This is a genomic window from Bacillus sp. 7884-1 (assembly GCF_002272245.1).
In the GTDB taxonomy this organism is placed as follows: Bacteria; Bacillota; Bacilli; order Bacillales; family Cytobacillaceae; genus Neobacillus.
In genome coordinates, this window is sequence record NZ_NPDD01000101.1 from 1 (window position 1) to 57,334 (window position 57,334).

A 57,334-nucleotide genomic window follows, 5' to 3' on the forward strand; every position below is an offset into this window, starting at 1 on the left:
GAAGCGCCTGGAGCACAAATCAACAGCCACGTTTAACAGAGCAATATTTTAATTGGTTACGGGCTTTTTCAAGAATCCCAATAATAATGCAGAAACAATGGATCCAATCACAACAGCTAATAAATACATTACCCAGCTGCCGTCTACAAGTGGAATAACGAAGACTCCACCATGCGGGGCACGTAATCCGATACTGAACATCATCGATAAAGCACCGGCAATAGCTGAACCTGCCATAACAGAAGGAATCACACGAAGTGGATCAGCTGCTGCAAATGGAATCGCTCCTTCGGTGATAAAAGATAACCCCATAATATAGTTTACTTTTCCTGCTTCCTGATCTTGTTTGCTAAACTTTTTCTTAAATAATGTTGTAGCAATAGCGATTGCTAATGGAGGAACCATACCCGCAGCCATAATGGCAGCCATTGGTTCATAAACACCATTTGCTAATAACCCAGTACCAAACACATAAGCTGCTTTGTTGACTGGGCCGCCCATATCAAAGGACATCATTAATCCTAAAATAATTCCAAGTAAAACAGCATTTCCTGTACCTAAACCAGATAACCACTCAGAAATAGCTGTATTTAATGCACCCACAGGCTTATTAATAACAAATAACATAATGAATCCAGTTAAAGCGATTCCTAATAATGGATATAACAAGATGGTTTTAATTCCTTCAAGAGAAGAAGGCATGCCGGATAGAAGCTTTTTCAATCCTACTACTAAATAACCTGCTAAGAAACCTGCAACAAGCCCGCCTAAAAATCCAGCACCACCACTTGTTGCCAGCATTCCGCCGACCATACCTGCTGCAAAACCTGGGCGATCAGCTATACTCATGGCGATAAATCCTGCTAAAATGGGAACCATTAACGCAAAGGCATTTCCGCCTCCGATTGTCATTAGTGCTTCAGCAATAGGATGATAGGTTGGATCATCAGGATTTGCTGAATTAATACCGAACATAAAGCTGATTGCGATTAAGATACCTCCGCCGACAACGAACGGAAGCATATTAGAAACACCGTTCATTAAGTGCTTATAAATAGTAGAACCGACACCTCTTCCAGTTTGTTCGCTTTCCTGACTTGATTTTCCATTGCCGCTGTAGATTGGAGCATCTTGCTTTAACGCTCTTTCGATAAGTTCTTTTGGTTTACGAATACCATCCGCGACGGCAGTTTCAATTACATGCTTGCCATTAAAGCGGTTCATTTCAACTTTTGTATCAGCAGCCACAATAACGGCCACTGCATTTTCAATTTCTTCTGCTGTTAACACATTTTTAGCACCGCCGGAACCGTTTGTTTCAACCTTAATATCAACACCCATCTCTGCCGCTTTGGCTTTTAGCGAATCAGCAGACATATACGTATGGGCGATACCAGTCGGACAAGCCGTTACAGCAACAATAAATTCTTTCTTACCAGCCATGGATTGTTCTTCTTCTTTTTCTTCCTGATCATGAGAATTAATAATGGATAATACTTCATCAGCTGTACTAGCTTCTAAAAGCTGTTTGCGTACTTCACCTTTTAAAAGAATCGTAGAAAGTCGAGAAAGTGCTTCTAAATGTGTATTGTTTGCCCCTTCTGTCGCTGCAATCATAAAGAAGAGGTGGGAAGGCTTACCATCGAGAGATTCATAGTTTACACCAGCTTTTGATCTCCCAAACGCAATCGCTGCATGTTTAACAGCGTTTGTTTTTGCATGTGGGATCGCAATCCCTTCACCAATCCCTGTTGTACTTTGTTCTTCTCTATTTATAATGGCCTTTTTATATTCTGCACGATTACTTAACTTGCCTGCATTGTCTAGAACCGATACTAACTCTTCGATGGCGCCGGTTTTTGTTGTACTTGTTATTGAAAGGTTGATGGTTTCTTTTGTTAATAGCTCTGTAATCCTCATCATCATTCTCCTCTTGGGTTTGTCTTTTCTACTAGTACTTGAGGGAGCAAGCCTTCCATTTTTTCTCGTGTGCATAATCCGATGGAAAAGGCAGTCGCGCTGCCAGCTGCCACACTAAAACGAAAAGCTTCTTCTATCGATTTTGTTTTTTCATAGGTTGCAATGAAGCCGGCTACCATGGAATCTCCAGCACCCACTGAGCTTTTTACATCACCTTTTGGGCTAGTGGCGATTAAGGCGAGGTCCTTATTGATGAGGACAGCACCTTTTTCAGCAAGAGATACAATCACATTTTGTGCACCTTGTTTGATAAGCTCTCTGCCATAAGGAATGACCTCTTCACAAGAGTTAATAACGGTATTAAATAAGTCACCCAACTCGTGATGATTTGGTTTTATTAGGAAGGGGTTTAATGGAAGTACCTTCTTAAGTAACTCACCTTCTGCATCGACAACGAATTTCGTGCCATTTTCATTACATAGCTTTACAAGCTCTTCATACGTACTTTCTGGCATAGTAGATGGAATACTGCCAGCGAGAACAAGGATATCTTCGTTTGTTAACTCTCGAATTTTTCCTTTCAAGGCATTCAAGTTTTCCTCTGTAATGTGAGGTCCTTTTGCATTAATTTCTGTTTCTTTTTCTGACTTAAGCTTTATATTAATTCTTGTGTCTTCATCGACCTTCACAAAGTCAGTGTTTATACCGTGTGCAGTTAAAAACTTTTCAATATAATCTCCAGTAAAACCACCTAAGAATCCAAGAGCATGACTGTCAACGTCTAATCTTTTTAAAACTTGAGAAACATTAATTCCTTTTCCGCCTGGAAATTTGGTTTCGTTTTTTGTTCGGTTTAACTCACCGAGCGTTACCTGTTCTACCTCTACGATATAATCAAGTGATGGGTTTAACGTAACTGTATATATCATGATGTAACCACCTTAATTTTTGTTTTGCTGTGATAATGCTCCTGCGTAACAGGGTCTATTTCATTTGTGATAATGGTTGCCAGGTGTAAATCAGCAATTTTTGCAAAAGCAATTTCCGAGAATTTTGATTCATCCGAAACCACAAATGCTTCACGAGATAAAGAAATCGCTAATTTTTTGACCATTGCTTCTTCGGGATCGGGTGTGGTATAGCCAAATTGGGAGTGAATTCCGTTTACTCCCATAAAGCACTTATCAAAACGATAATGTTCCAGACTGTCTAATGCCCCGCGTCCAATTAAGGCTTTTGTTGTTGGCTTAGCATATCCACCTATTAAAAAAGTTTTTATATTTTTTTCAAGTAGTTCATTTACGTGTGTTAATCCGTTTGTTACTGCCACGATGTTCTCAGGAAGGAAAGGAATCATTTCGAATATAGTGGAACCTGCATCCAAATAGATACAGTCTCCTTCTTCCACTAAGCTACCAGCGTACTGTGCAATTTGACGTTTAGATTGAAGGTTTTTGGAGGATTTCTCAATCATGCTTGGTTCCTGGAGCTTTCCTTGCAGCCTTGCAGCACCACCATGGACTCGCTTGAGAAATTTTCCTTCTTCTAGCTGTATAAGATCTCTTCGGATCGTGGACTCAGAGGAATTTGTTAATTCCACGAGTTCTTGAAGTTTAACTGAACTCTTTACTTTTAATGCTTCTAATATGATTTGATGGCGTTCTGGCTCTAACATCTTTACCGCCTCCTAAAACGCTTTCATTATGATTACTAACCTCATTTTACAATTGGAAACAGCAAAAATCAATCAAAAAGATTCAAAAACATTCTTTTTCGTTCAAAAAACTTCAAATAAAAAAGGATGCCTTTAGCATCCTTGTAACAGGTAGAGATAGTATTCCCAAAATGAAATTAAAAAGGTTCTTTCTTAATGCTTTCACCATTTAGCAATTCCCTCTAGAAATTAGTAAAACCAACACAAATTTCATAGTTTAATAATACTAATTGGAAACTGTGAAGGGGGCGAACGTTTTCTTCACCTTTTTAGATTCTTCACGCTTTTGAGAATTAAAACAGTTTTAGTTAAAAATATAGATATATTTGAAACCTTATTGAGTATAATACGTATATGTACAGGTAGCGGTATTGTAAAAAATTTTTATAGATAGGAAGAATAAATTTGGGCACAAATATAATGGTAGTAGCAAATTATATCTATGATATTTACTATTGGTTAATTTTGATTAATATTTTTGGATCTTGGTTTCCGCAATTTCAAACGAGTAAAGTTGGCCTCTTGATAGGGAGACTTGTTAATCCTTACTTGTCTGTCTTTAGAAAATTTATCCCGCCTCTAGGTATGATTGACTTTTCACCAATCATTGCGATTTTGGCCTACAGCTTTATCGGGAGATTTGCTCTAGCGGGTCTACAGCAGCTGTTAATCATGGCAGGTGCCTTTTAATTAATTATGAAATGGAAGCTAGGGCTTTACTTACATTTAGGTGTAGGTAAAGCCCTATTTCTATCATATTTATCAGAAAATATTAGTATCACTTAACTGGTAATATAAGGTATTCTAGAAAAATAGGATGATGAAAGGGGGAGATTTTGATGAAGTCTGCTTTAATACTCGGGGGAACGCAATTTGTTGGCAAAAGATTGGTGCAATTATTAGTAAATGAAGAAGTAGAAGTGACCATTGCGACAAGAGGTTTGATGCCTGATTCCTTTGGTAATCAAGTTACTAGATTGTTAATGAACCGTGAAGACACAGAATCAATGGATCAAGCTTTTAAGGATAAGGAATGGGATGTTGTTTTCGATCAAACCTGTTATTCATCACAAGAAGCCCTTGATACGCTGAAGGCACTAAATGGAAAAGTTAAAAAGTATATATTTACTTCGAGTCAGGCAGTTTATGATTTTGGGACAAATTGTACAGAAGAAAGCTTTAATCCAATGGAGTTTCAGCCTGTATTAAAATCCAGGAGGGACTACATAGGTTATGTAGGATATCAGGAAGCAAAACGAGCAGCGGAGGCAATCCTTTTTCAGAATGCAGACTTCCCTGTGACTGCCGTCCGTTTTCCAATTATTATTGGAAAAGACGATTATACCAATCGTTTAAACTTCCATGTTGAGCATGTGAAAAAAGGAAAAGCGATGTTCATTGAACATCCTACCTTTAGATATAGTTTTATTGACTCAGGTGAAGCGGCTTCCTTTTTATTAAGTATGGCGAAGTCAGATTATTATGGACCGATTAATCCAGGATCTGAGGAAGATACCAGTTTGAGCGAATTAAACGGACTAATGGAGGATTTAATTGGAACTAAAGCTATCTTAAGTGTAGATGGTGATCCATCTCCCTATAACTTGCCTGGATCGTGGTCGGTGAATACGAGTCTTGCTCAGTCAATGGGGTTCAGTTTTACATCATTGAAAAGGCTTTTGGAAAATTTAATTCATCATTATTCAAAGTTTTAATCAAGGGGGGAATACTGTGAGTATTCGGAAGGCAACAATAGATGAGCTAGATTCTTTAACGGAACTATTTGATTCCTATAGAGTGTTCTATGAGCAAGAGTCTGATATACAAGGTGCCAAGTTTTTTATTAAAGAAAGATTATTAAATGAGGATTCAGTCGTTTTTATCGCATATGATGAAATTCGAGCGGTTGGTTTTGTTCAGTTATATCCAACATACTCATCTGTCAGTATGAAGCGGTCGTGGATTCTAAATGATTTATATGTAAATGCATCTGCTCGCAAAAAGGGTTTTGGAGAGAAACTAATTCAAAAAGCCATTGAATTTGCAGAGGAAACAGGTGCCAAAGGATTATCATTAGAAACAGGGCAGGAAAATGTAACAGCGCAAAGACTATACGAAAAAATCGGCTTCAAAAAAGAATCCAATTACTTTTACTATTTTTCTTTATAAATGGATAAGATGACACATACTACCTTTAGATGAAAAAATTCGTTGGAGGTAGCTAGAATGAATAATGAAACACAAAATGATACGATTATTTGTAATGAAGCGTTGCGTGGTAAACCGTATCTGGATATTGACCGTGTGATTACAGAAGGTAACCCAAAAAGTTCAAATCAATATGGAAGCAATCCGGAAGCGGCGGATAAATAAATCATTTTAGGTGAAAAGAGGCGATAAGCCTCTTTTTTTTGGAGTTAATCTAAAATTGAAGACTCATGATGACCAAAAATTATAAAAAACGTGGAAAGTAGTAACCATAAAGGCTCTATGATGACCGAAAATCATAGAAAAAGAGGAAAGTGGTAACCATGAACCGTTTCCTATCCAATGACCCCAGCCATGAATGGAAAGTAAATTTTATTATCTATCTTTTTCGAATTTTAGTAATATATTAGGTATACCATTTAAATGTAAAGGGAGGATGTCCCATGGAAATTAGACAACTTACCTCTTTGGATGCAGAAAAATACCGGGATCTAAGATTAGAAGCCTTAAAACAAGCTCCAGAAGCATTTTTAACTAGTTATGAAGACGCTATGAAAAGGGAAAATCCGATTGCTCAGGTTGAAAGTAATTTAAAAACAGAAGGTAGTTATACTTTTGGGGCTTTTGAAGGTGATGAGCTAATTGGAGTTGTAACACTCCTTCAAGAAAAGGCAGAGAAAATACAACACCGGGCAAACATTTATGCGATGTATGTTACTCCAAAGAAACAAGGCGCAGGTGTGGGGAAAGCATTACTCACAGAAGCAATTACTAAAGCAAAATCAATTGAAGCGATTGAAAAAATTAATTTATCAGTCGTTGCAAGTAATGAACCAGCTAAGAAACTATATACGAGACTAGGATTTAAAGTATTTGGACTTGAAGAAAAAGCTATGAAACTGAATGGCGTTTATTTGGATGATGAACATAGGGTGCTGCATTTAAAATGAACAAACCTACCATTAGACAAGCAACCATCCAAGATTTACAAAGAATAGTATCTATTTTTGACTCTTATCGTGAGTATTTTGGCCAGAAAAAAGACCAGGATATGGTGGAAGAGTTTCTATTTGATAGATTTGAACACTTAGAATCCGTTATTTTTATCGCAGAGCAACAAGATGAAGTGATTGGATTTGCACAGCTCTATCCTGTATTTTCTTCCTTAACATTACAACGTGTGTGGCTGCTAAATGACTTTTTCATTGCTGAAGAGTTTAGGGGAAGCGGGGTCGGATCACAGCTTTTTACGGCCGTGAAGGAATTTACCTTATTAACAAAATCAAAAGGCATTGAACTATCAGTCGAACATACAAATAAAAAGGCATGGAGTTTTTGGGAAAAACAAGGCTTTAAACAAGATAAAGAATTTCGGTATTATTTTTATAAGCTTTAACTAAAAAAGAGGTGGATAGAATGACAGCAAATAAGCAGGGAAGTATTGCGGCAGAAATCAAAGCTGATGGGTCGTTTAACCGGCAGAAGAATAGATTTAGTACACCGTTTGGATTCGGTGAAGGTGAATTGCCTGTTGAAGCAGGGAGATATCGACTATTATGGTCAGCAGTCTGCCCATGGGCACATCGTTCAGTGATTGTCAGAAGAATACTAGGATTAGAAGATGTAATCAGTTTAGGTACCGCTAGTCCGATGCGACCAAAACTTACACATGTAGACTGGGAATTTTCTTTAGATGAAGGCGGGGTAGACCCTGTTTTAGGAATTCGCTATATGAGCGAAATCTATAAGAAAACAGATCCGGATTATTCGGGGAGGCCTACCGTTCCTGTCATCGTGGATGTGAAGGAACAAAAGGTTGTGAACAATGATTATTTCAAACTCACAAACTATTTGGAAACAGTCTGGTCGGCCTTTCGTAAGGAAAATGCTCCAGATTTATACCCTGAATCCTTACGCGAAGAGATTGATGCCTTAAACGATGTCATCTTTCATGAAGTGAACAATGGTGTGTATAAATGTGGATTTGCTCAATCTCAGGAAGCGTATGAGCTGGCATATGACACTTTGTTCGCTAGGTTAGATGAATTAGAGAAGCGCCTTTCATCACAACGTTTCCTACACGGAGACTATATTACCGATTCCGATGTACGGCTATACGCTACATTAGTCCGTTTCGATGCTGCCTATTACTCCGCATTTAAGACCAATCGAAATCGGATTGTTGATTTCCCACATCTATGGGGTTATTTACGAGATTTATATCAAACACCTGGTTTTGGTGATACCACAGATTTTGATGCAATTAAAAAGCATTATCATCTATCGAACCACATAGCAAGCAATGATCAAAAGGGGCATAATGGTATTTTGCCAAAAGGACCGGACCTTTCAGGACTTCTTTCTCAGCATAACCGCCAAGAATTAAGTAATAAGGAAGAAAAATTTCTCATACGTTAAGAAGGGAGTTGAGGTAATGATTATTCGTAAAGCTTTAGAAAGCGAATTACCATATATACGAGAACAAAGAGTAATCTCTTACAAAGAGCATGCTGCAATCATCCCTGAGGGTCATTGGCAGGCATTGAAACAGGCCATTTTATCGACGGCCGATATAAAGCCTGGAGTTGAGCTGCTAGTAGCAGAAGTAGATGGGGTGATTCTCGGAAGTGTTGCTTTGTTCCCGGCAGAGACAGATGCCTATGAAGGTAATGTTGACGCGGTGGATTATCCGGAAATACGAATGCTCGCGGTTTCTCCAGCAGCGCGCGGGAAGGGAGTGGCTACGGCCTTAATTTCTGAATGTATTAAGCTTTCAAAAGAGAAGGGGCACCATTCAATTGGGCTTCATACAGGCGAATTTATGAAAAATGCAATGAAACTATATGAGCGGCTTGGTTTCGAAAGATTACCACAATATGACTTTATTCCTGCAAACGATGGCATTATTGTAAAAGCCTATCGACTATCCTTAAACAATGAGTAGGCGAAATACTATGATAAAAATTTGTAAAGCAAATCGTGATTATGTACATGGAATTTCTAAAGTATGCTCAGATGGGTACCGGGCCACGTACAGTAAAACACATAGTAAAGGATATATTGAGAGGATTATAAAAGAATTTTACAATACTGAGAGAATAATGAGCGAAGTATCCACTACCAGCAAGCAGTGGGGAGGATATTTTGTTGCAATTGAAAATGACGAAGTAGTCGGGGCTGGTGGTGGAGGAATGATCAGCGGAACTGCAGGAGAAGTTTTTGTTTTGTATCTGGATCCCAGCCGGCGTAATGAGGGAATTGGCACCAAACTCCTGGATGCTATCACGAAGCAGCAGAAAGAAGACTATAATGCCTCCGAGCAGTGGGTTTCTGTTAATAAAGATAATATAAAAGGAATTCCTTTCTATGAGGCAAGAGGATTTGTTTTACAACATGAACAACATGGGTATGGAAATGAAGTGGGAGAAAGCTACATATCATTAAGATATTGTCGTCCGATTTAATAAGGTATTTTAAAGAGCTAGGCTTCAAGGCAACATAAGTAATCAATTAAAAACACTTGTCATAGTGACAAGTGTTTTTAATTTTCTTTTGTAGATACTACAGGTACTGTTTTTATTTTATAGATGAAGTAATAATATTTATATATCACAATCAATACAAACATGACCCGGACCATTAGACTATCAAGGATGAAAAAGGGAATGGCAATCATCACATCAGCGAATAACAAAATCGTGAGCTTTTGTTTAAACGTCATCGACCTCTCTTTTACAAAAGTCTCTAAGTGGCGTTTATAGAGAGTGGTACCCTTAAACCAAATTTCAAAGCGCTCAGATCCTTTTACAAAACAGTAGGAAGCTAGTAATAATAACGGAGTTGTCGGTAACACTGGCAAAATAAGACCCAGAACTCCTAAGCCCAGGGCAATAAAACCGATAATAATATATAGAAGTTTTACAATTTTATTCATATCGCTTTGTCCCCTGTTCGTTCAATGTACCTCTATATTATAGCACTTTAAAAAAGAAAGTTTTTTGACAGAATAAGTACATTAAAACTGTTTTAACCACCATTATGTTAAAATAATGAGGTCTAGAGAATGGGGGCTGCTATTAAATGATTACATTCTATAAAGTTATCGTAGTGATACATATTTTTTCAGCGATTATGGGAATGGGTCCAGGCTTTATCCTTACGACCGTTGTAAAGTCGGGAAAGACAATGACAGAATTAAGGCATTCCTATGCCGTTAGACATAAACTGCATATATTTGTGATGGTGGGCGGTATGCTTTTACTCATCACAGGTTTAATAATGGGCTTCATGAATCCAAGCCTGTTCCGGATGGGCTGGTATGTAACAAGTCTCGTACTTTTTTTAGCAGCGCTCGCAAGTGGACCGATTTTGTTATCACCGAGTTCTAAGCCAGTAAAGGCTTTATTAGCCTCTCACCAGGGGGAGGAAATCCCTGAAGAATATTATCGTTTATCAAAAATTCTATTCAGATATGAACACCTAGCAAACTTTATTTTTATTATCATTATAGCTTTAATGATTTTAAAACCATTTTAATTTTAAAAAGGTATGGCACAGATTTGGTAGCCATACCTTTTTACGCTTAAATATCAGAAAATAGATATTCTATTACTTCAGGAAATCTCTTTTTAAACGAAGAATAATTGTGCTCACCATTTGTAATCGTTTGGTAGCGGGTATCTTCAATTTTGCTACTCAAAATTTCATAGATGGATTGAATCATTTCTGTAAGCTGGTTATTCAAATCTTTATCATCGCTGACTTCGTGAGTACCAAAATCCATATAAAACCTCTCAACTGCAGACAAATCAGAATTTCTAACGAACACCTCGAGTTCCTCTTGGTTGCGATAATATCCAGGAGATATCGCCGCAATTCGCTTGAAAATATGTGGATAAGTGCAGGCTGCATATGTAGAAATAAGACCTCCTAATGAAATTCCAGCCATCGAAGTATGTTCCTTAAGAGTTCGGTACTTATCGTCTATTAATGGTTTCAGTTCATTTACGATAAAGTCCAAGTATTGTTCACCTTTACCACCAGAAGAGCTGGGATGACCAATTACTTTCTCTGCGATTGCTCCAGATACCCATGGACAGTATTCGTTAAAGCGTTCTTCTCCTTCAGGATTTAAGTCGATTGCTACCACGATTAATTCCATTTTGTTTTCATCTAAGAAATTTTTTAATCCTAAAGATACGCCCTTAATGGCTCCTTCATCTTCAAAAACATTTTGCCCATCGTGCATATACAAGACTGGGTATCGTTTTTTAAATTCATGATAACTCAAAGGCAGATACACTCGAATCATTCTTTCTTGAAGGAATGAGGACATATAAACGTGAAATTTTTCTATCATCAGCACACCTACTATTCTGTAAACTCTACTTCATTAATTTAGCATATTAGTAAGAAAAGTGGTGGAATAAAAACAGGCTGGGGAGATCGATTTGTCTCACCAGCCTGCGGGAATTGTAATTATCCCTTTAAAGAATCAATTAACCCCACCAGAATCTGTCTCTTCTACATCTTCTGTCGTCATCTCTTCTGTCATCATCTCTTCTGTCATCATTTTTTCTGTCATCATCGCCAACAATTCTTACTCTATCAGCACGGATAATAACTTCTTCTGCATCAATAAAAACTCTTCTGACTTCTCTGCGATCATCATCATCACGACGTCTTCTTTCATTAGACATTCCATATCCCCCCTTTCAAGGTTGTACTATAAAATATGCTCTTACAAAATTAAGTGCTTGGACAAATTACACATATTTTCTCTCGAAATAATTTATCTCAATAAAGCTAAGAAGGATATTTGTTATACGATGTGGAAATAAGGTAAAAATAGAGGATAGTGAAAGGTTCCCTTGATTGGAGGATGGTCAATATGGATATAGTTGAAAAGGCGCTGCAGTTAGCTAGTAAGTTTCATGAAGGACAATATCGGAAAAATACGGACATTCCGTATATTACACACCCTGTGGCTGTGGGAATGTTGTTAGTAAAGAACGGGTACAGTGAGGAAATTGTTGCATCCGGAATCTTACATGATACGGTTGAGGATACGGAACTAACACTTGAAGACATCAAAAGGGAATTTGGAACAAAGATTGCTGAAATCGTTGAAGGCAGTTCAGAACCCGATAAATCCCTTCCATGGAAGGACAGGAAGGAGCATACCATTGAATACTTAAAAGGTGCTTCGGAGGAAATTCGAATTGTTGTTTGTGCAGATAAACTACATAATATTCGGTCCATTATAAGAGATTATGAACTAGTTGGCGAAGAGGTTTGGGCCAGATTTAATGCAGGAAAGGAACAACAAAAGTGGTATTACACAAATATAGTAGAAAGCTTGGGGAGCCAATCCACTTTTGATTTACTTACAGAATTACGAAATGAAGTCAATCGACTTTTCAGGGAGACGGCCTAGGATGAAGGAGTATAAGGTTCATACATATGAAGAAGCTATAGAGGTAATAAGAGCAATTGGGTTTCTACCATTGGCGAAACTCATCCCTAATTATCCCTCACTCGATAGTATAACTGCGAAGGAACATTGGTATACCGGTTCCGAGCTGGATCCATGGCTGTGGCGTGCAAAGTTTCCAGGAGATGGATCAGCCGCATATGGTAAATTTGTTAAAAAGAAATCTGTTTTACTATCTACAGAACTGTTACCTTTCATTCGTGCTATTTTAGGATCCCCACTTTCGGTAGAAGCTCGGTATCAGGATGGGCTAATGTCGAAAGAAGCTGTAGAGCTGTTTGCGCTTATTAAGGAGAATGAAGGAATAGACACTAGAGTATTGAGAATAGAAGCAGGAATGAAGGATAAAGAAAAGAAGAAGTTATTTGATAATGCCCTGCTGGAGTTGCAGGGTTCCATGGATATATGTGTTTCAGGGACGAAAGCGAAGACGAATGATGATGGTGAGAAAAACGGCTGGAGTAGTACCTCTTTTGAAACAATGAACTATTGGGCAAAGAATCATAGAATTGATGGGAGTCAGATTGAAAAGGAAGAAGCGAAAATGAAGGTAAGAGATCATTTTGCCTCCATTTGCAGTACTGAGGCAATGAAAGCCTTCAATAAAATATTTGGGCTATAGAGGAAATCACGACGATTTCCTTTTTTTGATGCTCAATCAGACTGTAACGTAAACCATCTGCACCCCATTTTTTAAAACAACCCGTGATACGAGCGTGTCCACTCTATCCAACAATTTCATATTTTATATAAAAGGAGATGAAAAATATGAGTTGTAGAAAAAAAACGTTTTCGCTCTGCGTTTTTCCAGGTTACAGATGGTGCGGACCGGGCTGCAGCGGTCCAGGTGCACCTATCAATGATTTGGATTCCTGCTGTTACAAACATGATTTATGTCTGGAACGTGGAAACTCCCCTTGTTACTGTGATAAACGATTTATGGAATGCCTTCATTCCAAAATTAATCCTTGTACAAAAAAGGGCAGGCAGGCGAATGTCATATATAAATTCATGAAACTAAAAACAGGTTTCACATGTGGTCATCATAACAGATGCTAGGCAAAATTATTTTAGACAGGCTTTTTTCTCCAATCTGCAAATCCACTTATAGAATACCAATAAGATAAGTAATAGAATAGGATCAAGAATAGCGGCATGCCACAGTTTCCACCAGCCATAATGAAAATATCCCCACGGTTCAGGAAACAGAGTAATGACCTCGTAAATTAAAATTGCAATAACGAAAATAATAAAAAAAAGCAATTGTTTAACCCAGCCTTTATTATGAGGATACCAATTTAAAAAAAATATATTTACTGGTGGAATTAGGAACACATGAGGGAGTATTCCCCGCCAATCTAAATCTTTGTCAAAGTACCAGTATGCATGATATTTGAATTCAATAAAAATATCGAAAAGAACTTGAAAGGAAATCGTAAATAACCAAATATGAAGAATTTGATTGCCTGATAGTAATTTATTTGTTTTAAAACCCAAATAGTTAAAGGTGACAATTGCGATTAAAAGTCCTATCATAACATTTCCCTTTTTTTAATTTAATGTGTCCATAAAGGAAGGTACTATGCAAAGGATAATAAGCATTCAGATAATATTTAATTATAAATTTTTACAGTAAATCCTATATAGTTTTCCTAATAATATGTCTGATATAATAGTTTATAGAAGTAGTGCCCTTGAAAGGTCACTACTTTTTCTTAAATGTAGATATAGTCAGGGAAACCATTATAATAATGAAATAACATGAAAGGAGCTTTGGCCACAGCTGTGATTATGTCAGTCAGCTGTCATGCAGCAGGCAGGACTAATCGATTTTGATTAGTTGGGAGATGAACAAATACCAATGTTAAAAAAATTCGGATCACTAAATGAGCTTAAGATACGTATTTATCTTTGGGTTGTCCCATGTATTATTATTGCCCTCATCTCTAATACACTTCTACAAAATATTGATGCCACAAATAAATTTCAATTTACAATTAATAATACTCTCTCAATATGGTTTATCATCAGTTGGTTTTTACTATACAAAAGACTTTTTGTTCAATTTACTGAATACTCCAATTTGGCATTAGTCAGTTTTTATCATGTTACGACGTTTTTTGACGCAGTCCGCAACTACATGGTAGTATCAGGCGGGTCTCTTGGGGATTTTATTATTTGGATGCCGATTATAACCTTGTTCTTTTTCTTAACTTTAGGAACGAAACGAGGGTTATACTATTCTATTGTCATTTTTCTTACAACATTTGTTACGGGAATTATGTATATCAATAGTCTTTCCTCAGAATCAATTGATTCGTTAGGTCAATATTACTTTGCCAATCTTGTTTACATTATTGTTCTCTACTATGCTCAGCATGTGTTTAAGACTTATGCTGATCTCGAAATGTTTAAAAAGTACGCTTATTATGATTCATTAACGAGAATTGCGAATCGTCTGCGGATTGATGAATGGCTTGAAAAGAAGCTTAAGGTTTTTGAGGATAAGAAAGAAGGATTCTCCGTTATTTTCTTTGACATTGATCATTTTAAGTTGATCAATGATAACTATGGTCATAAAATTGGGGATGAAGTTCTAGTAGAGTTAGCGGAACTCATCCAACATCAGCTTGACAATCGAGAGCTATTTGGACGTTGGGGTGGGGAAGAGTTCATCATTATCTCTAATACAGTTGGTGAAGAAACCGTTAAGTTTGCCGAACACTTAAGAAAGGTTGTTTCTGAACACAGCTTCAAAGAAGCAGGAAACCTAACAGCAAGTTTTGGAGTTACCAATTCTAAACCAGGTGACAGTATTGATTCTTTATTGAATCGAGCTGATAAAGGTTTATATGCGTGTAAAAACTGCGGAAGAAATCAAGTTAGTTATATCAAATAAAGGGTTGGTGCGAGATTGGGCACCAACCCATTTTTTATTTCTATAGGTTTTGAATTTCTCAATTCAACAGCGTCACTTTCATTGCCTAAATGGAAATTCTGCACCTTCCGTACGAATTCTTCCGTTTCTAACATCAATATTTCCTTCTATTTTTCCATCCTTAGAAATAACATGGACGATATACGTTCCTTCACCGGGATAGTAGGAGATGTTTGTAATCTTAAAGGATTCTTCAGGATAATTTTCCTTAAGGTAGGCAGAAACGAGTTCTCTGCTATTTTCCTTTGTGACTGGGTTTCCATTTAAAGAGAAATAGATGAAAACAAACAAAAGCAACACGATACCAATAATTGATAAAAAAGTAGCTTTTGCCTTCATATAGAAACACCCCTTAATCTAATGATATCTATTTACATTATAGTGTAAAATTACACCTTTTGGCACGTTTTTATTCTGGAAATATGAAAAAGGGCAAAAAAAGAGCCCGGTACACCTGTACCAAGCTAAATTATGGGAAGTTTTAAGAATAAGGTTCCTTAAACCTTAAGACTCAAATAAGTTATCTTTATAATAAGATAAACATTTGTAGAAGTTATAGAGAAGTTATGTGGAATTTGTGAAGATGAATTTTTGGCAAAAAAAAGGATTGGTACACTCAGTACCAATCAAATTATGGGAAGTTTTTAAGAATAAGGTTCCTAAAACCTAAGTCTCAAATAAGTTATCTTTATAATAAGATAAACATTTGTTGAAGTTATAGAGAAGTTATGTGGAATTTGTGAGGATAAAAAAATTTATTCTAAAGAGTGAAAATGGATAAAAAATCTAATAATAATTGTGCAGTTTCAATTTATTATTAGGAGATGAATTTTTGAGCAGATATTTAACCAGATTCATGCTTTTGTTTCTTTCATTAGTATTAATCTTCCCAGCTTTCACAAATGCGGAAGAGAACAAACAGGCTGAGCGACAAACGCAAGCGCAGCCACTTAGTCAGAAAACTGCCCAACTTAGGGTTGATTTGAGGCATTTTTGGAATGAACACGCTTTTTGGACAGAAAAGTTGGTAGTTAGTTCAATTGCAGGGTTAGAGGACCAAGAACAGGTGCTAGCAAGATTATTGAAAAACCAGGACGATTTAGGAAATGCCATTAAACCCTTTTACGGAGAGGTAGCCGGCAACAAACTTGGTCTGTTGTTGAGAGAACATATTCAAATTGCCGGTAAAGTGGTAGCTGCAGCAAAAAGCGGGAATCAGGCTGATTTCAAAAAGTACAATGCCGAGTGGTTTAAAAATGCAGATGATATTACTAACTTTTTAACTGCTGCAAATCCAAATTACAATAAAAAAGTATTGAAAGAAATGATGTATACGCATTTAAAACTAATCACAGATGGTGTGGTTGCCAAACTGAATAAGGATTGGAATGCGAATATTACGGCCTTAGACAAAAATCAAGAACATCTAATGCATATGTCAGATTTCCTTGCAGACGGAATTATCAAGCAGTTCCCTAATAAGTTTTAAGAAAAATGGAGCCCTACTTTGTAGTTGGGACTCCATTTTTTTAATGTGGTAAGAATGCAAGCTGATAAAAGAATAATACGGCGAATACATAGAGAAGCGGGTGAACCTCACGCCATTTTCCTTTGGCAATCTTCAAAAGCGGGTAGCTGATAAAACCAAGTGCAATTCCGGTTGCAATGCTCGAGGTTAACGGCATACTCAGAATCACTAGGAATGCAGGAAAAGCTTCATCTAATTCGTCCCATTTAATCTTCGCTATGCTTCCCATCATCATGCTGCCTACAATAATAAGAGCAGGTGCGGTAATCGCAGAAATCCCTGACACTGCACTGACAAGAGGTCCAAAGAATGCTGACAAAATAAATAAGACAGCAACGGTTAGAGACGTTAAGCCAGTTCGTCCTCCTGCAGCCACTCCTGAAGTGGATTCAATATATGCTGTTGTTGGACTTGTACCAAACATAGCACCAATTGAGGTTGCAATAGAGTCGGATAGTAAGGCTTGGCGTGCACGCGGAAATTTCCCGTTTTTCATTAATCCAGCCTGATTAGCAACACCAATCATTGTGCCAGTAGTGTCAAAAATCGTTACTAAAATAAATGAAAAAACAACGGCATATAGACTGTGCCCAATGACATCACTTAAAGCTTTAATAGGGTTTCCTACCATTAATCCTTCAGGAAGAGATGGAAGTGACACAAATCCTTGGTCAAAAGAAAGCTGGTTCGTAAAAAAGGCGATTAGCCCAGTAATAATCATTCCAAAAAATAAAGCTCCATTGATTCGGAGCACCATTAGTATTAATGTAATGGCCAGTCCGACAATTGCAAGCGCAGCTGAAGGAGATTTAAGATCACCCAAACCGACAAGATTGGTAGGATGAGCAGTAATGATATGCGTAAGTCTTAAACCAATGAAGGCAATAAATAAACCAATACCTGCTGTAATCCCATGTTTGAGGTTTTCTGGAATCGCATCAATTAATTTTTCTCTGAAAGGTGTTAAAGACAAGATAACAAAGATGATACCGGCAATAAAAACAGCTGCAAAGGCTGTTTCATAGTTAATATTTTGCCCTCCGCCAACGACTGAATAGGCGAAGTATGCGTTAAGTCCCATTCCAGGTGCAATGGCGATTGGATAATTTGCGAATAATGCCATCCAAAGTGTCCCAACAACTGCAGAGATAATAGTTGCCGTGAATACTTGTTCAAATGGAACACCTGCGTCTGCAAGAATGACTGGGTTCACAACAACAATGTAGACCATTGTAAAGAAGGTCGTAATTCCCGCGAGTAGTTCTGTTTTTGTATTTGTTTGGTTTTCTTTAAGTTTAAACATAGGATTCCTCCAAAAAGCGAACATTTTTTAACAACTTTTATATAATATTCGTTTTTAACGAGTATTTCAATACTTCTTAAAATAAAACAAAAATTTGCTCTAATAATATAAAACCTTTTTCCTTCTTCATAGTCTAAAATTTAGGGAACATGAGCTAAGCAGAGGGATGAAGGATAGTTGGATAAAAAGTGCAATCATTGCTTGAGCAGTCTTTAAACGGGGAAGAAATCGATATCAAGGTGATGGCATATATTCTATATCTAAGACATTTCCAGATGAGGGAGATTATTTTGTCATTGCCCATGTTACCGCAAGAGACATGCACAATATGCCTAAAAAGGAATTTAAAGTAATAGCATCTGAAAATAATATTGAATAAAGATTAAAATCAAAAAAAGTGGTTCATCGACGATGAACCACCTTGTAAATAAAAATCGTTTTTATTTTTCTTTTTCGTGATTATCATCAATTATCCCTTTTGTTGATTGTTTAAATTCTCTTAGTGTTGAGCCGAATGCTCTTCCTATTTCTGGTAACTTGGAAGGACCAAATATAATAAGGGCGAGCATTACAATTAGTATTAAACCTGGTATTCCGATATTTTGAAGCATAGTTTCCCTCCTAAGATTTTTTTGTAATTCCTCTTTGAATCTCCATTTCTACAATAGATTCAGGAAAAAAACTCGTTAATATCAATTTCCTTACCAAGTTTTTTTAGTCCTTGATTAATCTTAATTATTGTGGAAAATCTCGGACGATAGTCCTGATTGAAATATAATTTTAAGATCGTACTTTTACTAAGATTCGATACTCTTTCTAAATCAAATATATTAATGTCTTTTTGTTCATCCATCCATTTACCAAACTTACTTCTTTTTTCATAGCCCATTACCATTCACGCTTTCATTTATATTAATTTGACATTGATTAGAGCTTAAAATTTTACAAAAAAAGCTGTAAAATACATGATTAATATTCCGAGAGTAAACCCCGCAAAATTCATCCACGACACAAAAGGTTCATTATTCTTTTTGTGATCTTCCATAAGCATTTTGGAGATGACGAAGATTACTTGCAATATTGCACCTGCACCAATACCAAGAAATACTGCACCCCAGATTGGTGAAAAGATAAATCCTCCGAACCAAGTTCCCAAAATCGCAGGCGCACCTGCAATCGTTCCTAATAACACAAATTGGCTGATTTTTGGCTTAGTTGATAATAATGGAGCTGCAATCCCAATCCCCTCGGTAATATTATGCAGGGTAAATCCTATAATTAAAAACGTACCTAATGCAGCTTCACCAAGTGCAAAGGAAGAACCAATCGCCAAACCTTCACCAAAATTATGAAGTCCAATCCCAGTTGCCATCAATAAGGCAATTCCTAGCGGCGAATACCCATTTCGTTTTTGCCTTTGTTGTTGGTACTGGTCAAATCCAATCAATAGGAGAAAAGAAAGGACGGTGCTAATTATGACTACCATGTTTCCTTGGAAGACAGAGGGTGCTTCAGCTCCAATTTCAAATCCATCAAATAACGTCCCAAAAAATAAGAATAGTAGGAGACCAACAGTAAGTGCAAGAATGGCATTTATCCAACTTTTCTTCATACGCTTCATAAATGGATACCACAATAGACCTAAAGTAATGGGAACAATTCCTACATAAAATCCAATAAAACCGTAATTCAATACATTATCCCATGAAAATTCAGGAGTTAAGGTGGCTGCATCAATCGTTGCTTCGGTTATGATTCCATTTTCAGAGATAAATAGAATGGTATGGGGATCGCCTTCAACCCATGGATAATTAATAGTTACCTTAGCATCTTCAAACCGTTTAAGTGTAGAATTTGGGGTCATGGAAAATGTCCAAACAGAATCATCAACAATTACTTGTGATACTGTCAAAGTCTCTGGACCAGTATTACTGAGATCCAGTTCAAATCCTGATTGGACAATTTTTATTTTTTCAACGTTTAGGACTTCAATTGGAGCAGCAGGATCCCGTTCTACTCCAGCCCCATTTTTAAATACCCATCCTAACACCAGCAGTAACAGAACTAGAGGAATTAGAAAGGTAATCAGCCATTTTGCTTTCATAATCATTTACACTCCTTTCTATTCAACCTCAAAAAATCCCATCCAGCCCAGCTCCGCAAATTCACTTACATGAGCGTGAAACATATATTTTCCTTTGTATGGAAAGCGAACTTCAAGTATCCCACGTTCACCCTGGCATTGCATAACGGTGTCTGTAAATTGAGATGGGTTATCATTTCTACCTGTTGGAATATAGGTGAAATAGTTGGCATGTAAATGGAATGAGTTTAACAGGTCAAACTCGGTTAAATTGCTTAAATAAATGCGGACAAGCTCATCCTTCTTGATTTTAATGGGATGATTCATAAATGCAAATGCGTAGCCATTTACCGTATAAAATTCATTTGCACCATCTAAATCTAAGTCATACGCATTCATAACAATATTTAATTCTAATGCTGGTTCCCTTGGTGTTTTTGGATCAATAATAAAATTTCCATATAAACCTTTATGAATATGTCGGCGTAAAGGTAAAACATGGCAATGATAAATTTGTAATCCATAGGGCTTTGCTTCAAATTCATACGTAAAGGATTGGCCTGGAGCAATAGCCTCTAATCCATCCATTTCTGGTGGGTGAATACCATGGAAATGAATTGAGTGTGGATGACTTCCTTGGTTAATAAAATGAAACCGTAGTAAATCCCCTTCGGTACAACGAAAGGTTGGTCCTGGAATCGTCCCATTGTAGGTCCATCCTGGAAACTTAATTCCTTTTGCAATTTCAATTTCCTTATCAATTGCAACAACCTTGTATTCGCGTAAAGTCCGACCATCTGAAAGATTCGTCACTTTTCCATAATCAAATTCGGTTAAGAGACGTTCAGCCATTTTATAACCTTCTGTTTTTTCAGAATCATGCATAGTAGTGTGATTTGTGGAATGACTGTTGTGACTAGATGTATGACTGTCAGCATGAACCACATTAGAGAATGGTGCAACCTTATTAAAATATATACTTCCTGCTATCCCCAGTGCCCCAGTAGTTCCGATTTTTAATATATCCCGCCGAGAAATTTTCTTGTCAGCCATTCTTTGACCTCCCCTTAAAAAGTTTCCTTAATGCAAATTTATTTGTGTTTGCCAATACTCTATGATAAGGACAAACTTTTTGTCAATCACCAAATGAAGATTTTTATAAAAACATTCAAATAAATGTTTGACCGTTAAAATAGTTGTTGTATATACTAATAATCAAATGAAGGTTTGAATAAGGAGGAGTAATCTTTTGAAACATGAAGATGTATGTGAAGTAACCTGCGTGGATGAAGATAAAGTAAATCGTGTAAAAGAAGTTATTTCACACAGAGATACCATGTCTGTTGCACAAATATTTAAAGCGTTGTCTGACGACACTAGAATTAAGATTGCTTACGCCTTAAGTGAGGAAGATGAATTGTGTGTATGTGATGTAGCGAATATTGTAGGAAGTACAACTGCTACTGCGTCTCATCATTTACGACTTCTTCGAAATTTAGGTTTAGCGAAATATCGTAAGGAAGGCAAATTAGTGTATTATTCATTAGATGATGATCATGTAAGACAACTAATTCAAATAGCCTTTACTCATCAATTGGAGGGGAAAACTCATGAGTAATGCTGGTTTGGAAAAAACAAATGAGAAAACCGTTTACCGAGTACAAGGATTCACCTGAGCTGGCTGTGCCACTAAGTTCGAAAAGAACGTAAAACACCTGGATGGTGTTTCTGATGCAAGTGTAAACTTTGGTGCTGCAAAACTTACTGTTTATGGGAATACAACAATTGAGGAAATTGAAAAAGCTGGTGCTTTTGAAAACATAAAAGTTGTTCCTGAAAAACAAAAAATTGAAGAGAAAAAAGTGCCGTTCCTGCAAAAACACTCAACTGTCATTGCCTCATTGGTATTCTTACTTATTGGTTGGTTTTCAGGGCAATTAAATGGGGAAGAGAGTACTTCATCCATTTTAGCTTATGGGGCTTCAATGGTAGTCGGTGGTTACCGACTTTTTAGTACAGGATTAAAGAATTTATTTCGTTTAGAGTTTGATATGAAAACATTAATGACCATTGCGGTCATTGGTGCTGCATTTATCGGTGAATGGGGTGAAGGAGCAACCGTTGTTATCCTGTTTGCCATAAGCGAAGCTCTTGAATCATATTCAATGGATAAGGCACGTCAGTCCATACGATCATTAATGGATATCGCTCCAAAGGAAGCACTAATTCGAAGAGGAAATAAAGAGTTAACTGTTGAAGTTGACGAAATTCAAATCGGCGACATTATGATTGTAAAACCAGGCCAAAAAATTGCGATGGACGGGATTGTAATTAAGGGATTATCAGCAGTTAATCAGGCTGCCATTACGGGTGAATCTGTCCCCATTGCAAAAAACATAAATGATGAGGTATTTGCTGGAACGTTAAATGAAGAAGGTTTGCTTGAAGTTAAAGTAACCAAACATGTTGATGACACAACTATTGCAAAGATTATTCATTTGGTCGAGGAAGCTCAAGCAGAAAGAGCTCCTTCTCAGGCATTTGTCGATCGATTTGCAAAGTATTATACTCCACTCATTATGCTTGTAGCATTAGTTGTAGCTGTGATACCACCTCTGTTCTTTGACGGAGATTGGGATAAATGGATTTATCAAGGTTTGGCTGCTCTAGTGGTTGGTTGTCCATGTGCTTTAGTCATTTCAACCCCAGTTGCAATCGTAACAGCAATAGGAAATGCGGCTCGAAATGGCGTTCTAATTAAAGGTGGAATTCATTTGGAGGAAATGGGAGCAATCAAAGCTATTGCCTTTGATAAAACAGGAACTTTAACCCATGGTGTCCCAGTCGTAACGAATTATCTTCCACAATCAGATACAAAACCTAATGAATTGCTCACAATTATTGCTGCATTGGAAAATGGCTCACAGCACCCATTAGCTTCAGCAATAATGAAGAAAGCAGAAGAAGTGGAATTACCATATCGACACCTTCCTATTGAAGAATTTACCTCGATTACAGGTAAAGGCATAAAAGGAAAAGTGAACGATAAAATGTATTATGTAGGCAGTCCTAATTTATTTGATGAAATCTTAACGAATGGAATTCCATCAAACCTTAAAGCGACCATCTCCGAATTACAAAATCAAGGAAAGACTGTTATGGTTGCGGGGACTGAAACAGAAATATTGGGACTACTTGCAGTTGCTGATGAAGTAAGAGGAAATAGTAAATCTGTCATACAAAAACTCCACTCGATAGGCATTCAAGAAACCATTATGTTAACGGGGGATAATTCAGGAACCGCCAATGCAATTGGGAATCAAGTAGGGGTATCTAACATAAAGGCAGAACTATTACCTCAAGACAAATTAACCTTTATTAAAGAACTAAGAAATAAATATGACCGTGTTGCAATGGTCGGAGATGGTGTGAATGACGCACCAGCATTGGCTGCTTCTACAGTTGGGATAGCCATGGGCGGAGCTGGAACAGATACTGCTCTTGAGACGGCAGACATTGCCTTAATGGCAGATGATCTTGGAAAACTTCCGTTCACCGTAAAGCTAAGTAGAAAAGCCTTGGCTATCATTAAACAAAACATCACGTTTTCATTAGGTATCAAACTTGTTGCATTACTATTAGTAATACCAGGTTGGTTAACCCTTTGGATTGCAATATTCGCTGATATGGGTGCGACACTTATTGTCACATTAAATGGCTTAAGGCTTCTCAGGGTAAAAGACAAATAAGAAGAGGCTTCCCAAACAATTGGGAAGCCTTCTTTGTTAAAAGGGTGAAATTACATGATTTATGATGTTATTGTTATTGGAGGAGGTCAAGCTGGACTTTCCGTGGGATATTATTTAAAACAAACAAAATTATCGTTTCTCATCTTAGATAAGGGAAGTGCTGTCGGTGAAAGTTGGAAAAATAGATACGATTCCTTAACCCTGTTTACACCACACTCTTATAGTTCTCTACCAGGGTTATTATTAAATGGGGAGGAAAAACAGTATCCTACTAAAGAAGAAATTTCGGATTACTTAAAATTGTATGCAAATACTTTTTCGCTACCTATTCAACTTAATACCTCAGTTTTGAATTTGGATAAAAAAGATCATTTTATATTGAACACCACAAAAGGTGAATATCCTAGTAGAAATGTAATTGTAGCAATAGGTCCTTTCCAAGAACCATTCATCCCAGAATTTTCACAACTTCTTTCAGAAAATATCCTTCAACTTCATTCATCAAAATATAAAAATCCTAATCAATTAAAGCGAGGTGACACACTCGTCGTGGGAGGGGGGAATTCAGGGGCTCAAATTGCTGCTGAAATATCAATGGAAAGAAAGGTGTATTTGTCAGTTGGACAGCAACTAAAATTCCTGCCCCAGAATATAGCCAACAGAAGTATTTTTTGGTGGTTTGATAAATTAGGAGTCTTAAAGGCTAATGTACATAGTAAAGTTGGTCAATTTATAAAGAATAAACCAGACCCTATATTTGGATTCGAGCTTAAATCACAAGTAACCAATGGTAGGGTGGTATTAAAACCTAGAGCAATTTCAGCTAATAAGAATGATATATTCTTTTATGACAATACCCGATTAAAAGTGTCGAATGTGATTTGGTCCACTGGATTCAAATCAGATTATAGTTGGCTAAAAATCCCCGAAGTTTTAGATGAAAAAGGGCTCCCAATACATCAAAGAGGGTTAACTTCAATTAATGGATTATACTTTTTGGGTTTACCTTGGCAATCTCGAAGGGGATCAGCATTACTTCAAGGAGTAGGAACAGATGCAAAATATATTGTTGAAAAATTATTAAGGGATGAATAATGGGTTCCAATCCTTTGTACAAGTCATGGGAAACTTAGATACGAATATAATGTAAAAACGTATCATTGGAGGCATTCTCTGGCAGAGGCAATTGGAGCCAGTTTATATATATATTCATTTTTATTTTTATAGGCACGGTTACGGGTGGAGTAGCTGAGTTAAAAGAAATTAATAGATTAATCACTAAAAAATATGAAGAGTTTGGGGAGCCAACGCCTACTCCAGTTCCAAAATAGTAATATAAAGAAAGGAATAGATAGTAAATGAAAAAAATTTCCTTGATGATTATTCTTTTTCTTTGTCTATTTGGGGGAGTGGGAGCTGTATTAGCAAGTTCCTTTGCGGCGGAGCAAAACACAAAGCTACAAGAAGAAGACGCTTGTGCACTGGGAATCGATAACCAACAGGCAGTTACAGATAAAAATACCCCAACTGAAAAAGACGGTTGTATGGATGATATGAAAATAAATGAGATTGATTAGAAACTGAAGCGATACTATCCCTTTTGTGCAGGCAGGCTAGGCTATACTGTCTTACAAGGGGATTTTTCTATGCCCGAATTTTCAATTCCAGTCTTTTTAGGTTATTATTAAAATATATTTACTATTAAAAATGTCATGGGGGTTGGAAATGTTAGAGATTCTACTTGCAGGAATTGCCCCTGGATTAGCATTATTAAGTTACTTTTATTTAAAAGATAAGTATGAACCAGAACCTGTATTAATGGTACTTTTTACGTTTATTTCTGGTGCGTTGCTTATATTTCCGATAGCATTTATTGAATATGTACTTAAAGCAGAAAATATTGTTAAATATGATTCCATTTATGCAATTTTTTCTTCAGGTTTGGTTGAAGAATTTTTTAAATGGTCCATTTTATTCGTTTTTGCATACAGGAATGTGGAATTTGATGAGCCTTTTGATGGTATTGTCTATGGAACCTCTGTATCTTTGGGGTTTGCAACTGCCGAAAATATTATGTATTTAATGACTAATGGGATGGAATTCGCTCTTACACGTGCATTACTGCCTGTCTCTAGCCATGCCTTGTTTGGAGTTATTATGGGGTATTATATTAGCAAAGCCAAGTTTACAAAAGAATCAAAGCTGCCCTTCTTACTGTTTTCTATGTTACTTCCAGCTTTATTACATGGAATATTTAATTATTTATTGTTGAACCAAGGCTCTTGGCTGTCGCTACCTCCTTATATGGTGTTCTTATGGTGGTTAGGTTTGAGAAAAGTGCAATTGGCGGAAATTTCAAGTTATAATCATTTTAAAAAGAACTATCATATTCAACAAGGAACGGAATTAAAATCTGGAATGAGATTATACTTTCCATTAAGTAAATAGACGTCTGGAATCTTGTTCAATGACTTATTAATTAAGAAATGCCATGTTTTAGAAGGGAAAGGGAAAAATGACGAAAAGGTTAACTTTGACAATTTCAACAATGTTCATTGTAATGATTTTGGCAATGTGGAGGCTTGAGAAAGATTATATTGAAATTGATTTACAAACGAGAATTTTTATTTCAGCTGGTGCTAGTGTTTTATCAGGATTGATATCATACTTCTTATTTTTTAGGGGAGATAAAAACTAATTCTGCTTATGTCTAGAAAAAACATGCCAATGATATTGTAAAAAGTTAAATTATCTAGGTTACCCACCTGTGAATTAATTGGATCCGTAGCTTTTACAAAAGCTGCGGATTTTTTCTGTTTTTGAATGAAAATAGTAAGTGTTTCATTAAACATTATGAAGGGTTTGAATTCTAGAAAGCTGGAAAATAGTTTTATGGATTTAAAGAGAAAGAAGGTTGAAATTCAAAATGTTTTAATTCATGATAAAATATGGTGATATGAATCGGAGAGTTTTAATACATCAAGAAAGGGGAAACAGTAACATTGAAGAAATTATTTTTCTTAATTATTAGTACATTATTTATCGTTCCAACTATTGCGAATGCACATACTGCATTGACAACTTCTAACCCTGAAGATGGTCAAGTTGTAACGGAAGACCTAACAGAAATGGTTCTAACGTTTGAAGGACAAATTGAATCATTAAGTACGATGAAATTACTGAAGGTTGGACAGGAAGTACCTATAAATGTTGAACTTCAAGAAAAACAAATGATTGGTACATTATCCACTCCTTTAGATAATGGCTCCTATCTCATTGAGTGGAGTATAGCGGGGGAAGATGGTCACTTAATTACAGGAGAAATCCCTTTTACTGTCCAAATGGAGCAAGAGGTAGAACAAGAGCAAACGACTGATACGAAAGAGCCTATTACTACTGAAAAAGATGATAGTAAGGCTGAAGATCAGTTGAAAAGCGATAATACTACTGAACAAAATAACACACAATCATCAAACACAATCAAGATAATAGTTTCAGTTGTGGTTGTACTGATTTTGGGAATTGGTATATTCCTGCTCTTTGGAAGGAAGAAATGAGATGAATGTTATTATTCCAATAGCGGAAATCGGAAATTATATAGTTTTTTCGTTTTTAATAGGGCATGCTGTTCTACAATTCGTACCTGATTCCCATAAACCAAAAATCAACATTTCTAGGAGTATATTATTATTATCGACTTTGGGTATTTTTGTTTTTACCCTAGGGCCTGTAGCTCAGACGATTTTATATTTCAGTGACAGTGTTGGGCTTACTTTAGCAATATTTTCAGTTTTAACGGATTTTCAAGTAGGTCAAGCGTGGATTTTCATTGGGTTTATGTCAGTGTTCTTATGGATGACAATACTAGTTAACGGATCTAAATACTTACAGGCACTGTGGCTATTATTGATGGTATTAAGAGTTGGATACTCTAGTCATGTGGCCTCTTTAACTTTTTGGGTTGGTTTATTTGCGCATTCGGCGCATTTTTTAATGGTCACATTGTGGACAGGCATATTAATACATGTTGCTTGGTTTTCAAATGAGCAACAGAAATGGCCGAAATTTTTACGATGGTTTACGCCATTTGCCGTTGCATGTATTATCATTATCATATTAAGTGGCGTTACTCTTATGATATATGTTGTTGAACCAAAGGACTATGTAAGGTCTTGGGTATTACCATATGGACAAATGCTGCTCTTAAAGCATTTAAGTGTTATTCCTGTACTCGTATTTGCGTTTATTAATGGCGTTCTTGCCAAAAGGGCAGCGACCATACCTTCGTTTAATCCACGTCCTTGGGTAAAAGCAGAAAGTTTTATTATTTTAATAGTTTTTTATTTTACAAGTGTTTTAGGAACGTTATCTCCACCTCATGAGGTTGATTTCACAGTAAGATCAGAAGGGGCTTCAAAATGGGTGGAATGGTTGTTAGAAAAAGACATTCTTTCAACATTAAATATCGGAATAACTATGAATTTCCTTACTGCAATTTTAATTACATTTTCACTCATTTTTTCCGTACTAATTGTTGTTAGTTTCAAGAAAGTAAAACCTTTAGTAGCTGTATTTTTCGGAATAAGTCTTATTTTTGCCATGTATTTCGGCTTGATGTTTTCTTTAACAATTTAAGCATATAAATGAATAGTTAATAAGGGAAAATAGGAGAATCCAATATGTTGCTATGGGTAAGTATTTCATTAATTGTTCTTTTAACAAGTTATGTTATATATTTGAACCAGCGGATATACAATTTACGGAATCAAGCAACGAAGTCCATGAAGTTGTGGTCGAAGCCACAGAATACAGTTCAAATAATATTGTATAAAAGCTGGGACGCCCTCTATTATTAAATTCAAAACGGAAGAACTCGGCTTTACGGGCATCATTCTATCCGAGGATCTTGAGTTTAATGTTGCTTTAAAGGAAAATACAAATAACTATGTTAATATCGACTCCTTAAAACCTGGAACTTACGACTATTCTTGTGGAACGGGGATGTATAAAGGTACAGTTATTGTTCAATAGGATAGAAACCCCCTTTTAATAGGGGGTTTTATATTATTGTAAGGACCACAGTTCCAAGGAGTAAAAGATTTAAGTGTTAAAAAATCGCCACTATATCAAGGGTTGGGTTGTTGAGGATGATACATTGGAACGTTTATTATTAAGTTGCAAAATAGAATATTGAAGCTTGCTAGCCTAGTGGTGGATGTCTATCTCAATTCAATGTCATCACAAAATGCAGAGTCCCGTGATGTTGTTCATACATTAATTTTCTCATTCATTGTAAGTGATACTCCTTATAATTGCATTTTAATAGATTTAATAAATTACTATTTTTTGAGGATAAATGTTCATTCTCCGCCTTTTTATTGGACACAAATTAAAATTCTTTTTAATCATTAAATCAATCGAAAATACCAATAATAAGAAAAATTGATGTACCTTTTTTCTATATACTTAATACGAACTTATAGATAATAAATAATAAAGTCGAAGGTGTAAATCCTATGAAAGTAGAAATAATTAGAAAACTAAAACATATAGAGAAAGAATACGATATAAAGATTCTGTATGCTTGTGAAAGTGGATCACGTTCCTGGGGGCAACATAATATTAATAGTGATTATGATATTCGATTTATTTACATACACAGGCCAAACTGGTATCTAACCATAGATTCGCAAAAGGATTTCATTGAGTTGCCAATTAGTGAAAAGCTCGACATCACTGGCTGGGAATTACAAAAATGTTTAAAATCATATCGTAAATCTAACCCCACTATTCTAGAATGCATACATAGCAAAGTTGTTTATTTAAAGTCGGGTTTAACTGTTGATAAATTAAGGTATCATACCAAAGACATATTTTCACCTAAAGCATGCTTGTACCATTATCTTCATATGGGAGATAAAAATTTTCGGAGAAAAAATGTAAATAATATAGTTAAAAATTACTTTAATATCCTTAGACCCATACTTTCTGCAAAATGGATAGAAGCAAATAGCCAGTTTCCATCAGTGGAGTTTTCTGTTCTGGTTGAAAAAATGGTACCTACTGTAGAAATAAAAGAGGAAATAAAAAATTTAATAGTGAAAAAATCAAATGGGGAAAGTGAAGTATCTAATGTAGAAAACATTAATGATTTTATCAACAACGAAATAAAACGTTTATTTGAATATGTAAAAACAATTGAAACAAACAAAAAAGACCCAACTCCTTTATTGAATGATCTTTTTTTAGAAAGTATAAGGGAAAGTTGGGAAATTGAAATTTTATAGAAAAAATTTTTAAAACAGTTGTTGTGTTAGGGGTCTAAAAAGAGTCTTTTTTGAGTCAAAAGATTGCACACAAAACCCAATTGTTTTTTCTCTTTTTGTGTGAAGTTTACATACAAACAAAAAGGACTCTAGTTACTTCGATGGGAATCCCCAGGCTCTGCTGCCCGATTCACAGGCATAAAGGACTTTAACATCATATTCTTGTTCAATTTGTTCCAGTACGATTAAGAGTTGTTCACTCAATAATACCTCATTTACTTTATTTGACTGCTTTCCATATCCTAACCCGAGGTGCTGCTAATCAATCCTAACATCCTGATGCTCTCTGCAAGGTCAAGGGAATAACACTCTTATTGCTGAATATATAAACAATAGGTCCTTATTCCTTTTAATAGGGGGTGATAAGATGTTATCAAGACAATTAATTATATACTTTCTGCTTTGTTTAATTGCAATTTTAATGGTGAAGGAATTTTCATTTAGTCCTGAGTCCTTTTCAGGAAACGGTAATCCCGTCATTCTTATATTTCCATTTGTCCTGCTGACGTTTGGCCTTTTTGGATATGAACTATTTCTAAAATTAAAGGATGCAGTCTTTATAAGGACTACCTGGCGAAATTTTGTTGTTTGTTCCTTTATCGTCCTTCTTGCTGCATGTGTGCTAGAAGTATCTTATTTTAACGAGTTGATTCAGAAATTAGGTGGTCCCCCCACAAATGAAGAATCGAGAATTTATCGATTTCCTTGGTTAAACCAATACACAAATACGATTTTTGTTAATTTCTATACCTTCCTCATTTATGCTTCTACATTAACATTCTTCACATCATTATATAAATGGCTAAAAAATTAATACTTTCTAAAAATATAATGTTGTTGTTGTTTCCATAAAATATGCACTATAATAGGGTTATAAGTGTTCACAGAATTGTCAAATTTATATCTTTGAAGAAATAGAAATAGGGTGAACCTAATGGGTAGATATGGAGGGAACGGAAATGATTAGAATGGCTGTTGCGGGTATTTTGGGTTTTGTTCTAATTTTTATTGAGTCCATGATTGTAATGAAACTAAAGGGTTATCATGGAATTGAGTTTGGAGGATTAGCACCGTTTATTAACGTCTGGGCCATGAATTTCTTCCTTGTATTTGCTATAATCACCCAAATAACAAATTGGTATCAAGATCGTGTAGGATTTGAAAGTGGAGAAGAAGATAATATTTATTAAAAAAATGAGCCTCAATCATTTTGTGATTGAGGCTCATTTTTTTTGTTAGGCGTGTTGTTTTACAGTTTCTTTCCCTTTGAAAACAGTTTTGCGCATGAATGGAACCACCCAGCGGTCAAGACCAATGCGGCCTGCATTGTAACCAGCAGTTAAGATGATGAAACCTAAGAATATGTCAGTTGGGTTATGAGATACTGTTCCTGCTAAGAAGAAAGAGAAGTTCATCACGAGACCAAAGAACATCGCTGTTGTTGTTAAACATCCAAGCAAAAGACCTAGACCAATTAATGTTTCTCCCCAAGGAACGATGAAATTGAACACATCAATGTTAGGTAGCGCAAAGCTTTCTAAGAAGTGTACATACCAGCTGTAAACCATATTGCCGTCTGGACCTTTAACTGGATTCTTTACTGCATTAGCTAGAAAACCTGAAGCGTCGAATCCGCCACCTGTTAATTTTCCTAAACCAGCTGTGAACCATGCGTAGCCTAGGTATAAACGAATAATAGTTAAAATAGCTGCTGAAATTTTATTTTCTCTTAAAAAAGTGTTAAACATAAAGCATTCCGCCCTTCAAAAATTAGTTTTATTTGATAGTTTTACTATAAAAGATTTTTGTAGTTAACAACATAACTATAGTGATAAGTTCACGTTTTGTTCGAAAAGTTTTGACAGGAACTTGAACAACTAAGTTAAAACTCATGAATCTGTTAGGCTGCTACTTTTGCTTTGTCTTTGCTGCTTTGTGTTTTCATTGTTTTACGAATGAAAGGAATCACCCAGCGATCAAGCCCGATACGACCAGCATTATAACCAGCGGTTAAGATGATGAATCCTAAGAAAATGTCTGTTGGGTTGTGAGAAACTGTTCCTGCTAAGAAGAAAGAGAAATTCATCACTAGACCAAAGAACATAGCCACTGTTGTTAAGCATCCTAATAGAAGTCCTAAACCAATTAATGTTTCGCCCCAAGGAACGATGAAGTTAAACATATCAATGTTTGGTAATGCAAAGCTTTCTAAAAAGTTAACATACCAACCGTAAACCATGTTGCCATCTGGCCCTTTAACTGGATTAGCAATTGCTCCTTTTAGGAATCCAGAAGCATCGAATCCTCCGCCTGTGATTTTGTGAAAACCTGCAGTGAACCAAGAATATCCAAGGTATAAACGTAAGACTGTTAAAAATCCAGCCGCGATTTTGTTTTCTCTTAATAAGTTTATAAACATTTTGAAGCATCTCCTTGTAAAAATGTTTTAAATACTTTCTACACTGCAAATATAACAAATTAATCTCGAATCGAGGGTATTTTGCTCACTGTTTCACATGATTGTAAAAAAGTTTTGAACAAATTGTTACACTAAACTAAATTAATATAATGAGGAAAAAGAATTACTGTAGAGGATGATTTGAGCTTCACTTTGCGGAAAATCAAGGGGTATATGTGCATTTTAACGTTTTATAAAGGATGACAATTAAACCTTTAATTGCAAAGAAAACATCCCCTTAATTATCCAGTAAGGGGAGTTTTTGACACTTATCCTAAATATTTTTCTAATGGGCTCCAATAGTTCTCTCCCCAACCAGTTGCAAGGTGTTCTACATCACTTTCAGGAAAACCGATGTGGTCAAAAATAAGAAGTGTTTTTGAGTCTTGCTCTTTTAGCTCGAACTTGGCAATGGAATAAATCCCCTCTTCCCAGTTAGCTACACGCCAAGCTTGTACGATTCGCTTACCTGGTACTAATTCAATGTTTCTTCCAAAAATCATCCCTCCAAAACAGGAGAATGAACCACCAGCTTCAGAACTAATTTCAGTGGGAGCTCCACCAGTAACCTAGCTGAATTGTTTAGTATCTGTCAGTGCTTCATAAATACGTAACGGATTTGCATTAAAAACTACTTCTTGATGAATTGTTTTAGTCATTTTTTTCCTCCATAAAATAATTTTATTTTTTTAAACTAATGCATTGCTACCACTGACCAAGGATCTACTCCTGGATCTTTGCCTTCTGCAAAATCCTTAATCCTTGGCATGTAATGAGACCAACCTTGTTGGTGTGACGGAATTTCTCTAGCAGGTAAATCGTAATGGGTTAATATTAATTTTGTTCCTTTTTCATAAGGAGTCAGCTTGAACTCAACTTTACTAGAACCGGGAGGAACCACTTTTGATTTTTCCCACCCCCACGTCATTAATATTTTTTCATAAGGGACAATTTCAAGATATTCTCCCATCGCGATATCACTTCCATTGACATCGATTCGGTATTTACCACCAATTCTTGGCTCAAGTAGAATATGTCTGCCCATCCATTTCACCATTTTATCCGGGTCGATAAAGAACGTAAATAATGTTTCAGGTCGACATTCAATAAAGATTTCTTTTATTATTTTCTCACTAATCATCTGATTCACTTATTCTCCTTTCTTCTTCTTCAGCAGCTTCTTTCAATAGAAGTAAACTATCATCCCAAAAACGGTCAATATACTGTTTAATTTCTGAAAAACCTTCCCTTCTGATTGAATAATACCGTTTCGTTCCCGCTCTCCGTACAACCACTACACCGGATTCTTCGAGAACTTTGAGATGCTGTGAAATGGCAGGCGCTGATATTTCAAAATGCGAAGCAATGGCACTAGAGGTAAGTTCTTTGTCTCTAACAAGATTAAGAATTTCCCTCCTTCTAGGTTCTGCGATGGCATGAATAACTTTTTCAATCATGAGTTTAATTTAGCACACACTTAATTAAGTGTCAACTTAATTAGTGGATTTAATACATAGATATCATTTGAAAAAATATATGATTATATCATTAAATTTGGATTTGAGAAAAAATTCATAAAAAGTGATTTTATCTCTTGATAAAACTAATCATATTAGTTAAAGTAAAACTAACGATATTAGTTAAGGGAGGTTGATCAAAGTGAGAATGATCAAAGACGAATTCTTATATCAAGTTACATTTATGGCCAATGTGTTTCCGGTAAATTGTTACCTGGTTGAGGAAGAGGAGAGTTTAACATTAATTGATGCAGCATTGCCTTATAGTATAAAGGGGATATTAAAGGCAGCAGAAACGATTGGGAAGCCAATTACAAAAATTATTTTGACGCATGCGCATGAGGATCATGTTGGGGCGCTTGATAAGATAAAAGAGGCACTACCAGATGTGCTTGTGTATATCTCGGTCAGAGATAACAGAATAATGAATGGTGACACTTCGCTTGAAGAGCATGAGCACCAAACACCGATTAAGGGCGGCGTTCCGAAAAAGCTGAAGACCAGAGCAAATATACTATTGAAAGAAGGAGACCTAATTGGATCATTGGCAGCCATTGAAACCCCTGGGCATACACCGGGTTCGATGTCTTTCATTGATATTCGCTCAAAGGCACTGATAGCAGGTGATGCTTTCCAAACTAGAGGAGGAATTGCCGTAGCGGGTGATATGGTGCCATGGTTTCCTTTTCCTGCCTTTGGTACATGGAGTAAAGAAACTTCTATAGTAAGTGCAAAGAAAATAGTGAATTATCAGCCTAAGCTACTTGCGGTTGGACATGGTGAAATGCTGGGAAATCCGATTAGGAAAATGGAACAGGCAATTAATCGTTTAGAGCAGAAATTGAAATAAAGGGGTTTATGAAAATGTCACCAAGACCAAAGGTTGGACTTGAATTAACAGAGATTCTGGGAGCAGCAGCGGAGTTAGCGGACGAATTTGGGATACAGGAAGTTACCTTGGCAAACCTAGCGAAAAAATTAGGAATCCGTCCTCCGTCATTATATAACCATTTTGATGGGCTTGGCGGGTTAAGAAAGAAAATGGCGATTTATGGGATAGACCGGCTATATGAGGTATTAGCCCAATCGGCTATAGGTGTGTCTGGAGATGAGGCCGTGCTAACTATTAGTAAAGCCTATGTTGATTTTGCACGGAAGCATCCTGGGGTTTATGAGGCGACTTTGATGGCACCGGATATGGAAGATGAAGATGTTCAGAATGCAGGTTCTAAGGTTGTCGAACTCACTGTGCGTGTTTTACAGGCCTATAGATTAGAAGGAGACACCGCGTTACATGCAGTAAGAGGACTACGGAGCATTTTGCATGGATTTTCTTCATTAGAGCAGCGGGGCGGTTTTAAAATGGAGTTAGATTTAAATGAAAGCCTGGAAATCATAATAAAAGCGTATATTCATGGTATGCGTGAGAAGTAAGGTTATTAGGGGCAAAAACAGGTGTATTTCCAGAAAGAAAGAAAGAATACGACAGATTGTATCTATGATTGGTGCGGCATAAGAATATCTAAAAAAAATTTAGACGAATTTTAGCAAAAAACTTTAAACTAATAAGTCAAAGTAGATCATCTTATTACGTTTTATAATAATAATTTTTCTATACGTTACCGTCTATCTACTTTTTCAGCCTGAACGGGCACGAATAGCCACTATTCGTTACCACAAACCTCCTTTTTCAGCCTGAGCGGGCACGAATAACTTCTATTCGTTACCGCAAACCTCTTTTTTCAGCTTGAACGGGCACGAATAGCCTCTGCTTTACAAAACTGGCCTCTACTACTAGTGTTACCTATCAATCGAAAAAAGCCAGTCGCAAGTTTGGCTAGCTCTCAAAAAGGTTATGCACTTGGATCGCTAAAAAGCGTCACGGCCCAACCGGCACCGTTTCACTCGCCGTCGTTAAACTCCAAAAGACCTATCCAAGAGCAAGTCTTTTTTTTAATAAGATGTTATAATGTATGTAATATCTCGATTAAAGGAATGAAATTAATGCAGAAATTTGAGAAGTTAGGTTTAGTTGTGGACGTTGAAACGACCGGGTTAGGGCCAACTACAGATGAAGTAATAGAATTAGCGTTGAAATTGTTTTCCTATCGTACAGATACCGGCGAAGTTCAAGAAATTATTGAAGAAGATTCCTTTTTGAGAGAACCGCTTTCCAGTTCTGCAAGAAGGAACTATGACCGTGCCTATCAAATCCACGGGATTCCCTATGAATTAGTAGAAGGGAAGATCTTCACGGATGGTAAGATTAAAACTTATTTTCACCGTGCCGATTCCGTTTTCGCTCACAATGCTTCCTTTGACCGAAGCTTTCTCTATCATATGTACCCAGAAGTAAATGATTTAAAATGGTATTGTACCATGCGGGGTGTTAAATGGAAAAACTACGGCTTTCCTAATGGTAAACTCCTAACACTACTGCAAGCACACAACATTACAAACCATCAAACACATAGAGCACTTGACGATATTACATACCTCATGGACCTGCTCAGAAAAACAAGTCCTAATGGAAATCTCTACCTTCAAGAAGTACTTGAAAACGGACCGATGAGAAAATACCAGCCTGCTGCCACTCGAACCAAAATGGGATAACTGCTCCATCCATAAAGACACTTCAAAACGGATCAAAAAATGGGTTCCGTTTTGAAGTGTCTTTATTAAAATACGTGGCGAGATGACAGGCGTTTTGGCATCGTCACATATAAAAAGTAAAACTCGCCATGGCGAGTTTCTTTATTAGGAATACAGATATATAAAACCTCAGGGTAATGCCAGTAAAAAGTAAAATAAGCGGAGATTTTGCGGTTATATGCAGAATGGGCTCGTTTGGAGGGTTATAAGGGGAGGTTTTCCGACTATGTGATGCAAAATCTCTCATTTTCCAATTTTTTGAGCCAATAGGCGGAATCCCTCCGTCTATTTAAGCTTTTATTAATAATGATTACTAATTAAGCGGAACTTTTCCGTCTATTTATCTGTTCGGGTGCTTAATCTAACCCCCAACCGGTAAGTGCGGATTGTACAAAACCTATTGTCCATCATAAGGTCAAAGTTAATGGAACTTCGTAGAAACCTTGATAAATAAAGAAAAGACGAATGCCAATTCATCCGTCTTTTCTTGTGTCCGACTACTATTTCAGATATCTCTCTTCCACAATCTTTCGGTGATGCATTTCGTGGCCAGCGATGATGTAGGCGATGGCTCTGGTGGTAATTTCCATTCCGTTTGCGTTGCCTATATTTGCCCACGCTCCGGCTGGGATGTTTTGAATAAGGGTGATGGCGGCGTTTCTTGTTGCTTTGAAGTCTTCAAGGATTGCTTCCATCGAAAGGTTATGGGTTTGGGCAGCCTCAACATAATCGGTTTCATTAAAGCCTGCTAATGGAGTTTGATCTCCGCGGCTTACACGAAGCAGGCGATAGGTCATAATTCTTTCCGTATCGATTATATGTCCAAGCACTTCTTTCACACTCCATTTACCCGGAGCATAACGATGATTAGCCTCTTCTTCGGAAAGCCGCTTAAAAAGATCAACCACCGCTAAGAGATTATCCTGCAAAATCTCTACAACCTCACCATTTGGAACCTGTTGAATATAGGGTTGATAGTAATCTGGATACTCGTTTTCTGTTGGACGTTGAAGCATTATATTCTCCACTCCTCTCAATTCTGTATATTATATTTGGAAATATCTCCATTACTAAATTTATCCTATCACATAATTAAAGCGGTTTGAATCGATAAAAACAGCAGCTCATTTATTTAAAGATGGAAAATTCGTAAAATGAAAAAAAAAATTGGTTAACGCTTACAAAATTGTATTGACGGATTTTGTCGACGGTGATATTCTATGTATACAGTTAGTTTGTTAGTTCATTAAACAAATTAATTGGGATAATTATACACTCTCGAGAAGTTATAAAAAAGCAATGAGTATTTGTATTTTTGTAAAGGGATTCACAAATATGCATCAACTTGTCTTAGCAATTATTTAAAGGGTTTACATTTATTATTTTAGAACGATTTAATGGGAGGGTTAATAATGGCTAGAGCAATACAACAGAAAGTTGAAACCCCACAAAATGATGGGAAAGCAGTACGCCCATTTGGGATGAAGGATAAATTAGGTTACTTGTTCGGTGATTTTGGAAACGATTTCTTCTTTATTCTAGTTGCAGCGTTCCTGATGGTATTTTATACAGATGTATTTCATCTAAATCCGGCTGCAGTCGGTGGATTATTTTTTGCCGCACGTTTGTGGGATGCATTTGCAGACGTAACATGGGGCCGCTTTATCGATACAAGGAAAGCTGGAAAGAATGGAAAGTTCAGACCTTGGATCTTAAGAATGTCTTTGCCACTTGTAATTACAGGGGTGTTAATGTTTGTTCATATTCCAGGAATGACTGATGGATTTTACCTTGCTTATGCATATGTAACGTATATTCTTTGGGGAACATTATATTCTACTGTTAATATTCCTTATGGCTCAATGGCTTCTGTTATCACAGGTGACCCTGTTGAGCGAACTGCTTTGTCAAGCTGGAGAACACTTGGTGGTAACTTAGCAGGCTTAATCATTAACGTGGTTGGACCAATGATTTTGTTTGTTGATAATAAAGCAGATGCGAATCGATTCCTATTAGGTGCAATCATTTTCGGTGTTCTTGCAATTGCTTGTTATATGGCTTGTTATAAATTATCTATTGAACGTATTGTAATGGATGAAACAAATAAACCGAAAGCGAGCTTTGGCAAAACTGTAAAAGGTCTTGGTAAAAACAAACCACTCATTGTGTTCCTTACCCTTTCTTTACTGTTCTTGGTTTGCTTCATGTTAATTGGTACTGTAAACGTGTATTTATTTAAAGATTTCTTTGGAAACGCTAAAGCATTAAGTATGGTTGGTCTTCTTCAATCGATAGCTGTATTTGTAGGTATGCCATTGGTAAGACCATTAGTTTCAAAATTTGGTAAAAAAGAAGTGGCTTCAGGTGGTATTTTACTTGCAGCTGTTGTATACGCTGTTTTATATTTCCTTCCTAACTTAACAGCAACACAATTTATCGGAATCTTAACAATTGGTATGTTTGGTTATGGTCTATTCAATCTTGTAATTTGGGCTTTTGTTACAGACGTCATTGATTACCATGAGTATTTAACTGGTTTACGTGAGGATGGAACTGTTTACTCTATCTATTCCATGGCACGTAAGATCGGACAAGCTGTTGCCGGAGGTTTAGGTGGTGTAGCAATTGCAGCAGTTGGATACACTGCAGGTGCCGAAAAACAAACAAGTGAAGCTTTACAAGGAATTCATACACTAGGTACTCTAGTACCTGCAATTATACTTGGTGTAGTGTTCCTAATGCTCGTATTCTTGTATCCATTAAACAAAAAGCGCACAGCACAACTTGCAATTGATTTAGCTGAAAGAAGAAGTTCAAAATAAAAACTAAATTATATATGAAGAAAAAGGAAGCAAAGATAATTTGCTGCCTTTTTCTTTTTCTTTTGCTTAAAGAGTTAAATCGTTATTAGGTCGAAAACTGGAAGTCGCTAATGACCTACTGGCAAATAAATTGCATTTTTAAAAACAGAAACCATTAACACTAAAATCACAAACAAAATTATTGACGAATAACAAAAATGGGAATATTATAAATGTGCATTTAATTTATTAGTTTAATAAACAAATTAATTGATGCAGTAAACATGCTCGTGAGTAATTTAGTAAGGGGTTACACAAAATAGTTTCAAAGTAATTTAATGCAACCTAGAAATGATTTTTAGATTATATTTTTGGGAGGGAATAGAAATGGTTCAAGCATTGCAAAAGAAAGTAGAATCCCCACAATCAGGTGGGAAAACTGTACGTCCATTTGGGATGAGAGATAAATTAGGCTACTTGTTTGGTGATTTTGGAAACGATTTCTTCTTTGTTCTAGCCGCCTCATTCTTGATGGTTTTCTATACGGATATTTTTCATATTAATCCTGCTCATGTAGGAATTTTATTTACGGTCGCACGTCTTTGGGATGCTTTTGCTGACGTAACATGGGGTCGTTTCATTGATACTAGAAAGGCAACTGCTCAAGGGAAATTTAGACCATGGATTTTAAGAATGTCATTGCCACTTGTAATCATGGGTATATTGATGTTCGTAAAGATACCTGGTATGTCTGATGGGTTTTACCTTGCTTATGCATATGTAACATATATTGTGTGGGGAACATTATATTCTACTGTAAATATTCCTTATGGCTCCATGGCTTCGGTGATCACAGGTGACCCTGTAGAACGTACTTCACTATCAAGCTGGAGAACTTTAGGGGGTCAAATGGCAGGTTTAGTTATTAACGTAGTTGGACCAATTATTTTATTCGTTAATAATAAACCGGATGCAAATCGTTTCATTATCGCAGCATTAATTTTCGGTGGGCTTGCACTTGTTTGTTATATTGCTTGTTATAAATTATCTGTTGAACGTATCGTTATGGATGAAACAAATAAAGAAAAAGTGAATTTTGGCCAAACAGTGAAGGGGCTTACTAAAAATAAACCATTAATGGTGTTCCTTGTAGCTGCATTAGCATTCATGATTGTCTTTATGTTAATTGGTACGGTAAACGTATATCTATTTAAAGATTATTTCACAAATGCAAAAGCATTAAGTATGGTTGGTCTTCTTCAAGCAGTTGCAGTATTTGTCGCAATGCCATTTATTCAACCATTGGTTAAGAGATTTGGTAAAAAGGAAGTGGCTTCTGGCGGCTTATTAATTGCGACTCTTGTATACGCAATTCTATATTTCCTTCCAAATTTAACGGCAACACAATTTATCGGTGTGTTAACAGTTGCTATGTTTGGTTATGGTATTTTTAATCTTGTTGTTTGGGCGTTTGTTACAGATGTAATCGATTATCACGAGTATTTAACAGGTCTCAGGGAAGATGGTACCGTTTACTCAATCTACTCTATGGCACGGAAAATCGGTCAAGCGGTTGCTGGTGGTGTTGGTGGTGCAGCGATTGCAGCTGTAAGTTATACTGCAGGTGCCGAAGTACAATCGGCTGAAACTTTACATGGAATTCATACACTTGCTACTTTAGTACCTGCGCTTACACTTGGTGCAGTATTCCTAATCATTGTATTCCTATACCCATTGAACAAAAAGCGTACGGAGCAACTTACAGCCGATTTAGCTGCAATGAGATTTAAAAAATAATAAATCATTTTCAAAAAAGTAGCTATGATTTAGCTATCTTTTTTATTGCTGAAAAATCCCCTTTTGCGAAAAAGCTAAAAGGGGATTTACAGTAATAAAAGTATTAAATGTTAACGCTTGCGCTTTTTTTGGTATCGACTTGATAGTTAAAATTCAACATCGGGACATTTAAGAAAAGCTTAATTGCAAGTGCGCAAGCACCTAGAACAGCAGAATTCCTGCCAATTGTAGAAATCTGAAGTGCACGGTAATGGCTGATGGAAGAATTCAAATTTCCTCTAATTTTATCGAGAGAATTCGGATAGATACGCAAGAGCTCACTATCAAGCACAAGTACGTCAGGGTTGTACATATTGATCATATTATTTAAGCCAATTGAAAGGTAGTAGGTGAATTGTTCCATTAGTTGGATTACTTCTTCATCGCCTTCGTCAAGCCATTTTTGAATATGGTCATACGTAATAGGTTTGATATTCCGTTTCTCTGATAAAGTATTGAAAATAACATTCTCAGAAGCATATCTTTCCCAGCAGCCTTTATTTCCACAATTGCATTGGATTCCATTTGGTACAACAATCATGTGGCCAATCTCACCAGCGAAGCCATCATGCCCTCGGAAAAATTCATTGTTCATCATCATTCCCAGACCAATACCAGAATAAAGAGTGGCAGCTAACAAGTTATCGGTTTCGTGGTTTACAAATACTCTCTCCGCAAAGGCACTTAGATTCGCATTGTTTTCTAGGTAAACGTTGATGTCGATTTGTTTTTCTAAGTCAGATTTAAGGCTAATGTTGTTCCAGCGCAAGCGTGGTACATAATGAATGGTTTCATCTTTTCCGACTAGACCATGAATAGCAATAACAATTCCGATAATTCCGTATTGACTGAAAGCGTATTCACTTTTGAGTATTCTAATTTGTTCTACTAAGAGATTTAATATCTCCTGATAGTTTGAAGTATTGGTTTCAATCCTCTTAGAGCTGACAGGACTGCCTATAAGATTAGAAACAGTAAAAGAAATGTGGTCATAATCCAGGTCAATGCCTAGAGCGAAGCCTGCCTCACTGTTTAAGGAAAGCATGATTGGCTTTCTTCCAACTGCATAGTGCTCAAGTTGTGTCTCTATTATTAGACCTTCGTCAATTAAATCTGCTACCTGTGCTGAGATGGTTGCACGTGTTAGAGCGGTCACTTTTGATAAGTCTGCTCTAGAAATTAAACCTTCTTTGACTATTTCTCTTAGAATAATTGAGCGATTAATTTTTTTAATGTATGCCGCGTCACCGGTAATCATTTGTATCCTCCATTCGAGCAGCTTAATTACTATAATCCTAGTATAACAGGTTATTGCAGGTAGGTCTCTTTGTTTCAAAAAAAATTCATAATCTTTCAATTGACTTAACAAAATAAACATGATAAGTTGGTAATGTAATTAATTTGTTTACTAAACAAATTAAGAAATGCAATTTCATTGGATTTTTTTAATATATTTGTAAGGGGTTACAGATAACAATAATGTAAGTTAATTCAGGAGGGTTTCGAATGAAAAACTTTTTAGACAAAGACTTCTTGTTAAATACTGAAACATCCATTAAATTATTTGAAAATGCAGCCCAGGGACTGCCGATATTTGACTTCCATTGTCACCTTGATCCACAAGAGGTTTGGGAAAATAAGTCATATGAAAATATCACCCAATTATGGCTTGGGGGAGACCATTACAAATGGCGTACCATGCGTATGAACGGTATTGGCGAAAAATACATTACCGGTGATGCAAGCGATTGGGAGAAATTCGCTGCATGGGCAGAAACCGTACCAAACCTAATTGGTAACCCGCTTTATCATTGGACTCACATGGAGTTAAAAATGTTCTTTGGAATTGAAAAATTACTAAGCCCTGCCACTGCACGTGAGATTTACGATGAATGTAATGAGAAGTTAAAAACTTCGGATTATACAGCTAGAGCTTTTATTGCAAAATCGAATGTGAAGTTTATCGGTACAACCGATGATCCTAATTCAACATTGGAATACCATCGTTTACTGAAGAATGATGAATCCTTTACTCCAATTATTGCACCAACATTTCGTCCGGATGGAGCTCTATTTATTGAGCGTCCTACATTTGTCAGCTGGACCCGGAAATTAGAAGAGGTATCTGGTATTAAGGTTGATTCACTCGATGGATTCTTGAAGGCATTGCAGCAACGTGTTGATTTCTTCCATGAAAATGGCGGCCGTGCATCCGATCATGATATTCAAAAAATGGAATACGTTGAAACAACAAAGGAAGAGATTGAAGGTATTTTCAATAAGCGAGTAAGCGGCGAACAGCTTTCTAATGATGAACTGGTTGCTTACCGTTGGTTCCTATTAACAGAGCTTGGAAAAATGTATGCTGGCAAACAATGGGTGATGCAGCTTCATATGGGTGCAATTAGAAATAACAATACAAAAATGAAAGAGCTTATTGGAACGGACACTGGCTTTGATTCAGTTGGTGAATCTAATTTTGCCGAAGGCCTATCTAAATTCCTTGATACTCTTGAGCAGCAAGATGCATTACCAAGAACAGTATTGTTTAACCTTAATCCTAAAGATAATCCAGTTCTAGCAGGTATGATGGGGAACTTCTATGAAGAAGGCGTTCCAGGTAAAATTCAATTTGGTTCTGGCTGGTGGTTTAATGACCATATCGATGGAATGGAAAGACAAATGAAAGATCTTGCAAACGTAGGTCTCTTGAGCCACTTTATTGGTATGTTGACAGATTCTCGCAGCTTCCTTTCTTATGCTCGTCATGAATATTTCCGTCGTATTCTTTGCAATCTATTAGGAGAATGGGCAGAAAGAGGACTAGCGCATAATGATATGGAATTCCTTGAGAAAATGGTTAGAAATATTGGCTACAATAACGCAGAGAAGTATTTTTTACAGCGCTAAGAAATTAAGTTAAGATTAAGGGGCGCCCTTTATAAGGCTCACCCCTTATTACATAGCTATTTTGTGTGAAATATTCTTATTTGAGCAAGATAAAGTTGGAGCGATAAAAAAATAGGATTAAGGAAGAAAGAGGGAAAAATAATGTCTAAACAACAAATTGGTGTAGTTGGTTTGGCTGTAATGGGTAAGAACCTAGCTTTAAATATTGAAAGCCGCGGTTATTCTGTCGCTGTATTCAACCGTTCTTATGACAAAACGGAAGAATTTTTAAAGAACGAAGCTGAAGGAAAGAATTTTGTAGGCGCACGTACTGTTGAAGAATTCGTAAATTCTTTAGAAAAGCCGCGCAAAATTTTGTTAATGGTTAAAGCAGGTACTGCAACAGATGCTACCATTGACTCATTAAAGCCATTTCTTGAAGAAGGCGATATCCTGATTGATGGCGGGAATACATTCTTCCAAGATACAATCAGACGTAATAAGGAACTAGAAACAGCAGGGTTCCATTTCATTGGAACTGGAGTTTCTGGTGGAGAAGAGGGCGCATTAAAAGGTCCTTCTATCATGCCTGGCGGTAAGGAAGAAGCTTATAACCTTGTTAAACCAATTTTAGAAGCCATTTCTGCAAAAGTAGAGGGCGATCCTTGCTGCACGTATATTGGTCCAAATGGTGCAGGTCACTATGTGAAAATGGTTCATAACGGAATCGAATATGGAGATATGCAGTTAATCTGTGAAGCTTATTTTATCTTGAAAAATGTCCTTGGTTTAGATGCGAAAGAGCTTCATGAGGTCTTTGCTGAATGGAATAAAGGCGAATTAGACAGCTATTTGATTGAAATCACTGCAGATATCTTTACAAAAGTGGACGAAGAAACAGGTAAACCAATGGTTGACTTGATCCTCGATACTGCTGGTCAGAAGGGTACTGGTAAGTGGACAAGCCAAAACGCTTTAGACTTAGGTGTTCCACTTCCAATTATCACTGAATCCGTATTTGCCCGCTTTATTTCAGCTTTGAAGGATGAGCGTATTAAAGCAAGCAAGGTTCTTAATGGACCTGAAGTTAAGAACTTTGAAGGCAATAAAGAAGAATTAATCGAAGCTGTTCGTAAAGCATTGTATATGAGTAAAATTGTTTCTTATGCACAAGGTTTTGCGCAAATGCGTGCTGCATCTGAAGAATACGATTGGAATCTTCGTTACGGAGATATCGCGATGATTTTCCGCGGAGGCTGTATCATTCGTGCACAATTCTTACAAAAAATTAAAGATGCTTATGACCGCGAGCCTGAACTAAAGAACTTATTATTAGATCCTTACTTTAAAGAAATCGTTGAAAACTATCAGCAGCCATTACGTCAAGTTCTTGCTGTTGCCATTGAGCGTGGAATCCCAGTTCCATCCTTTGCAAGCGCAATTGCTTACTATGATAGCTATCGTACTGAAACACTTCCAGCGAATCTTCTGCAAGCACAACGCGACTATTTTGGAGCACATACGTATCAACGTATTGATAAAGAGGGAGTATTCCACACAAATTGGATGGAATAATACCTCAATAAAAAAACAATTATGAACCACCTTCAAAAGGAGACAAAAACTAGCCTAAATGCTGTAATTGTCTCCTTTTTGTTGTCTAAAAATCATAGTGAAAAAGCAATATCAGTCAAATTATCGATATTATTGAGCAGTTTTAGAGAATGTTTTTTGTTTATTTCTGCAATATAATATAAATATGTTCAGTTGGCAAACTACGATGTTAACGCTTACTTCTAAGGGTGTGAAAGCAATGGGAAAGTTAACGAACTCTTCATTAAGAAAAAGAATAATGGATGAGTGGATATACGGTTTTTACCGAATACAGGGAGTTGACTTTTACAACTTTAATTTTCACTCACATCAAGAATATGAGATTTATTTTTTTCACTCGGGTGATTGTAAGTATTTAATTAACAATCGCATTTACGAATTGCAGCCTGGTGATATCATTCTACTGGACGGAATGACATTGCATAAAGCGAATCCAGGAACAGACAGTACGTATACAAGAAGTATGCTTCATTTTTCACCTAAATGGCTGCAGGAGTCATTAATTGGACTTGGAGTTCCTAATTTGTTAGATCCGTTTAAAAAACTTAATAACTGCCTAATTCGCACTGGTTACGATGAATTTGGACAATTTGTGGATGGAAGGATTAAGGAAATAGCTCGCTCACTTTCTCATATTGATGAAGAATTCCAGCCGACAGGTAAGAAAAATGAGCTGCTGGAAGCTGAAGTAAAACTTGAGTTAATTCAATTATTGATGGGGATATATAAAATGAGTCAAAAGGATTTATCTCAAGTGACGAGTAAAAGGTCGGAAAAAGAACTTCATGCAGAGTCTATTGCCTCTTGGATTAATGATCACTATTCTGAAAAAGTCAGTTTAGACAGAATTGCAGAAGAGTTAAGTTTGAGTAAGTATTATGCTTCACATATTTTTAAAGAAGTCACTGGCTTTACCGTGATGGAATATGTGATGGCATGCCGGCTTAATCAGGTAAAGTATTTGTTAGAAATGGAGCCTGATCAATCATTAACAGATATTTCTCGTGCAACAGGCTTTGAGAGTGTAGCCCATTTCAGCCGCTTTTTTAAAGAAAAGGTCGGCACCACTCCTTCACATTATCGTAAAACGAAACGCAGGTAGCCATATTCTTAGGAATAAGGAGGAAAAGAATAAATGAATCAAGATTTATTAATTTCAGGATTTTCAGATGAAATTTCATCTGAATTTGATACCCAGCTTGAGGTTGTCTCAAATTTAGGGATGAAATATATTTCGTTACGCGGCATTGATGGGAAAAATATTGGTGATTTTACTGTTGATGAAATCAAAGAAACCGTACAGCCAAGACTGCAAAAAGCTGGAATTGGTGTTTCTTCCATTGGCTCACCTATTGGTAAAGTATTCATCAATGATGAAGAAGGCTTTGCGAAACAAAAGCATATGCTGGACACGCTTTGCCAAATTAGCCACTTGCTCGATTGCAAATATATGCGAATCTTCAGCTTCTATATTCCTAAGGGTGAGGATACAGATCAATATCGTGGTGAAGTGGTTAGAAAGCTTAAGGAATATGCTGCAATTGCAGAAAAATATAATGTGATTTTACTTCATGAAAATGAAAAAGATATATTTGGAGATATTGCTAGACGCTGTCATGAGATTTTGACAGAAGTTGGTTCTCCGTACTTTAAAGGGATTTTCGACTTCGCTAATTTCGTACAGTGCGGTGAGGATACACAGGAGTGTTACGATCTCTTAAAGGATGAGATTGTTTATATACACATAAAGGATGCTGTAACATCTGATAGCCAAAACGTTGTCTGTGGAACTGGAGAAGGGAAAATACCAGAAATTTTAGCTCAGTTTATTAAGAGCGGCTATAAAGGCTTTTTAACCCTTGAGCCACATCTCGTTCTCTTTGATTCTCTAAAGGATTTAGAGCTTGAGGATGCGACCGAGATCATAAAAGACGACAAAGGGCTGGACGGTGCCGGCGGTTACAAGCTTCAATATGAAGCACTTTTAGAAATTCTTAAAACAATCGAAAGCGAGGAGAAGTAATTATGAAACAAGTAAGATTAGGTATTATTGGACTTGGAGCACAAGGTGGAGCATACGCTGGATTCATAGCAGAAGGAAGAGTTAAAAACATGGTGATTGGAGCAATTTGTGACAATGACCCAGAAAAAAAGGCAGTAGCAGCAGAAAAATATCCTGATGTTCCTTTTTATGATAACTATACTGAAATGCTTGAGAGCGGTGACGTTGATGCGGTCGTAACATGTGTGCCGCATTACCTTCACCCAGAGATGGGAATCGAAGCATTGAGCAAAAACATCCATGCATTGGTTGAAAAGCCTGCAGGTGTTTATACCAAACAAGTAAAAGAACTAAATGAATTTGCGGCAACAAAGCCAGAGCTAACATATGCGATTATGTTCAACCAAAGAACAAACCCGCTTTATCAAAAACTGAAAGAACTAATTGATAGTGGTGAAATTGGCAGTATCCGCCGTACAAACTGGATGATTACTACATGGTGGAGACCACAAGGTTACTACAATCAAAGTGAATGGAGAGCAACATGGGGCGGCGAAGGCGGTGGTGTCCTTGTGAACCAAGCACCACACCAAATCGATTTACTTCAATGGATTTGCGGCATGCCTAAAAAGGTTTCTTCGACTGTTAAATACGGCTACCAACGTGATATCGCAGTAGAAGATGAAGTAACAGCTGTTTTTGAATACGAAAACGGTGGAACAGGTGTATTTGTTACTTGTACGCATGATGTTCTTGGAACAGACCGTTTTGAAATCTTAGGTGACAATGGGAAAATTGTTGTGGATGACAGCAAAAAAATTACCATCAAACGTCTTAAAAAGCCTGAGCCAGAAATGAATGCAACGATGGACATGAGAGATGTCATGAGCATTTTCATGGGTGGCGATACTTCTGATATCTATAGCACAGAAGAGATTGTATTCGAAAGTGTATGGGGCGGCCAACATATTGCTGTTTTAGAGAACTTCGCGGCAAATATCGTAGACGGTACACCATTAGTCGCACCTGGAAGCGATGGTATCAATGGAGTTGCTTTGGCAAACGCTATCCACTTATCAAGCTGGTTAGGTAAAGAAGTTGAGCTTCCAATTGACGAAGAACTATTTTTAGCAGAATTAAATAAAAAGATCGAAGAAGAAGGCAAGTACCCGGTTAGAAAATAATCAAATAACTTTTCAAAAAGATAAATCAAACAAACGAACTCATAGCGGTCATGCCATGAGTTCGTTTGCAAAGGGGATAGGCTGATGCTAAAAGTAGCAGTAATAGGACTTGGAGATATTTCAAAAATTCATATTCCAGCTATACAAGCTAACCCAAATGCTGAGTTAGTGGCAGTATGTGATCTTGATGAGTCATTAAAAGATTCTGTACCTGGTGTAAACTTTTATACGGATTTTCACGAGATGCTTGAAAAAGAAAACCTTGATGTTGTCCATAATTGTCTGCCTCACTATCTACACTACCCTGTAACAAGAGATTGTGTAGAAGCGGGAGTTCATGTTTTTCAAGAAAAGCCGCTGGGCTTGAACACGGAAGAAGGACAGGCACTTGTAAAACTAGAGGAAGACCACAGTGATGTCAAAATCGGGGTGTGTCTGCAAAACCGTTATAATGAGTCGTTTGAAATGCTTCAGGAGATTCTAAAGAGCGGCGAATATGGCAAGGTCACAGGGGTAAAAGGTTTGGTGTCTTGGTATCGGCCGAAGGCTTATTATGATGTGAAACCTTGGCGTGGAAAAATGGAGTTTGCCGGTGGCGGTTCCATGATTAATCAATCCCTTCATACCCTAGATTTGATACAGCTTGTAGGCGGAAAAATAGAATCAATAAAGGGTTCAGTAGACCAATTATTGGATTATGGCATTGAAGTAGAGGACACTGCCTCTGCACATATTCTCTTCCAAAACGGAGCAAAAGGATTATTCTTTTCAACGAATGCTAATGCTGAGAACTCCAGTGTCGAACTTGAGGTCTATCTTGAAAAAGGTAAATTTATCATTAAAGACAGCATTCTTATGGGAGTAAATGAAGAGGGGAAAAAAGAAGAATTGGTAGAAGACGCTAAACTGCCTGGATCGAAATTCTATTACGGTGCCAGCCATGCGAAAACAATCAATCAATTCTATACCTGTATTTTACAGGGCGCTGATAATTATGTTCATGCAAAGGATGCTCTCGTATCCATACAAATGATTGATGCCATTCGACTTTCTTCAGAGACAAAACAAAGTATTAAGATGGAGGGATAACCATGAAAAAAGGTAAAATCGGCGTTCAAATGATGATGCTAAAAGGCAAAGTAGAAGAACTCGGTGTATATGAAACAATGAGAAAGGTAAGAGAGCTTGGCTATGGAGCTGTAGAAGTATCGCAAATTCCCATGACAACTGAAAATGTTGCCGAGTTAAAAAGAGCGAGTGAAGACTTTGATATCAAAATTGCAGCGTTATCTGCAGCGGTTGAGCCAATGGTGCCCGGCATGCCTGGCGAGACCTTGTCTAACGATTTTGATAAAATTGTAAGCGATTGTAAGACGTTAAACTGTAACTTCCTGCGCATCGGTATGATGCCTTTAACCGTTATGGGACATAAAGATAAAATCATGGAATTTATTGATAAAGCAGAAGGATTGGCCCATAGATTAGCTGAGCATGGAATTGAATTGTATTACCATACACACCATTTGGAATTCCAAAAATATGATGGTGTATATTTGCTGGATCTAATTAAAAATAACACAACTAAGCTTGGTTTTGAGTTAGATGTTCACTGGATCCAAAGAGCTGGCGAAAATCCTGTGGAGTTCGTAAAAAAATACAAGGGCCGTATTTCATTATTGCACTTGAAAGATTATCGAATTGGACAGATGGATCTAAGTGAAGTCGACTTCAAAGATATGGCCAAATTCATGCACATCTTCACGAATACGATTGAATTTGCAGAACTTGGTGAAGGAAACCTTGATCTTAAAGCAATTATAGAAGCAGGTCTTGAGAGTGGGGCCCAGTATTTCTTGGTAGAACAAGATAATACCTATGGACGAGACCCATTCGAATGTCTGGAAGTTTCCGCTAATCACCTAAGAGATCTAGGTTACGCTGCCTGGTTTTAATATATTGAAATAGATAAAGACGAGAAAGGCAGTGGGTTTCACTGCCTTTTTTCATTGGAAAAATTAAGTCTAGGTAATTACTTACACGTGTATTTTTATAGAGAAAAAGGTATTCTATCAACGAAATTTTTAGAAAATTAAAAAACTATTGACTGCAGAAAGTAGAGATGATATTCTTTATTTAATAATTAGTTCATTAAACTAATTAAAAAATTAAATAATAGTTTACTAGCAATTTATATTTTTTTATCTAGTTATGAAAGGGTTTTCATAGAAGGGAGTGGCAAGTAAAGGGGTAGTGAATTTTCGATAATCTAAGGTTTATTGGTATAAGCAGGGGATAATTGGGGAGATAATTTTTTCAATATTCAAAAGAATGAAAGCGGTTAATTATTAGGGGGCGAAATCATGTCAAATGTTAAAGTGGATAATAGTAATCAATACAACAAAGCGAAATTATGGCAAATAGGCTTGTTTACATTAAATAATACCTCAACAAATCTTCATTTGTTTATATTAGGTTTTGTCACTTATTATGCAACTGGAATAGCTGGACTCGCAGTAATGTTGGTAAGTTCGCTATTAATGGCAGCGCGGTTATTTGATGGGATAATCGATCCTGCAATTGGCTTTATCATTGATAAAACAGAGGGGAAATTCGGAAAATTTACCCCGTTAATTGTAATCGGTAATATTATTTCAGCAGGTACTATACTAGCGGTCTATAATGTAACTCATCATTTACCAACGTCTACTCAATTTCTTTTCTTTACGGCGATGTTAATTGTAAACAAAATCGGTTATTCATTACAAACAAGTGTGACAAAGGCTGCACAAACGGTTTTGACTAATGATCCAAAGCAGCGCCCATTATATGCAATTTTTGACGGAGTTTATAATGCTGCACTTTTCACAGGCGGACAAATTTACGTTTCTGCTGTTCTAATGGCAAAGCACGGTGGGTTTAATCTTGGTTTGTTTACGGAATTAAATGGTTATGGACTTCTTCTTTCTGCAGTATTTGCGGTACTAGCAATCGTAGGTATTTGGTCAAAAGATAAGAAGGAATATTATGGTTTAGCAGAAGAAGGAACTCAAACCACTCTTCGTGAATATTGGGGAGTTATTAAAGGAAACAGACCATTACAAATGCTATCTCTTTCGGCGTCTTTTGATAAACTAGCAACTAGTATTCTTCGTTATTCCGTAGTCGGAGTTATGCTGTTTGGTATTTTGCTAGGAGATTATGCATTAAGCGGAAAAATTGGTCTTATTACATTAGTACCAGTATTATTGATCACCTTCTTAGTAGTCGGAATTGCAAGAAAGACAGGTTTAAAGAAATCCTATGTTACTTCGGCCTGGATCGGGATGCTTTCCTTCTTGGGGTTGATTGCTCTATTCTTATTCATTGATCCTGCTTCGGTTTCACTTTCTAATATCGGTGTTGCCACTATTCTCTTCATAGTCTTATATTCATTAGCCTTGGGCTTTGGAGGCATTCCAACAACACTTGTTGTTCCTATGATTGCCGATGTTTCGGACTATGAAACACATAAATCAGGTCGTTATGTACCGGGTATGATGGGCACGATTTTCTCATTCATTGATCAGCTCGTTTCATCTTTAGCTCCAACAATTGTAGGTGCTATTGTTGGTATCATCGGTTATAAAGAAAAATTCCCTGAGGTTGGGGAAGCTTTAACATCACCATTGTTTGTTGTAACCTTATTACTGGCATTCGGTTTACCAGCACTATGTTTGTTAGTATCCATTACAGCAATGAAATTCTATAAACTAGATCATAAAGAAATGGAAAAAATTCAATCTGGTATTGCCGAAATGAAAGCAAATGGGAAAAAAGATAATAAAGTTGCAATTTAATTTAGTTGAAATTTGGAACCCTGGCTAATGCTGGGGTTTTATTGCATAAGGCTGTTTTCGTTAATTGTTGTTAAAATCCTAAAGCCGATTTTAACGTGGAACAATCTATTTTGTGCTTGAGATTAAGCTTGCAAGCTCTTTTCTTACAAGGCAATGTAGAAACAAAACTTAGCTAATACAAGGGCTATAAGATAAAGATGCAATAATGTTTAAGAAAAGAGCCTAATAAAAAAAACCAATTCACAGTTTATTTACGTGAATTGGTTACAATTGGTTCATGTGTATCAAATGGAAAGTACTCGTTTTTCTCAAGCTTCTCAATTAATGTTAACAAAATCTTTTTCATGTGTTTAACCCCCAGTGATTTGATACTCTTATTATCAAATATAGGGGCGCATTTCACAATGTTGGTGAAAACGGAAACAAAGGCAATGAAAACGAGAACAATGTTGGTGAAAGCGTGTGTCAGCGCCTATTTCCTTATATTTTCTTCGTTTTTCTTGCTTTTTCATTGTTTTACATGTTTGGAAAGCATTTACAAGAAAAAAAGCCCTCAGTATTGAGGGATAAACTCATGTTGAGTTTTGGATTCTTCAAAAGCTAAGCTTAACTCTTTAATTTCTAAAAAGTTCTTAATTGCTAAGGCACAAGCGCCCATACTGCAAGCATTTTTACCAAATTCTGAAATCTGTAGTTTCCGATATTGACCCACAGTTGATGTTAGATGTGCTTTAATTTCTTCTAATGCATTCGGATACAATCGAAGCAGTTCACTATTAATCACTAAAATCTCTGGATTATAGAGGTTGATAATATTGTTAAGTCCATATGATAGAAACTTTATATAATCCTTCATTAACCTATCGGTGACTGGATCCTGCTCTATGAACCATTGATGGATGTGTTCATAGGTTACCTCTATATTGTTATGACTCTCAGACAGTTTTTTTACAAAACTCGATTCAGAGGCGTATTGTTCCCAGCATCCTAAATTTCCACATCTGCAGGGAAGACCATCTGGAACGATAATCATATGGCCAATCTCGCCTGCATAGCCATCGCAGCCTTTAAGTAATTTACTATTTACCATAATTCCTAGACCAATTCCCGAATATAAACTAACAGATAATAAGTTTTCACTTTGATAATGTTTATAAACGATCTCAGCGAATGAACACAAGTTAGCGTTATTTTCCACAAAGATAGTGATACCGGTTTCATTTTGGAGGTCAGTTTTTAAATCTTTATTATGCCATTGATGGTAAGGTACAAAATAGATGGTTTCATCGTTATTTACGATTCCGTGTATTCCAATGACTACTCCGATTAAGCCATATCGTGCATGTGAACATTTCTCTTTATAAATGGTAATTTGTTCTGCCAACCATTTTAGAATCAAATCATAATCAGACGTTTCCATCACGATTGAATGGGTGTCGAGTGGAGTACCGCTGATATCAGATAAGGTAAAAGTAATAGTATTCTTATCTAGGTCAATTCCTAACGCAAATCCTGCTTGTTTGTTAATCGAAAGCATAATAGGTCTTCTGCCTAGGTTCTTATGCTCAGCTTGAGTTTCAATAAGTAATTCCTCAGCTAATAATTCAGCTGCCTGTACTGAAATGGTTGCTTTATTCAGGCCAGTAATCTTTGCTAAATCTGCACGAGATATAAGGCCGTGTTCAATTATTTTACTAATGATTAATGATCGATTTATCTTTTTTATAAATGATGCATCTCCGGTGACCATATAAAGCACCTCCTAGGTTAATTTCTAATGAAAAATGGTTAATTGCAGTTCATAACAATTGACGTAAATAATCCATAATGTTATTATACAGGTAATTAGTTTGTTTGGTAAACAAATTAAATTACTATTTTAAAATTATCTTCCAAACAAATCTTTTTTATTTACTTTTGAAAGGGATTACACACTTTTTTATCTGACAGAAAAAAGTAAATACATGGAATAATATCCCTTGAGGAACACTTAAGTAGAAAAGGAGTGAAACGGATAAATGGGTATTCTACAGGACTTATTAAAAGATATTCCAGTGCCAAAAATGGCAAAAGTGAAAGTGAAATTTGATGATAAGAAAATTGATGATTTAGAACAGGCTTTGATGGAGAAGTTGCAGCAGGAGCATATTCGGGCATCGGTTCAGCCTGGAATGGCAATTGCTTTAGCGGTTGGAAGCAGGGGACTAGACCGTCTCGTGGAATTAACTGCAGTGACCGTTAAATTTCTAAAAGAACTTGGAGCAAAGCCTTTTATTGTACCTAGTATGGGCAGTCATGGTGGTGCAACAGCTGAGGGACAGCGTGAGGTATTAGCTCATCTTGGTGTAACGGAAGAAAGCGTCGGCTGTGAAATTCGTTCTTCCATGGAAGTGGTAAAAATCGGTGAACTGCCTAATGGCTTACCTGTATATGTTGATCAATATGCTGCAAACGCAGATGGTATTGTTGTGATCAATCGAATCAAACCTCATACTGCATTCCGCGGACCCGTTGAAAGTGGCATTATGAAGATGATTAGTATTGGTTTGGGTAAGCAAAGAGGTGCCGAGGCTTGTCATCAATTAGGCTTTAAATATATGGCAGAGAACGTGCCGGCGATGGCAAAAATGATTATGGAGAAAAAGCCATTTCTTTTTGGTGTGGCAACGATAGAAAACGCATTCGATAAGGTCGCAGTGGTGGATGTGCTATCTCCTGAAGAAATTATTAATCGAGAGGCAGACCTTCAGGCAAAAGCGAAAGAATTATTACCGAAGCTTTTCTTTGAACAATTAGAAGTCCTTGTCATTGATCAAATTGGGAAGAACATCTCGGGTGATGGTATGGACCCTAATATTACTGGTCGATATCCTACTCCTTACGCGCACGGAGGACCAGATGTTAACAAAATGGTCGTGCTCGGTTTAACTCCGCAAACAGAGGGAAATGCCAATGGCGTGGGAACGGCAGATTTTACAACGCAGCGTTTAGTGGACAGGATGGATTTAGAAGTAACCTATGCCAATGGATTAACTTCAACAGTTGTAGCACCAACCAAAATCGCAACTACATTGCCAAATGATCGTGAAGCGATACAAGCGGCAGTAAAAACAAGTAATATTTTAGATTTTAACAAAGTAAAAATGGTCCGCATAAAAAATACGTTAGAGTTAAGTGAAATCGAAGTATCTGAAGCTCTTATTGATTATGTGAAACAGCATCCAAATATGGAGCTGACTTCAGAGCTATATGACTTACCATTTGACGAAAAAGGAAACTTATTTTAAAACTAGGGAGAGTTGAAATATGAAAAATTTATTCGATTTAACAGGAAAAACAGCGGTAGCAGTTGGCGGTAACGGTGTATTAGGTTCAGCAATGGCAAAAGGTTTGGCGGATCACGGTGCGAAAGTAGCGATTGTTGGCCGTAACTTAGAAACAGCAGAAGCAGTTGTGAAAGAAATTATTGAAAATGGCGGGGAAGCCAAGGCATTCCAAGCAGATGTTAGTTCAAAGGATTCTTTGGTTAAAGTTGCAAATGAAATTGAACAATGGTCAGGCGGCTGGGATATTCTATTGAATGCACCAGGCACCAACAGCCCAACTCCATTTTTTGAATTAGATATGGACGAGTACGATAAAATTATGGATATTAACTTAAAAGGTATTGTCATGACTTGTCAGATCTTTGCTAAACGTATGATTGAGCAAGAAAGAAAAGGAAGTATTATCAATATTTCATCCGTTTCTTCTACAACTCCTTTATCAAGAGTATTTACGTATTCTGTTTCAAAAGCAGGACTTAATAGTGTCACTCAATTCCTAGCTCGTGAATTTGCAACAAGCGGGATTCGTGTCAATGCCATTATTCCAGGGTTCTTCCCAGCAGAACAAAACCGTAAAATTTTGGATAAAGACAGAATTGCATCCATTATGGGTCATACTCCTATGGAACGCTTTGGGGAGGCTGAAGAACTTCAAGGCACTACAGTATTCCTTGCCTCTGAACAAGCTTCTAGCTTTGTGACTGGCGCTCTTATTCGAGTAGACGGCGGTTTTGGAGCCATGACAATTTAATTTACACATATAGCGTTATGCCACTCAATATCTTGTATAGTGGGTGGCTTTTAAAAGCTCTTTTCTTAACTTTGTTGCTTTCGGAGATTTAAACACGTGAATGTGCTATAAATTATTGCGTGTAGCCTTCAATAGTAAGAAAAGAGCTTGCAAACTTAATTTCAAGCACAAAATAGTTTGTTCCGCGTTAAAATCGGCTTTAGGAT

Annotated in this window: 61 protein-coding genes and 2 pseudogenes; 42 read left to right on the forward strand and 21 right to left on the reverse strand. The window is 36.7% G+C overall.

The annotated features are described in order from the left end of the window. Positions 1-48 precede the first annotated feature (48 nt). From CHI06_RS12880 to CHI06_RS12890, 3 genes are read right to left on the reverse strand one after another with little or no spacing between them, the layout of a single operon-like run. Positions 49-1,920 (reverse strand): PTS fructose transporter subunit IIABC, encoded by a 1,872-nt coding sequence (locus CHI06_RS12880; protein ID WP_095248957.1) that lies wholly within the window; start codon positions 1,918-1,920, stop codon positions 49-51. 2 nt (positions 1,921-1,922) lie between these two features. After that, a complete protein-coding gene (gene pfkB / locus CHI06_RS12885; RefSeq protein WP_095248958.1) occupies positions 1,923-2,849 on the reverse strand; it encodes a 1-phosphofructokinase in 927 nt (308 codons plus the stop codon). Continuing rightward, positions 2,846-3,595: a DeoR/GlpR family DNA-binding transcription regulator gene (locus CHI06_RS12890; RefSeq protein ID WP_095248959.1), complete on the reverse strand. Its 750-nt coding sequence runs from the start codon at positions 3,593-3,595 to the stop codon at positions 2,846-2,848. Before CHI06_RS12890 ends, pfkB begins: the two co-directional genes overlap by 4 nt. A 444-nt stretch (positions 3,596-4,039) precedes the next feature. Between CHI06_RS12890 and CHI06_RS12895 the strand changes: the two genes are divergently transcribed. The 9 genes from CHI06_RS12895 to CHI06_RS12930 all read left to right on the forward strand — a co-directional run bounded on the left by CHI06_RS12895 (position 4,040) and on the right by CHI06_RS12930 (position 9,306). Continuing rightward, positions 4,040-4,324: a YggT family protein gene (locus CHI06_RS12895; RefSeq protein ID WP_206021580.1), complete on the forward strand. Its 285-nt coding sequence runs from the start codon at positions 4,040-4,042 to the stop codon at positions 4,322-4,324. Between the two features lie 149 nt (positions 4,325-4,473). Further along, on the forward strand, positions 4,474-5,349 hold the full coding sequence (locus tag CHI06_RS12900) for an NAD-dependent epimerase/dehydratase family protein (RefSeq protein WP_095248960.1): 876 nt from the start codon (positions 4,474-4,476) through the stop codon (positions 5,347-5,349). A gap of 16 nt (positions 5,350-5,365) precedes the next feature. After that, positions 5,366-5,803, forward strand: a complete 438-nt coding sequence (locus tag CHI06_RS12905) for a GNAT family N-acetyltransferase (protein ID WP_095248961.1) — start codon at positions 5,366-5,368, stop codon at positions 5,801-5,803. 57 nt (positions 5,804-5,860) lie between these two features. Further along, positions 5,861-6,007: a hypothetical protein gene (locus CHI06_RS29750; RefSeq protein ID WP_179292611.1), complete on the forward strand. Its 147-nt coding sequence runs from the start codon at positions 5,861-5,863 to the stop codon at positions 6,005-6,007. A 278-nt stretch (positions 6,008-6,285) separates the two neighbouring features. Next, the gene (locus CHI06_RS12910; protein ID WP_095248962.1) at positions 6,286-6,792 is read left to right on the forward strand and encodes a GNAT family N-acetyltransferase; all 507 of its coding nucleotides are present in this window, start codon (positions 6,286-6,288) and stop codon (positions 6,790-6,792) included. Next, the gene (locus CHI06_RS12915) at positions 6,789-7,238 is read left to right on the forward strand and encodes a GNAT family N-acetyltransferase (protein WP_095248963.1); all 450 of its coding nucleotides are present in this window, start codon (positions 6,789-6,791) and stop codon (positions 7,236-7,238) included. Before CHI06_RS12910 ends, CHI06_RS12915 begins: the two co-directional genes overlap by 4 nt. 20 nt (positions 7,239-7,258) lie before the next feature. Further along, entirely contained in the window at positions 7,259-8,260 is a 1,002-nt protein-coding gene (locus tag CHI06_RS12920) for a glutathione S-transferase family protein (RefSeq protein WP_095248964.1), read from the forward strand. Positions 8,261-8,276: 16 nt separating this feature from the next. Beyond that, the gene (locus tag CHI06_RS12925; protein WP_095248965.1) at positions 8,277-8,786 is read left to right on the forward strand and encodes a GNAT family N-acetyltransferase; all 510 of its coding nucleotides are present in this window, start codon (positions 8,277-8,279) and stop codon (positions 8,784-8,786) included. Between the two features lie 10 nt (positions 8,787-8,796). Beyond that, positions 8,797-9,306 carry a GNAT family N-acetyltransferase gene (locus CHI06_RS12930; RefSeq protein WP_095248966.1) on the forward strand — a complete coding sequence of 170 codons (510 nt, stop codon included), beginning with the start codon at positions 8,797-8,799 and terminating at the stop codon, positions 9,304-9,306. A 77-nt stretch (positions 9,307-9,383) separates the two neighbouring features. Here CHI06_RS12930 and CHI06_RS12935 read toward each other — a convergent pair whose 3' ends face one another. Further along, positions 9,384-9,776: a DUF454 family protein gene (locus tag CHI06_RS12935; RefSeq protein WP_095248967.1), complete on the reverse strand. Its 393-nt coding sequence runs from the start codon at positions 9,774-9,776 to the stop codon at positions 9,384-9,386. Between the two features lie 146 nt (positions 9,777-9,922). Here CHI06_RS12935 and CHI06_RS12940 point away from each other — a divergent pair, with 146 nt between their 5' ends. Beyond that, entirely contained in the window at positions 9,923-10,378 is a 456-nt protein-coding gene (locus CHI06_RS12940) for a DUF2269 family protein (RefSeq protein ID WP_095248968.1), read from the forward strand. A 46-nt stretch (positions 10,379-10,424) separates the two neighbouring features. Here the strand turns inward: CHI06_RS12940 and CHI06_RS12945 are convergent, their stop codons facing one another. Both CHI06_RS12945 and CHI06_RS12950 read right to left on the reverse strand, forming a co-directional pair. Next, positions 10,425-11,201 carry an alpha/beta hydrolase gene (locus tag CHI06_RS12945; protein WP_095248969.1) on the reverse strand — a complete coding sequence of 259 codons (777 nt, stop codon included), beginning with the start codon at positions 11,199-11,201 and terminating at the stop codon, positions 10,425-10,427. Positions 11,202-11,340: 139 nt separating this feature from the next. Then, positions 11,341-11,541, reverse strand: a complete 201-nt coding sequence (locus CHI06_RS12950; protein WP_095248970.1) for a hypothetical protein — start codon at positions 11,539-11,541, stop codon at positions 11,341-11,343. 191 nt (positions 11,542-11,732) lie between these two features. Here CHI06_RS12950 and CHI06_RS12955 point away from each other — a divergent pair, with 191 nt between their 5' ends. Together CHI06_RS12955 and CHI06_RS12960 are read left to right on the forward strand one after the other, a co-directional pair. Next, the gene (locus tag CHI06_RS12955) at positions 11,733-12,278 is read left to right on the forward strand and encodes an HD domain-containing protein (protein ID WP_095248971.1); all 546 of its coding nucleotides are present in this window, start codon (positions 11,733-11,735) and stop codon (positions 12,276-12,278) included. A gap of 1 nt (position 12,279) precedes the next feature. Next, complete coding sequence (locus CHI06_RS12960) at positions 12,280-12,957, forward strand: AlkZ-related protein (protein ID WP_095248972.1); 678 nt, start codon at positions 12,280-12,282, stop codon at positions 12,955-12,957. Between the two features lie 443 nt (positions 12,958-13,400). Here CHI06_RS12960 and CHI06_RS12970 read toward each other — a convergent pair whose 3' ends face one another. Beyond that, positions 13,401-13,871, reverse strand: coding sequence for a hypothetical protein (locus CHI06_RS12970; RefSeq protein ID WP_095248974.1), 471 nt, complete (start codon positions 13,869-13,871; stop codon positions 13,401-13,403). A gap of 325 nt (positions 13,872-14,196) precedes the next feature. On the opposite strand from CHI06_RS12970, the gene CHI06_RS12975 reads away from it, so the two are divergent. Further along, positions 14,197-15,234: a GGDEF domain-containing protein gene (locus tag CHI06_RS12975; protein WP_095248975.1), complete on the forward strand. Its 1,038-nt coding sequence runs from the start codon at positions 14,197-14,199 to the stop codon at positions 15,232-15,234. A 78-nt stretch (positions 15,235-15,312) separates the two neighbouring features. Here CHI06_RS12975 and CHI06_RS12980 read toward each other — a convergent pair whose 3' ends face one another. Continuing rightward, a complete protein-coding gene (locus tag CHI06_RS12980) occupies positions 15,313-15,612 on the reverse strand; it encodes a YfjL-like protein (RefSeq protein WP_095248976.1) in 300 nt (99 codons plus the stop codon). Positions 15,613-16,105: 493 nt separating this feature from the next. Here CHI06_RS12980 and CHI06_RS12985 point away from each other — a divergent pair, with 493 nt between their 5' ends. After that, positions 16,106-16,762: a glycosyltransferase gene (locus CHI06_RS12985; protein WP_257009270.1), complete on the forward strand. Its 657-nt coding sequence runs from the start codon at positions 16,106-16,108 to the stop codon at positions 16,760-16,762. Between the two features lie 40 nt (positions 16,763-16,802). Here the strand turns inward: CHI06_RS12985 and CHI06_RS12990 are convergent, their stop codons facing one another. The 4 genes from CHI06_RS12990 to CHI06_RS13010 all read right to left on the reverse strand — a co-directional run bounded on the left by CHI06_RS12990 (position 16,803) and on the right by CHI06_RS13010 (position 21,240). Beyond that, on the reverse strand, positions 16,803-18,104 hold the full coding sequence (locus CHI06_RS12990; RefSeq protein WP_095248977.1) for an NCS2 family permease: 1,302 nt from the start codon (positions 18,102-18,104) through the stop codon (positions 16,803-16,805). Positions 18,105-18,544: 440 nt separating this feature from the next. Beyond that, positions 18,545-18,715 (reverse strand): twin-arginine translocase TatA/TatE family subunit, encoded by a 171-nt coding sequence (locus tag CHI06_RS12995; protein ID WP_095248978.1) that lies wholly within the window; start codon positions 18,713-18,715, stop codon positions 18,545-18,547. A gap of 323 nt (positions 18,716-19,038) precedes the next feature. After that, positions 19,039-20,208 carry a ZIP family metal transporter gene (locus tag CHI06_RS13005; RefSeq protein WP_095248980.1) on the reverse strand — a complete coding sequence of 390 codons (1,170 nt, stop codon included), beginning with the start codon at positions 20,206-20,208 and terminating at the stop codon, positions 19,039-19,041. Positions 20,209-20,226: 18 nt separating this feature from the next. Continuing rightward, complete coding sequence (locus CHI06_RS13010) at positions 20,227-21,240, reverse strand: multicopper oxidase domain-containing protein (protein ID WP_095248981.1); 1,014 nt, start codon at positions 21,238-21,240, stop codon at positions 20,227-20,229. Positions 21,241-21,436: 196 nt separating this feature from the next. On the opposite strand from CHI06_RS13010, the gene CHI06_RS13015 reads away from it, so the two are divergent. The 11 genes and pseudogenes from CHI06_RS13015 (at position 21,437) to CHI06_RS13060 (ending at position 30,223) form a co-directional block, all read left to right on the forward strand. Further along, entirely contained in the window at positions 21,437-21,805 is a 369-nt protein-coding gene (locus CHI06_RS13015) for an ArsR/SmtB family transcription factor (RefSeq protein WP_095248982.1), read from the forward strand. Beyond that, positions 21,798-23,936: a heavy metal translocating P-type ATPase gene (locus CHI06_RS13020; protein ID WP_095248983.1), complete on the forward strand. Its 2,139-nt coding sequence runs from the start codon at positions 21,798-21,800 to the stop codon at positions 23,934-23,936. The genes CHI06_RS13015 and CHI06_RS13020 overlap by 8 nt, the downstream gene beginning before the upstream one ends. A 54-nt stretch (positions 23,937-23,990) precedes the next feature. Next, positions 23,991-25,031, forward strand: a complete 1,041-nt coding sequence (locus tag CHI06_RS13025) for a flavin-containing monooxygenase (RefSeq protein WP_095248984.1) — start codon at positions 23,991-23,993, stop codon at positions 25,029-25,031. 155 nt (positions 25,032-25,186) lie between these two features. Then, positions 25,187-25,267, forward strand: a pseudogene (locus CHI06_RS31080) (PCYCGC motif-containing (lipo)protein); the annotation flags it as partial. A 27-nt stretch (positions 25,268-25,294) separates the two neighbouring features. Further along, positions 25,295-25,513, forward strand: a complete 219-nt coding sequence (locus tag CHI06_RS13030) for a hypothetical protein (RefSeq protein WP_095248985.1) — start codon at positions 25,295-25,297, stop codon at positions 25,511-25,513. A gap of 148 nt (positions 25,514-25,661) precedes the next feature. After that, entirely contained in the window at positions 25,662-26,384 is a 723-nt protein-coding gene (prsW, locus tag CHI06_RS13035; protein WP_095248986.1) for a glutamic-type intramembrane protease PrsW, read from the forward strand. 67 nt (positions 26,385-26,451) lie between these two features. Next, on the forward strand, positions 26,452-26,634 hold the full coding sequence (locus tag CHI06_RS13040; protein ID WP_095248987.1) for a histidine kinase: 183 nt from the start codon (positions 26,452-26,454) through the stop codon (positions 26,632-26,634). A 304-nt stretch (positions 26,635-26,938) separates the two neighbouring features. Then, positions 26,939-27,493 (forward strand): copper resistance CopC family protein, encoded by a 555-nt coding sequence (locus CHI06_RS13045; RefSeq protein ID WP_095248988.1) that lies wholly within the window; start codon positions 26,939-26,941, stop codon positions 27,491-27,493. 1 nt (position 27,494) lies between these two features. Further along, positions 27,495-28,571, forward strand: a complete 1,077-nt coding sequence (locus tag CHI06_RS13050; RefSeq protein ID WP_095248989.1) for a copper resistance D family protein — start codon at positions 27,495-27,497, stop codon at positions 28,569-28,571. Between the two features lie 192 nt (positions 28,572-28,763). Further along, entirely contained in the window at positions 28,764-28,967 is a 204-nt protein-coding gene (locus tag CHI06_RS31085; RefSeq protein ID WP_095249019.1) for a cupredoxin domain-containing protein, read from the forward strand. Positions 28,968-29,452: 485 nt separating this feature from the next. Next, positions 29,453-30,223, forward strand: a complete 771-nt coding sequence (locus tag CHI06_RS13060; protein WP_095248990.1) for a nucleotidyltransferase domain-containing protein — start codon at positions 29,453-29,455, stop codon at positions 30,221-30,223. Positions 30,224-30,358: 135 nt separating this feature from the next. On the opposite strand, the pseudogene CHI06_RS13065 reads toward CHI06_RS13060, so the two are convergent. Continuing rightward, positions 30,359-30,466: pseudogene (locus tag CHI06_RS13065) on the reverse strand (DNA polymerase beta superfamily protein); the annotation flags it as partial. Positions 30,467-30,629: 163 nt separating this feature from the next. Between CHI06_RS13065 and CHI06_RS13070 the strand changes: the two are divergent. Both CHI06_RS13070 and CHI06_RS13075 read left to right on the forward strand, forming a co-directional pair. Then, positions 30,630-31,076 (forward strand): hypothetical protein, encoded by a 447-nt coding sequence (locus CHI06_RS13070; protein WP_095248992.1) that lies wholly within the window; start codon positions 30,630-30,632, stop codon positions 31,074-31,076. A gap of 145 nt (positions 31,077-31,221) precedes the next feature. Continuing rightward, a complete protein-coding gene (locus CHI06_RS13075; RefSeq protein ID WP_095248993.1) occupies positions 31,222-31,452 on the forward strand; it encodes a hypothetical protein in 231 nt (76 codons plus the stop codon). A 45-nt stretch (positions 31,453-31,497) separates the two neighbouring features. Here CHI06_RS13075 and CHI06_RS13080 read toward each other — a convergent pair whose 3' ends face one another. The 5 genes from CHI06_RS13080 to CHI06_RS13100 all read right to left on the reverse strand — a co-directional run bounded on the left by CHI06_RS13080 (position 31,498) and on the right by CHI06_RS13100 (position 34,177). After that, the gene (locus tag CHI06_RS13080; protein WP_095248994.1) at positions 31,498-32,010 is read right to left on the reverse strand and encodes a DoxX family membrane protein; all 513 of its coding nucleotides are present in this window, start codon (positions 32,008-32,010) and stop codon (positions 31,498-31,500) included. Between the two features lie 152 nt (positions 32,011-32,162). Beyond that, complete coding sequence (locus tag CHI06_RS13085; protein WP_095248995.1) at positions 32,163-32,681, reverse strand: DoxX family membrane protein; 519 nt, start codon at positions 32,679-32,681, stop codon at positions 32,163-32,165. A gap of 308 nt (positions 32,682-32,989) precedes the next feature. Further along, positions 32,990-33,265: an SRPBCC domain-containing protein gene (locus CHI06_RS13090; protein ID WP_218833097.1), complete on the reverse strand. Its 276-nt coding sequence runs from the start codon at positions 33,263-33,265 to the stop codon at positions 32,990-32,992. A 149-nt stretch (positions 33,266-33,414) separates the two neighbouring features. Beyond that, the gene (locus CHI06_RS13095; protein ID WP_095248996.1) at positions 33,415-33,861 is read right to left on the reverse strand and encodes an SRPBCC family protein; all 447 of its coding nucleotides are present in this window, start codon (positions 33,859-33,861) and stop codon (positions 33,415-33,417) included. Next, positions 33,854-34,177, reverse strand: coding sequence for an ArsR/SmtB family transcription factor (locus CHI06_RS13100; protein WP_095248997.1), 324 nt, complete (start codon positions 34,175-34,177; stop codon positions 33,854-33,856). The genes CHI06_RS13095 and CHI06_RS13100 overlap by 8 nt, the downstream gene beginning before the upstream one ends. 202 nt (positions 34,178-34,379) lie before the next feature. Here CHI06_RS13100 and CHI06_RS13105 point away from each other — a divergent pair, with 202 nt between their 5' ends. The 3 genes from CHI06_RS13105 to CHI06_RS13115 all read left to right on the forward strand — a co-directional run bounded on the left by CHI06_RS13105 (position 34,380) and on the right by CHI06_RS13115 (position 36,850). Then, entirely contained in the window at positions 34,380-35,087 is a 708-nt protein-coding gene (locus tag CHI06_RS13105) for an MBL fold metallo-hydrolase (protein ID WP_095248998.1), read from the forward strand. 14 nt (positions 35,088-35,101) lie between these two features. Continuing rightward, a complete protein-coding gene (locus CHI06_RS13110; RefSeq protein ID WP_095248999.1) occupies positions 35,102-35,671 on the forward strand; it encodes a TetR/AcrR family transcriptional regulator in 570 nt (189 codons plus the stop codon). Between the two features lie 570 nt (positions 35,672-36,241). After that, a complete protein-coding gene (locus CHI06_RS13115; protein WP_095249000.1) occupies positions 36,242-36,850 on the forward strand; it encodes an exonuclease domain-containing protein in 609 nt (202 codons plus the stop codon). Positions 36,851-37,389: 539 nt separating this feature from the next. Here CHI06_RS13115 and CHI06_RS13120 read toward each other — a convergent pair. Continuing rightward, on the reverse strand, positions 37,390-37,905 hold the full coding sequence (locus CHI06_RS13120; protein WP_095249001.1) for a DinB family protein: 516 nt from the start codon (positions 37,903-37,905) through the stop codon (positions 37,390-37,392). 396 nt (positions 37,906-38,301) lie between these two features. Here CHI06_RS13120 and CHI06_RS13125 point away from each other — a divergent pair, with 396 nt between their 5' ends. Both CHI06_RS13125 and CHI06_RS13130 read left to right on the forward strand, forming a co-directional pair. Continuing rightward, complete coding sequence (locus CHI06_RS13125; protein ID WP_095249002.1) at positions 38,302-39,711, forward strand: MFS transporter; 1,410 nt, start codon at positions 38,302-38,304, stop codon at positions 39,709-39,711. 366 nt (positions 39,712-40,077) lie between these two features. Then, positions 40,078-41,487 (forward strand): MFS transporter, encoded by a 1,410-nt coding sequence (locus CHI06_RS13130; RefSeq protein ID WP_095249003.1) that lies wholly within the window; start codon positions 40,078-40,080, stop codon positions 41,485-41,487. Between the two features lie 103 nt (positions 41,488-41,590). On the opposite strand, the gene CHI06_RS13135 is transcribed toward CHI06_RS13130, so the two are convergent. Next, positions 41,591-42,784, reverse strand: a complete 1,194-nt coding sequence (locus CHI06_RS13135; RefSeq protein ID WP_095249004.1) for an ROK family transcriptional regulator — start codon at positions 42,782-42,784, stop codon at positions 41,591-41,593. Between the two features lie 248 nt (positions 42,785-43,032). Between CHI06_RS13135 and uxaC the strand changes: the two genes are divergently transcribed. From uxaC to CHI06_RS13175, 8 genes are all read left to right on the forward strand, one after another. Continuing rightward, positions 43,033-44,436, forward strand: a complete 1,404-nt coding sequence (gene uxaC, locus CHI06_RS13140) for a glucuronate isomerase (RefSeq protein WP_095249005.1) — start codon at positions 43,033-43,035, stop codon at positions 44,434-44,436. A 141-nt stretch (positions 44,437-44,577) separates the two neighbouring features. Continuing rightward, positions 44,578-45,990, forward strand: a complete 1,413-nt coding sequence (gene gndA / locus CHI06_RS13145; protein WP_095249006.1) for an NADP-dependent phosphogluconate dehydrogenase — start codon at positions 44,578-44,580, stop codon at positions 45,988-45,990. A gap of 238 nt (positions 45,991-46,228) precedes the next feature. After that, positions 46,229-47,131: an AraC family transcriptional regulator gene (locus CHI06_RS13150; RefSeq protein WP_179292612.1), complete on the forward strand. Its 903-nt coding sequence runs from the start codon at positions 46,229-46,231 to the stop codon at positions 47,129-47,131. Between the two features lie 33 nt (positions 47,132-47,164). Further along, positions 47,165-48,052, forward strand: a complete 888-nt coding sequence (locus CHI06_RS13155; protein ID WP_095249008.1) for a sugar phosphate isomerase/epimerase family protein — start codon at positions 47,165-47,167, stop codon at positions 48,050-48,052. A 2-nt stretch (positions 48,053-48,054) separates the two neighbouring features. Further along, positions 48,055-49,215 carry a Gfo/Idh/MocA family protein gene (locus CHI06_RS13160; protein WP_179292613.1) on the forward strand — a complete coding sequence of 387 codons (1,161 nt, stop codon included), beginning with the start codon at positions 48,055-48,057 and terminating at the stop codon, positions 49,213-49,215. 84 nt (positions 49,216-49,299) lie between these two features. After that, positions 49,300-50,304 (forward strand): Gfo/Idh/MocA family protein, encoded by a 1,005-nt coding sequence (locus CHI06_RS13165; RefSeq protein WP_095249010.1) that lies wholly within the window; start codon positions 49,300-49,302, stop codon positions 50,302-50,304. A 2-nt stretch (positions 50,305-50,306) separates the two neighbouring features. Continuing rightward, positions 50,307-51,167 (forward strand): sugar phosphate isomerase/epimerase family protein, encoded by an 861-nt coding sequence (locus CHI06_RS13170; protein WP_095249011.1) that lies wholly within the window; start codon positions 50,307-50,309, stop codon positions 51,165-51,167. A gap of 408 nt (positions 51,168-51,575) precedes the next feature. Further along, the gene (locus CHI06_RS13175; protein WP_095249012.1) at positions 51,576-53,051 is read left to right on the forward strand and encodes an MFS transporter; all 1,476 of its coding nucleotides are present in this window, start codon (positions 51,576-51,578) and stop codon (positions 53,049-53,051) included. Between the two features lie 553 nt (positions 53,052-53,604). Here the strand turns inward: CHI06_RS13175 and CHI06_RS13180 are convergent. Continuing rightward, positions 53,605-54,801 (reverse strand): ROK family protein, encoded by a 1,197-nt coding sequence (locus tag CHI06_RS13180; RefSeq protein ID WP_095249013.1) that lies wholly within the window; start codon positions 54,799-54,801, stop codon positions 53,605-53,607. Between the two features lie 268 nt (positions 54,802-55,069). Between CHI06_RS13180 and CHI06_RS13185 the strand changes: the two genes are divergently transcribed. Together CHI06_RS13185 and CHI06_RS13190 are read left to right on the forward strand one after the other, a co-directional pair. Then, positions 55,070-56,338, forward strand: a complete 1,269-nt coding sequence (locus CHI06_RS13185; protein WP_095249014.1) for a lactate racemase domain-containing protein — start codon at positions 55,070-55,072, stop codon at positions 56,336-56,338. A 19-nt stretch (positions 56,339-56,357) separates the two neighbouring features. After that, a complete protein-coding gene (locus tag CHI06_RS13190) occupies positions 56,358-57,128 on the forward strand; it encodes an SDR family oxidoreductase (protein WP_095249015.1) in 771 nt (256 codons plus the stop codon). The last annotated feature ends 206 nt before the right edge of the window (positions 57,129-57,334 follow it).

Excerpts from the sequence above, each read along its gene's own strand:
- CHI06_RS12880 (WP_095248957.1), bottom strand. The coding sequence starts at position 1,920 with ATGAGGATTACAGAGCTATTAACAAAAGAAACCATCAACCTTTCAATA.
- pfkB (WP_095248958.1), bottom strand. The coding sequence starts at position 2,849 with ATGATATATACAGTTACGTTAAACCCATCACTTGATTATATCGTAGAG.
- CHI06_RS12890 (WP_095248959.1), bottom strand. The coding sequence starts at position 3,595 with ATGTTAGAGCCAGAACGCCATCAAATCATATTAGAAGCATTAAAAGTA.
- CHI06_RS12900 (WP_095248960.1), top strand. The coding sequence starts at position 4,474 with ATGAAGTCTGCTTTAATACTCGGGGGAACGCAATTTGTTGGCAAAAGA.
- CHI06_RS29750 (WP_179292611.1), top strand. The coding sequence starts at position 5,861 with ATGAATAATGAAACACAAAATGATACGATTATTTGTAATGAAGCGTTG.
- CHI06_RS12910 (WP_095248962.1), top strand. The coding sequence starts at position 6,286 with ATGGAAATTAGACAACTTACCTCTTTGGATGCAGAAAAATACCGGGAT.
- CHI06_RS12915 (WP_095248963.1), top strand. The coding sequence starts at position 6,789 with ATGAACAAACCTACCATTAGACAAGCAACCATCCAAGATTTACAAAGA.
- CHI06_RS12920 (WP_095248964.1), top strand. The coding sequence starts at position 7,259 with ATGACAGCAAATAAGCAGGGAAGTATTGCGGCAGAAATCAAAGCTGAT.
- CHI06_RS12925 (WP_095248965.1), top strand. The coding sequence starts at position 8,277 with ATGATTATTCGTAAAGCTTTAGAAAGCGAATTACCATATATACGAGAA.
- CHI06_RS12930 (WP_095248966.1), top strand. The coding sequence starts at position 8,797 with ATGATAAAAATTTGTAAAGCAAATCGTGATTATGTACATGGAATTTCT.
- CHI06_RS12935 (WP_095248967.1), bottom strand. The coding sequence starts at position 9,776 with ATGAATAAAATTGTAAAACTTCTATATATTATTATCGGTTTTATTGCC.
- CHI06_RS12940 (WP_095248968.1), top strand. The coding sequence starts at position 9,923 with ATGATTACATTCTATAAAGTTATCGTAGTGATACATATTTTTTCAGCG.
- CHI06_RS12945 (WP_095248969.1), bottom strand. The coding sequence starts at position 11,201 with ATGATAGAAAAATTTCACGTTTATATGTCCTCATTCCTTCAAGAAAGA.
- CHI06_RS12950 (WP_095248970.1), bottom strand. The coding sequence starts at position 11,541 with ATGTCTAATGAAAGAAGACGTCGTGATGATGATGATCGCAGAGAAGTC.
- CHI06_RS12955 (WP_095248971.1), top strand. The coding sequence starts at position 11,733 with ATGGATATAGTTGAAAAGGCGCTGCAGTTAGCTAGTAAGTTTCATGAA.
- CHI06_RS12960 (WP_095248972.1), top strand. The coding sequence starts at position 12,280 with ATGAAGGAGTATAAGGTTCATACATATGAAGAAGCTATAGAGGTAATA.
- CHI06_RS12970 (WP_095248974.1), bottom strand. The coding sequence starts at position 13,871 with ATGATAGGACTTTTAATCGCAATTGTCACCTTTAACTATTTGGGTTTT.
- CHI06_RS12975 (WP_095248975.1), top strand. The coding sequence starts at position 14,197 with ATGTTAAAAAAATTCGGATCACTAAATGAGCTTAAGATACGTATTTAT.
- CHI06_RS12980 (WP_095248976.1), bottom strand. The coding sequence starts at position 15,612 with ATGAAGGCAAAAGCTACTTTTTTATCAATTATTGGTATCGTGTTGCTT.
- CHI06_RS12990 (WP_095248977.1), bottom strand. The coding sequence starts at position 18,104 with ATGTTTAAACTTAAAGAAAACCAAACAAATACAAAAACAGAACTACTC.
- CHI06_RS12995 (WP_095248978.1), bottom strand. The coding sequence starts at position 18,715 with ATGCTTCAAAATATCGGAATACCAGGTTTAATACTAATTGTAATGCTC.
- CHI06_RS13005 (WP_095248980.1), bottom strand. The coding sequence starts at position 20,208 with ATGAAAGCAAAATGGCTGATTACCTTTCTAATTCCTCTAGTTCTGTTA.
- CHI06_RS13010 (WP_095248981.1), bottom strand. The coding sequence starts at position 21,240 with ATGGCTGACAAGAAAATTTCTCGGCGGGATATATTAAAAATCGGAACT.
- CHI06_RS13025 (WP_095248984.1), top strand. The coding sequence starts at position 23,991 with ATGATTTATGATGTTATTGTTATTGGAGGAGGTCAAGCTGGACTTTCC.
- CHI06_RS13030 (WP_095248985.1), top strand. The coding sequence starts at position 25,295 with ATGAAAAAAATTTCCTTGATGATTATTCTTTTTCTTTGTCTATTTGGG.
- prsW (WP_095248986.1), top strand. The coding sequence starts at position 25,662 with ATGTTAGAGATTCTACTTGCAGGAATTGCCCCTGGATTAGCATTATTA.
- CHI06_RS13040 (WP_095248987.1), top strand. The coding sequence starts at position 26,452 with ATGACGAAAAGGTTAACTTTGACAATTTCAACAATGTTCATTGTAATG.
- CHI06_RS13050 (WP_095248989.1), top strand. The coding sequence starts at position 27,495 with ATGAATGTTATTATTCCAATAGCGGAAATCGGAAATTATATAGTTTTT.
- CHI06_RS13060 (WP_095248990.1), top strand. The coding sequence starts at position 29,453 with ATGAAAGTAGAAATAATTAGAAAACTAAAACATATAGAGAAAGAATAC.
- CHI06_RS13070 (WP_095248992.1), top strand. The coding sequence starts at position 30,630 with ATGTTATCAAGACAATTAATTATATACTTTCTGCTTTGTTTAATTGCA.
- CHI06_RS13075 (WP_095248993.1), top strand. The coding sequence starts at position 31,222 with ATGATTAGAATGGCTGTTGCGGGTATTTTGGGTTTTGTTCTAATTTTT.
- CHI06_RS13080 (WP_095248994.1), bottom strand. The coding sequence starts at position 32,010 with ATGTTTAACACTTTTTTAAGAGAAAATAAAATTTCAGCAGCTATTTTA.
- CHI06_RS13085 (WP_095248995.1), bottom strand. The coding sequence starts at position 32,681 with ATGTTTATAAACTTATTAAGAGAAAACAAAATCGCGGCTGGATTTTTA.
- CHI06_RS13095 (WP_095248996.1), bottom strand. The coding sequence starts at position 33,861 with ATGATTAGTGAGAAAATAATAAAAGAAATCTTTATTGAATGTCGACCT.
- CHI06_RS13100 (WP_095248997.1), bottom strand. The coding sequence starts at position 34,177 with ATGATTGAAAAAGTTATTCATGCCATCGCAGAACCTAGAAGGAGGGAA.
- CHI06_RS13110 (WP_095248999.1), top strand. The coding sequence starts at position 35,102 with ATGTCACCAAGACCAAAGGTTGGACTTGAATTAACAGAGATTCTGGGA.
- CHI06_RS13115 (WP_095249000.1), top strand. The coding sequence starts at position 36,242 with ATGCAGAAATTTGAGAAGTTAGGTTTAGTTGTGGACGTTGAAACGACC.
- CHI06_RS13120 (WP_095249001.1), bottom strand. The coding sequence starts at position 37,905 with ATGCTTCAACGTCCAACAGAAAACGAGTATCCAGATTACTATCAACCC.
- CHI06_RS13125 (WP_095249002.1), top strand. The coding sequence starts at position 38,302 with ATGGCTAGAGCAATACAACAGAAAGTTGAAACCCCACAAAATGATGGG.
- CHI06_RS13130 (WP_095249003.1), top strand. The coding sequence starts at position 40,078 with ATGGTTCAAGCATTGCAAAAGAAAGTAGAATCCCCACAATCAGGTGGG.
- CHI06_RS13135 (WP_095249004.1), bottom strand. The coding sequence starts at position 42,784 with ATGATTACCGGTGACGCGGCATACATTAAAAAAATTAATCGCTCAATT.
- uxaC (WP_095249005.1), top strand. The coding sequence starts at position 43,033 with ATGAAAAACTTTTTAGACAAAGACTTCTTGTTAAATACTGAAACATCC.
- gndA (WP_095249006.1), top strand. The coding sequence starts at position 44,578 with ATGTCTAAACAACAAATTGGTGTAGTTGGTTTGGCTGTAATGGGTAAG.
- CHI06_RS13150 (WP_179292612.1), top strand. The coding sequence starts at position 46,229 with ATGGGAAAGTTAACGAACTCTTCATTAAGAAAAAGAATAATGGATGAG.
- CHI06_RS13155 (WP_095249008.1), top strand. The coding sequence starts at position 47,165 with ATGAATCAAGATTTATTAATTTCAGGATTTTCAGATGAAATTTCATCT.
- CHI06_RS13160 (WP_179292613.1), top strand. The coding sequence starts at position 48,055 with ATGAAACAAGTAAGATTAGGTATTATTGGACTTGGAGCACAAGGTGGA.
- CHI06_RS13165 (WP_095249010.1), top strand. The coding sequence starts at position 49,300 with ATGCTAAAAGTAGCAGTAATAGGACTTGGAGATATTTCAAAAATTCAT.
- CHI06_RS13170 (WP_095249011.1), top strand. The coding sequence starts at position 50,307 with ATGAAAAAAGGTAAAATCGGCGTTCAAATGATGATGCTAAAAGGCAAA.
- CHI06_RS13175 (WP_095249012.1), top strand. The coding sequence starts at position 51,576 with ATGTCAAATGTTAAAGTGGATAATAGTAATCAATACAACAAAGCGAAA.
- CHI06_RS13180 (WP_095249013.1), bottom strand. The coding sequence starts at position 54,801 with ATGGTCACCGGAGATGCATCATTTATAAAAAAGATAAATCGATCATTA.
- CHI06_RS13185 (WP_095249014.1), top strand. The coding sequence starts at position 55,070 with ATGGGTATTCTACAGGACTTATTAAAAGATATTCCAGTGCCAAAAATG.
- CHI06_RS13190 (WP_095249015.1), top strand. The coding sequence starts at position 56,358 with ATGAAAAATTTATTCGATTTAACAGGAAAAACAGCGGTAGCAGTTGGC.